The sequence below is a fragment of the Pseudomonas corrugata genome, from assembly GCF_050920615.1.
Classification (GTDB): domain Bacteria; phylum Pseudomonadota; class Gammaproteobacteria; order Pseudomonadales; family Pseudomonadaceae; genus Aquipseudomonas; species Aquipseudomonas corrugata.
On record NZ_CP130434.1, the window covers coordinates 3,668,978 to 3,726,648 of the forward strand.

44 protein-coding genes and 3 pseudogenes (2 of these 47 running past the window's edge) are annotated in these 57,671 nt (G+C 60.8%); 18 read left to right on the plus strand and 29 right to left on the minus strand.

Going from position 1 to position 57,671, the window contains the following annotated elements; all coding sequences use genetic code 11:
• The 3 genes in view from QZH45_RS16485 to QZH45_RS16495 are tightly spaced (at most 9 nt apart) and all read right to left on the minus strand, a layout consistent with a single transcriptional unit that may run on beyond the window.
• On the minus strand, nucleotides 1-895 hold the 5' portion of the coding sequence (locus QZH45_RS16485; protein WP_055136075.1) for a carboxylate-amine ligase. It extends 269 nt beyond the left edge of the window; only the first 895 of its 1,164 coding nucleotides appear in the window; it begins with the start codon at nucleotides 893-895; its stop codon lies beyond the left edge, outside the window.
• Nucleotides 867-1,868, minus strand: coding sequence for a methyltransferase (locus QZH45_RS16490; protein ID WP_024776400.1), 1,002 nt, complete (start codon nucleotides 1,866-1,868; stop codon nucleotides 867-869). The genes QZH45_RS16485 and QZH45_RS16490 overlap by 29 nt, the downstream gene beginning before the upstream one ends.
• 9 nt (nucleotides 1,869-1,877) lie before the next feature.
• Entirely contained in the window at nucleotides 1,878-3,272 is a 1,395-nt protein-coding gene (locus QZH45_RS16495; protein WP_053194050.1) for an iron-containing redox enzyme family protein, read from the minus strand.
• A 366-nt stretch (nucleotides 3,273-3,638) separates the two neighbouring features.
• On the opposite strand from QZH45_RS16495, the gene QZH45_RS16500 reads away from it, so the two are divergent.
• A complete protein-coding gene (locus tag QZH45_RS16500) occupies nucleotides 3,639-4,976 on the plus strand; it encodes a cation:proton antiporter (protein WP_024776398.1) in 1,338 nt (445 codons plus the stop codon).
• Nucleotides 4,977-4,986: 10 nt separating this feature from the next.
• Here QZH45_RS16500 and QZH45_RS16505 read toward each other — a convergent pair whose 3' ends face one another.
• Nucleotides 4,987-5,523, minus strand: a complete 537-nt coding sequence (locus QZH45_RS16505) for a hypothetical protein (RefSeq protein ID WP_055136002.1) — start codon at nucleotides 5,521-5,523, stop codon at nucleotides 4,987-4,989.
• A gap of 144 nt (nucleotides 5,524-5,667) precedes the next feature.
• On the opposite strand from QZH45_RS16505, the gene QZH45_RS16510 reads away from it, so the two are divergent.
• Entirely contained in the window at nucleotides 5,668-5,898 is a 231-nt protein-coding gene (locus tag QZH45_RS16510) for a hypothetical protein (protein ID WP_024776396.1), read from the plus strand.
• Between the two features lie 188 nt (nucleotides 5,899-6,086).
• Here the strand turns inward: QZH45_RS16510 and QZH45_RS16515 are convergent, their stop codons facing one another.
• The 3 genes from QZH45_RS16515 to QZH45_RS16525 all read right to left on the minus strand — a co-directional run bounded on the left by QZH45_RS16515 (nucleotide 6,087) and on the right by QZH45_RS16525 (nucleotide 12,162).
• Nucleotides 6,087-8,015, minus strand: coding sequence for a hybrid sensor histidine kinase/response regulator (locus tag QZH45_RS16515; protein ID WP_053194054.1), 1,929 nt, complete (start codon nucleotides 8,013-8,015; stop codon nucleotides 6,087-6,089).
• A gap of 149 nt (nucleotides 8,016-8,164) precedes the next feature.
• Nucleotides 8,165-10,495: an ATP-dependent DNA helicase gene (locus QZH45_RS16520; protein WP_069018230.1), complete on the minus strand. Its 2,331-nt coding sequence runs from the start codon at nucleotides 10,493-10,495 to the stop codon at nucleotides 8,165-8,167.
• A complete protein-coding gene (locus tag QZH45_RS16525; protein WP_081036571.1) occupies nucleotides 10,492-12,162 on the minus strand; it encodes a VRR-NUC domain-containing protein in 1,671 nt (556 codons plus the stop codon). Before QZH45_RS16525 ends, QZH45_RS16520 begins: the two co-directional genes overlap by 4 nt.
• Before the next feature lie 196 nt (nucleotides 12,163-12,358).
• Here QZH45_RS16525 and QZH45_RS16530 point away from each other — a divergent pair, with 196 nt between their 5' ends.
• Nucleotides 12,359-12,583 (plus strand): YgdI/YgdR family lipoprotein, encoded by a 225-nt coding sequence (locus QZH45_RS16530; RefSeq protein ID WP_024776392.1) that lies wholly within the window; start codon nucleotides 12,359-12,361, stop codon nucleotides 12,581-12,583.
• Nucleotides 12,584-12,961: 378 nt separating this feature from the next.
• Here the strand turns inward: QZH45_RS16530 and QZH45_RS16535 are convergent, their stop codons facing one another.
• From QZH45_RS16535 to QZH45_RS16570, 8 genes are all read right to left on the minus strand, one after another.
• On the minus strand, nucleotides 12,962-14,812 hold the full coding sequence (locus QZH45_RS16535; protein WP_055135727.1) for a polyurethane esterase: 1,851 nt from the start codon (nucleotides 14,810-14,812) through the stop codon (nucleotides 12,962-12,964).
• A 72-nt stretch (nucleotides 14,813-14,884) separates the two neighbouring features.
• A complete protein-coding gene (locus QZH45_RS16540; protein WP_055135726.1) occupies nucleotides 14,885-17,977 on the minus strand; it encodes an autotransporter serine protease in 3,093 nt (1,030 codons plus the stop codon).
• Between the two features lie 86 nt (nucleotides 17,978-18,063).
• Nucleotides 18,064-19,401: a TolC family outer membrane protein gene (locus QZH45_RS16545; protein WP_055135725.1), complete on the minus strand. Its 1,338-nt coding sequence runs from the start codon at nucleotides 19,399-19,401 to the stop codon at nucleotides 18,064-18,066.
• Between the two features lie 13 nt (nucleotides 19,402-19,414).
• A complete protein-coding gene (locus QZH45_RS16550; RefSeq protein ID WP_055135724.1) occupies nucleotides 19,415-20,749 on the minus strand; it encodes an HlyD family type I secretion periplasmic adaptor subunit in 1,335 nt (444 codons plus the stop codon).
• Nucleotides 20,746-22,521 carry a type I secretion system permease/ATPase gene (locus QZH45_RS16555; RefSeq protein WP_069018232.1) on the minus strand — a complete coding sequence of 592 codons (1,776 nt, stop codon included), beginning with the start codon at nucleotides 22,519-22,521 and terminating at the stop codon, nucleotides 20,746-20,748. Before QZH45_RS16555 ends, QZH45_RS16550 begins: the two co-directional genes overlap by 4 nt.
• 152 nt (nucleotides 22,522-22,673) lie before the next feature.
• Nucleotides 22,674-23,096 carry an AprI/Inh family metalloprotease inhibitor gene (locus QZH45_RS16560; protein ID WP_069018234.1) on the minus strand — a complete coding sequence of 141 codons (423 nt, stop codon included), beginning with the start codon at nucleotides 23,094-23,096 and terminating at the stop codon, nucleotides 22,674-22,676.
• A 122-nt stretch (nucleotides 23,097-23,218) separates the two neighbouring features.
• Complete coding sequence (locus QZH45_RS16565) at nucleotides 23,219-24,676, minus strand: serralysin family metalloprotease (RefSeq protein WP_024778499.1); 1,458 nt, start codon at nucleotides 24,674-24,676, stop codon at nucleotides 23,219-23,221.
• Between the two features lie 322 nt (nucleotides 24,677-24,998).
• Entirely contained in the window at nucleotides 24,999-25,913 is a 915-nt protein-coding gene (locus tag QZH45_RS16570) for a LysR family transcriptional regulator (protein WP_024778500.1), read from the minus strand.
• 129 nt (nucleotides 25,914-26,042) lie between these two features.
• On the opposite strand from QZH45_RS16570, the gene QZH45_RS16575 reads away from it, so the two are divergent.
• Both QZH45_RS16575 and QZH45_RS16580 read left to right on the plus strand, forming a co-directional pair.
• Complete coding sequence (locus tag QZH45_RS16575; RefSeq protein ID WP_055135971.1) at nucleotides 26,043-27,497, plus strand: MFS transporter; 1,455 nt, start codon at nucleotides 26,043-26,045, stop codon at nucleotides 27,495-27,497.
• A 192-nt stretch (nucleotides 27,498-27,689) separates the two neighbouring features.
• A complete protein-coding gene (locus tag QZH45_RS16580; RefSeq protein WP_003201764.1) occupies nucleotides 27,690-27,968 on the plus strand; it encodes a DUF1652 domain-containing protein in 279 nt (92 codons plus the stop codon).
• A gap of 198 nt (nucleotides 27,969-28,166) precedes the next feature.
• Here QZH45_RS16580 and QZH45_RS16585 read toward each other — a convergent pair whose 3' ends face one another.
• From QZH45_RS16585 to QZH45_RS16605, 5 genes are all read right to left on the minus strand, one after another.
• Nucleotides 28,167-30,635 carry a UvrD-helicase domain-containing protein gene (locus tag QZH45_RS16585; protein WP_055135972.1) on the minus strand — a complete coding sequence of 823 codons (2,469 nt, stop codon included), beginning with the start codon at nucleotides 30,633-30,635 and terminating at the stop codon, nucleotides 28,167-28,169.
• 324 nt (nucleotides 30,636-30,959) lie between these two features.
• Complete coding sequence (gene pgm / locus QZH45_RS16590) at nucleotides 30,960-32,603, minus strand: phosphoglucomutase (alpha-D-glucose-1,6-bisphosphate-dependent) (RefSeq protein WP_055136058.1); 1,644 nt, start codon at nucleotides 32,601-32,603, stop codon at nucleotides 30,960-30,962.
• Nucleotides 32,604-32,693: 90 nt separating this feature from the next.
• The gene (locus QZH45_RS16595; protein ID WP_053194075.1) at nucleotides 32,694-34,091 is read right to left on the minus strand and encodes an aminotransferase class I/II-fold pyridoxal phosphate-dependent enzyme; all 1,398 of its coding nucleotides are present in this window, start codon (nucleotides 34,089-34,091) and stop codon (nucleotides 32,694-32,696) included.
• Between the two features lie 96 nt (nucleotides 34,092-34,187).
• Nucleotides 34,188-35,672, minus strand: coding sequence for a hypothetical protein (locus QZH45_RS16600; RefSeq protein ID WP_055136057.1), 1,485 nt, complete (start codon nucleotides 35,670-35,672; stop codon nucleotides 34,188-34,190).
• Nucleotides 35,673-36,317: 645 nt separating this feature from the next.
• Nucleotides 36,318-37,343, minus strand: coding sequence for a zinc-dependent alcohol dehydrogenase family protein (locus QZH45_RS16605; protein ID WP_024778506.1), 1,026 nt, complete (start codon nucleotides 37,341-37,343; stop codon nucleotides 36,318-36,320).
• A 256-nt stretch (nucleotides 37,344-37,599) separates the two neighbouring features.
• Here QZH45_RS16605 and QZH45_RS16610 point away from each other — a divergent pair, with 256 nt between their 5' ends.
• Nucleotides 37,600-38,514, plus strand: a complete 915-nt coding sequence (locus QZH45_RS16610; RefSeq protein ID WP_024778507.1) for a LysR family transcriptional regulator — start codon at nucleotides 37,600-37,602, stop codon at nucleotides 38,512-38,514.
• Nucleotides 38,515-38,593: 79 nt separating this feature from the next.
• On the opposite strand, the pseudogene QZH45_RS16615 reads toward QZH45_RS16610, so the two are convergent.
• The 3 genes and pseudogenes from QZH45_RS16615 to QZH45_RS16625 form a co-directional block, all read right to left on the minus strand.
• Nucleotides 38,594-38,731, minus strand: a pseudogene (locus QZH45_RS16615) (type II toxin-antitoxin system HipA family toxin); the annotation flags it as partial.
• Nucleotides 38,732-38,745: 14 nt separating this feature from the next.
• A pseudogene (locus QZH45_RS16620) lies at nucleotides 38,746-38,859 on the minus strand (XRE family transcriptional regulator); the annotation flags it as partial.
• Nucleotides 38,860-38,862: 3 nt separating this feature from the next.
• The gene (locus QZH45_RS16625; protein WP_024778508.1) at nucleotides 38,863-41,142 is read right to left on the minus strand and encodes a heavy metal translocating P-type ATPase; all 2,280 of its coding nucleotides are present in this window, start codon (nucleotides 41,140-41,142) and stop codon (nucleotides 38,863-38,865) included.
• 225 nt (nucleotides 41,143-41,367) lie between these two features.
• On the opposite strand from QZH45_RS16625, the gene QZH45_RS16630 reads away from it, so the two are divergent.
• Nucleotides 41,368-42,015: a BON domain-containing protein gene (locus QZH45_RS16630; protein ID WP_024778509.1), complete on the plus strand. Its 648-nt coding sequence runs from the start codon at nucleotides 41,368-41,370 to the stop codon at nucleotides 42,013-42,015.
• Nucleotides 42,016-42,048: 33 nt separating this feature from the next.
• Here the strand turns inward: QZH45_RS16630 and QZH45_RS16635 are convergent.
• Nucleotides 42,049-42,176 (minus strand): annotated as a pseudogene (locus tag QZH45_RS16635) (CHAD domain-containing protein); the annotation flags it as partial.
• Nucleotides 42,177-42,590: 414 nt separating this feature from the next.
• Between QZH45_RS16635 and QZH45_RS16640 the strand changes: the two are divergent.
• Nucleotides 42,591-43,958, plus strand: coding sequence for an erythromycin esterase family protein (locus tag QZH45_RS16640; RefSeq protein WP_024778510.1), 1,368 nt, complete (start codon nucleotides 42,591-42,593; stop codon nucleotides 43,956-43,958).
• Here the strand turns inward: QZH45_RS16640 and QZH45_RS16645 are convergent.
• Genes QZH45_RS16645 through QZH45_RS16655 form a run of 3 tightly spaced genes read right to left on the minus strand, consistent with a single transcriptional unit; the run spans nucleotide 43,940 to nucleotide 46,279 of the window.
• Nucleotides 43,940-44,635 (minus strand): dienelactone hydrolase family protein, encoded by a 696-nt coding sequence (locus tag QZH45_RS16645; protein WP_024778511.1) that lies wholly within the window; start codon nucleotides 44,633-44,635, stop codon nucleotides 43,940-43,942. The two genes, QZH45_RS16640 and QZH45_RS16645, sit on opposite strands and share 19 nt — an antisense overlap.
• Nucleotides 44,628-45,332, minus strand: coding sequence for a phosphoribosyltransferase (locus tag QZH45_RS16650; protein WP_024778512.1), 705 nt, complete (start codon nucleotides 45,330-45,332; stop codon nucleotides 44,628-44,630). Before QZH45_RS16650 ends, QZH45_RS16645 begins: the two co-directional genes overlap by 8 nt.
• A gap of 35 nt (nucleotides 45,333-45,367) precedes the next feature.
• The gene (locus tag QZH45_RS16655) at nucleotides 45,368-46,279 is read right to left on the minus strand and encodes a universal stress protein (RefSeq protein WP_055135938.1); all 912 of its coding nucleotides are present in this window, start codon (nucleotides 46,277-46,279) and stop codon (nucleotides 45,368-45,370) included.
• Between the two features lie 322 nt (nucleotides 46,280-46,601).
• Here QZH45_RS16655 and QZH45_RS16660 point away from each other — a divergent pair, with 322 nt between their 5' ends.
• Complete coding sequence (locus QZH45_RS16660; RefSeq protein WP_055135937.1) at nucleotides 46,602-47,168, plus strand: phosphoribosyltransferase family protein; 567 nt, start codon at nucleotides 46,602-46,604, stop codon at nucleotides 47,166-47,168.
• A gap of 113 nt (nucleotides 47,169-47,281) precedes the next feature.
• Nucleotides 47,282-48,247, plus strand: a complete 966-nt coding sequence (locus QZH45_RS16665) for a ribose-phosphate diphosphokinase (protein WP_055135936.1) — start codon at nucleotides 47,282-47,284, stop codon at nucleotides 48,245-48,247.
• 305 nt (nucleotides 48,248-48,552) lie between these two features.
• Here QZH45_RS16665 and QZH45_RS16670 read toward each other — a convergent pair whose 3' ends face one another.
• Complete coding sequence (locus QZH45_RS16670) at nucleotides 48,553-49,482, minus strand: LysR family transcriptional regulator (protein WP_053194087.1); 930 nt, start codon at nucleotides 49,480-49,482, stop codon at nucleotides 48,553-48,555.
• A gap of 165 nt (nucleotides 49,483-49,647) precedes the next feature.
• Here QZH45_RS16670 and QZH45_RS16675 point away from each other — a divergent pair, with 165 nt between their 5' ends.
• The 7 genes from QZH45_RS16675 to QZH45_RS16705 are packed head-to-tail and all read left to right on the plus strand — an operon-like array spanning nucleotide 49,648 to nucleotide 55,924.
• A complete protein-coding gene (locus QZH45_RS16675; RefSeq protein ID WP_053194089.1) occupies nucleotides 49,648-51,006 on the plus strand; it encodes a cation:dicarboxylate symporter family transporter in 1,359 nt (452 codons plus the stop codon).
• Complete coding sequence (locus QZH45_RS16680) at nucleotides 51,003-51,563, plus strand: carboxymuconolactone decarboxylase family protein (RefSeq protein ID WP_053194091.1); 561 nt, start codon at nucleotides 51,003-51,005, stop codon at nucleotides 51,561-51,563. Before QZH45_RS16675 ends, QZH45_RS16680 begins: the two co-directional genes overlap by 4 nt.
• Before the next feature lie 10 nt (nucleotides 51,564-51,573).
• Nucleotides 51,574-52,392, plus strand: coding sequence for an SDR family NAD(P)-dependent oxidoreductase (locus tag QZH45_RS16685; RefSeq protein ID WP_053194136.1), 819 nt, complete (start codon nucleotides 51,574-51,576; stop codon nucleotides 52,390-52,392).
• Between the two features lie 19 nt (nucleotides 52,393-52,411).
• On the plus strand, nucleotides 52,412-53,239 hold the full coding sequence (locus QZH45_RS16690) for an amidohydrolase family protein (protein ID WP_053194092.1): 828 nt from the start codon (nucleotides 52,412-52,414) through the stop codon (nucleotides 53,237-53,239).
• 26 nt (nucleotides 53,240-53,265) lie between these two features.
• Complete coding sequence (locus QZH45_RS16695; RefSeq protein ID WP_053194093.1) at nucleotides 53,266-54,201, plus strand: SMP-30/gluconolactonase/LRE family protein; 936 nt, start codon at nucleotides 53,266-53,268, stop codon at nucleotides 54,199-54,201.
• Between the two features lie 29 nt (nucleotides 54,202-54,230).
• Complete coding sequence (locus tag QZH45_RS16700) at nucleotides 54,231-55,040, plus strand: substrate-binding domain-containing protein (protein WP_053194095.1); 810 nt, start codon at nucleotides 54,231-54,233, stop codon at nucleotides 55,038-55,040.
• Nucleotides 55,040-55,924, plus strand: a complete 885-nt coding sequence (locus QZH45_RS16705) for an alpha/beta fold hydrolase (protein ID WP_055135935.1) — start codon at nucleotides 55,040-55,042, stop codon at nucleotides 55,922-55,924. Before QZH45_RS16700 ends, QZH45_RS16705 begins: the two co-directional genes overlap by 1 nt.
• Nucleotides 55,925-56,035: 111 nt before the next feature.
• Here QZH45_RS16705 and QZH45_RS16710 read toward each other — a convergent pair whose 3' ends face one another.
• Nucleotides 56,036-56,914 carry an alpha/beta fold hydrolase gene (locus QZH45_RS16710; protein WP_080996616.1) on the minus strand — a complete coding sequence of 293 codons (879 nt, stop codon included), beginning with the start codon at nucleotides 56,912-56,914 and terminating at the stop codon, nucleotides 56,036-56,038.
• 257 nt (nucleotides 56,915-57,171) lie between these two features.
• Between QZH45_RS16710 and QZH45_RS16715 the strand changes: the two genes are divergently transcribed.
• A protein-coding gene (locus QZH45_RS16715; RefSeq protein WP_055135934.1) for an MFS transporter crosses the window boundary here: on the plus strand, nucleotides 57,172-57,671 show its 5' portion. The gene runs 796 nt beyond the window's last position; the window shows 500 of its 1,296 coding nt (coding positions 1-500); it begins with the start codon at nucleotides 57,172-57,174; its stop codon lies beyond the right edge, outside the window.

The window sequence follows — 57,671 nt, forward strand, 5'->3', positions numbered from 1 at the left end:
TGGGCTGCTCCTGCACCTCGATGATGAACTCCGCGAGGATCCCGTGGCGTTTGGCCCGCCAGCGGTTTTCCTTGAGGATCCACTGGGATGTCTGGCTGTAGCGCGCCCCGGGTTTGGGTTGGGCAATGGCGTGGGCCACCATCAGCCGAAACAGCGAGACGAGACAGAGCACATCATCGATCCGGGGACAGGCATCGCAGATGCGCATTTCCAGGGTGGGGAAATGCGAGGAAGGCCGGATCACCCACCAGCAATCGCTGGCCTGGCGAATAGAACCGGTGCGCATGAGCAAGTCGACATACTCGGCAAACGCCGATTCGTCTTCGAAAAACTCAGGGACACCCATGCGCGGCCACTCATCGCAGGCGACCTGGCGGTAGCTGTTAAACCCGGTATACGCGCCATTCCAGAACGGTGACGAAGCACTCAGCGCTAGAAACATCGGCAGCCAGGGCAGAACCTCGTTCATCACCCGTACCCGGTCCCGGTCGGCCGGAACCTCCACGTGCACATGCAAGCCCGACAGCACGCTGCGTCGGGCCACTCGCTGGTAATCATCGAACAGTTGCTGGAAGTGCAGTTCATCGGTGGGCTGTAATCCCTGGGCAGCCATGGGATGAGAGCCGGCGCTGAGCAACCCCAATCCATGGGGCGCCAAGCGCCGCGTCAGCCCTGCGCGCACTTTGGTCAAGTAATCGGCGGCCTCGGGCAGGCTGCGAAAGATGGGTGACGCCACCTCGACCTGGCTCTGGAACATTTCATGGGCGAAATGCTTGCCCAGCTCGATCCGGCATTCGGCCACCACCGCTTCAGACGTTTGGCCGGGCATGCAGCGGGTTTGCAGATCGGTGATGAAATATTCCTCTTCAATGCCGAACTTCAGACGCCTGTTCATCGATAATCCCTCCGATTCCCGCGCCGATGCGGGTTACCACCAACGCCACCACGGCGATCCTTTCCACGTCCCGATAACCCGGTGTCAGCAATTCTTCACCAAACACGTCCGGGTCCAGTTCCTTGTAGGTCCAGCCAAAATCCGGCGAATCGCGCCAAGCTCCCAACGCCTCCAGGAACGGATCGCGACCTTCGACCATCGCGACACCGGTGTAGAGCACCAGGGAGCCGCCTGGCATGAGCCGGGGCAACGCCTGCTCGACGATGCGCAACGACAGTCCGGCGCCGAGGGTTCCACCACCGTCGCGATAGGCGCGCTCCGCCGGATCGGCCATATACGGAGGGTTGGCGACGATCAGGTCGAACTGGCCGTCCACGTTCTGCAGCAGGTCGCTATGCGCGATCTCTAGGTTACCCACCTCGGCCAACGCGGCGTTGACTGCGCTCAGGCGCAGGGCCAGCGGGTTGATGTCCAGGGCGAGCACCTGGGCCTCGCGACGGGCCCGGGCAATTACGATCGCGCCGACACCGGCGCCACAGCCGATGTCCACGGCTCGATGCACTGCCGTGAAATTCTGTTGCAGATGAGTATGGATCAGTTGTGCGAAGCGGTAGCTGTCCGGGCCAAAAAACACCGCGTCGCTGGACTCGGTAGGGAATGCCGAATGGGCAAACAGCAGCCCATCCAGGCTCGACCAGCGTACCCGGCTGCGAAGCAGACCTTCGCGCTCTTCCAGCACCTCGGCTTCCTGCAATTGACGCTGCTCATCGGCCGAAATCAGCCCCGGCGCAAATGGCCGCGACCAGCCGAACACGTCACGCAACGTCTTGGAATGTTCGTTTCCGGGGCGCTGGTTGACCCGCTTGTGGGTCAACGGCGTTGGCGTGATGAAGCGATAACCGTCGGCTTGCAGGCGACGGCCCAGCTGTAACAGCGCCAGGTCGGGTTCGGACAGGCGTTCTTCCTGATTCATGCAGGGCTCCTAGCGAAGTACGGATTTGAGTTCGATGAACCGGCGGGTCGCCAGCAATCCGGCCGGATGGCTGTGGCAACGGGGCGAAAGCCAGGGCATCAATGTCTGCATCTGCTGGGCGGGCGTTTGGCCACGCAGCGCCTGCTGCAGACTTTGCACATCGGGATCTTCCGCCGGCGTTGGCAGCGCGCTGGCGGCGCCGTGGTTGCGCCGGGGCGCCGCACGAGGGCCTTCGTCCAGCCAGTCGCCAGCGATCCAATCATGCAAGAGCTGTTTTTCGTAAGGGCTGAACACCCCGAACATCGCCGCGCCGGGACCTTCGATCAGGGTCCAGAACCGGCTGTTCTGCGGGTCCTCATGGCGCTTGATCCAGCCTTTGCCCTGCAGCGCATCGAGGAAGCCTTCCAACTGTCCCGGCATCGCCAGCCACTGGTTGACGGTCTTGCCCTCGAATTTGCAGTAATCGGAGTGCATATGCTGGCCGAACGGGCGTTTGCGTTCGAGCATGTCCAATACTTCGCGATACAGGTCGAACGACTCGATGATCGTCCGGCTGCCTCGCCCGAGGTCATTGAGGCGATAACCCAGGGTCACCCGGCGCCAGAAGGCGTCGCGATCGGCTTCCATCGGCATCAGTTGCAACAGCGATTGCACGGCTTTGTGAGCGTGGCCGGTACTGGCGTTATCGATGGTCACGTGGAGGGTGAAGTAATACGGGTCAATGTCCAGTTCGCTCAGCTCATAGGCGCTGATCAACAGGTGCAAGGGCAGTTGCTCGTAACCCAGGTTGTAGCCGATGACCTCGGGCAGGTATTCATCACCGGCATATCCCAGGGCCAACTGCACCGCGCCTTGCAGGTAGTGGTCATCGTCGATGTCCGGAGCATCCGCCAAACCATGTTCGGCGAGCAGCTTGCGGTAGATCACAACATGGTTCTGCGCCGGGACGCCGTCGCCCAACTCTTCCAGGTAGGTGCACAGCAGTCCTTCGAAGCGGTGGTCGTGCCAGTGTTCAAGCACGCCATACAACCAGGCTCCGTCTACCAGCTTGGTCGGTGCGACGGCCTGGAGGAAGTACAACGCGTGGGCCTTGTTGGAAAAAAACTCCCGTGCGCCTCCGTTTTTGCGCCGTTCCAGGTAATCACCGTATTGCCGGGCCACACCGGCGCTGTGTTGCTCGACCCAGGCTTGCAGAGCCATGGGGTCGTCGGGCATCTCCTGCGCCAGCGTGGCTGCTTTATCCAGGCATGACTGGACAAAAGCTTGGGCCACAGCCTGCCGGTCGGCATCGTCCGGGCCCTGGAGCAGCCGCTCGTAGCATTGGCGCACGTTGCCGGCAGCGGTGAACGGATCTGTAAACGGTCGCACGGTGGCGGGCCGGTGAAGGGTGGTCAGCGCAGTCATAAGGGCCTCATGGGTGCTTGGCAGGACGCTGAATCAGCACGTCTCTTCCAGTGCAGAGCCTTGAGCGGAGCGAAAAATTCCCTCGGATTGAAATGCAGCCGGATAAACGGGGCGTGCTGTTGTAAGGGGAACCCTGGCTTTGTTCGAGCTCTCGAATGGAAGAGCCGAAGGTAAGTGCCAACCCTTGTGGCGAGGGGATTTATCCCCGCTGGGCTGCGAAGCAGTCCTAAAACCTGCCACTGCGGTGTACCAGACAGATTGAGTTGACTGTTCTAGGGCCGCTTCGCAGCCCAGCGGGGCGGTGCGACGTTTCGATAAATCCCCTCGCCACAGGGTTCTGGTTTATCCCGCCATCAAGGAGCACCAATGATTTTCACAGCGTGGGTTGCGGTGCTCGGTACCGTATTGCTGACCCTGGCCCTGACTTCTTCATACCTGCGCTGGATGCCGGTGACCACCTCGGCGATATGCCTGGCGCTGGGCGTCGCCATCGGTCCGGCGGGGGTGGAGTTGTTGCAGTTGGACATCCATGACTCCACAACGTGGATGGAACACCTCACTGAAATAGCCGTGGTGTTTTCGCTATTCGTCAGCGGTCTCAAGTTGCGCCTGCCCTTCAAAGACCGTACCTGGCGCGTAGCCTATGGGTTGGCCGGACCGGTGATGATCCTGAGCATCGCCGGTCTGTGCCTGACGCTGCATTATCTGTTCGGCCTCGGCTGGGGCGTGTCACTGCTGATCGGCGCGATGCTGGCGCCGACCGACCCGGTGCTGGCGGCGCTGGTGCAGGTCAACGATGCCCGGGACGACGATCGGGTGCGTTTCGGGTTATCCGGTGAGGCCGGGTTGAACGATGGTACAGCGTTTCCGTTCGTGATCCTTGGTCTGCTGATGCTGCGCGACGGCAACGACGGTTTCCTCGCCGAGTGGGCCTTGCGCGATGTGCTATGGGCCGTACCGGCAGGCTTGTTGATCGGTTACATGATGGGCCGTGGCATCGGTCGCATGACCTTGTCGATGCGTATCAGGAATGCCGACAGCACCCTCTCGCCCAATGATTATCTGGCCCTGGCGTTGATTGCGTTGGCCTACGTCGCCGCCGAATCGGTCCAGGGCTACGGCTTTCTCTCGGTGTTCGCCGCCGGGTTGGGGTTGCGCCAGGCCGAAGTGGCTTCCACCGCCGAGGACTCGCCGCCAGCCGAACACCTGGTGCAACCGGTGGTAGGACACGAAACAGTCGCTCCTCGGCAAGCCGTGCTGGCGGACACCGAGTCCCTGGAAGACAGCCAGGTGGCCGCCGGTGTGATGATGGGCGACATGCTCGCGTTTGGCAGCCTCGTGGAGCGCGCCATGGAGGTGTTCCTGGTGACGCTGCTCGGGATAGTGCTGGTTAATCACTGGGACTGGCGGGCCCTGGCCATCGGCGCGCTGCTGTTCGCCGTCATTCGTCCATTGTGTGTGCTGGCAATGCCTTGGGGCCGTTTGATGGACCGCTCGCAACGATTGCTGATCGGGTGGTTCGGCATACGTGGCATCGGCAGTCTGTTCTACCTGTTCTATGCCTTGAACCATCACTTGCCACCCGAGGTGGCGAATCTGTGTATCAACCTCACGCTCTCGGTGGTGGCCCTGAGTATCCTGGTCCACGGTTTGAGCACCCAGCCGACCCTGGCGTGGTATGAACGCCACAAGCGTTCAGGCTAGACCAGTGACCTCAAGCCCCGGGGTCGCTCACCTGGATGTAGACCGAATACATCCCCAGCAGTACCCAGAACGCGGCGAAGATCCACGGCGTACGCACCGAAAACAACAGGGATTTGCGGTACCCCTTGTGGGTCGATTCCCGCTCGCTGAACAGCGGCGACTCGTCATAGACCAGGCCCATCATCGGTTCGCAGCGCAACAGCTCACTTTGTTTGAAATGCCAATGATCGATGATCTCGTAGGCGGCACGAATACCCGGCCAGGCGTTGAGGGAGCTCAGGAAGCCCAGCAAGGCCAGGAACGGCGGCACGATCAAGGTAAACAGCTTGCCCCATTCCGGGTTCAGGTTTGCCATGCAGGAGGCGAAGGCGATCACCAGGAACGACTGGGCGGCAAGATACGCATCGGTACGATTGGCCAGGATACTGGTTTCGTACTGGATCTCCCGACGATAGAAATCCAGTCGTTCCTTGGGGGAGCCGAACAGTTTGGCCTGGTGTTCCGTCAGCGCTTCTTCCTGGGTCTGGCTGGTCAGGATTCGGGGCATTGCGTGGGCTATCCCTCGGTAATGATTCGAACCTGTTAGAGGACCGCGCCAACAGGCAAGTTCAAGTCGATGGACCGCAGGTTCAACGAAACGTCGTCCCGCCGCCAGGGTCTTTAGATCATCGATGGCGTTGAGGAAAATTGGGTGGATTATCTTGCATGGGTGCAGTGGCCGGCGATGGTGGTGACGGTGCTCGCCGCCTGGCTGATCGGATCACGCCAGCCACGGCGGCGGCTAATGGGCTTCAGTTGCTTCATTGCAAGCAACATTCTGTGGGTTGTCTGGGGGCTGCATTCGGATGCGTATGCGCTGATTGTGTTGCAGTTCTGCTTGTGTGCCATGAATCTGCGGGGGTTCAGCAAAAATGCCCGATAGCCAGGGAACGCAAGCTTCTGTGACAAGGGTATCTGTGGGAGCAAGGCTTGCCCGCGATGAAGCTGATGCGGTCTTCTCAGAAACCGCAGTGTATGTATCGCGGGCAAGCCTTGCTCCCACAGGTTCTCCTGCCACAGGTTCTCCTGCTACAGGTTCTCCTGCTGCTGGGGATCATCAACAGGCCATGGTCATTTCATCGTCTGCCCAATAGCCTGCACCAGGTCAATCTGCTTGAACGGCTTGGTCAGCCGCGGCAACTGCGTGGCGAAACCCTCCAGGCGCTCGGCGTAGCCGGTGGCAAGAATGACGGGCAAGGTGGGTTGCCGGTCTCGTAGCAACTTAGCCAAGTGCGCCCCATCCATCTGTGGCATGGCCATATCGGTGATCACCAGGTCGATGTCCGGATTGCGCTCGTATAATTCCAGCGCCTGCGCGCCCGACGGGGCGCAGAGCACCCGGTGCCCCAGATCTTCGATCAACAGGCGAGTGCTGGTCAGCACCAGGCTGTCATCGTCGACCACCAGCACCAGCAGTTCCTGGGTCGACAACGGTGCCTGCGCCTGTACCGGCACCGTCTCCGGCACCGAGTGATCAGCCACTGGCAGCCATAACTCAGCCGTGGTGCCGACCCCCTTCTGGCTCTTGAGTATCAACCGCCCCCCCAACTGTTCGGCCAGGCCATGCACCATGGACAAGCCCAGGCCTGTGCCCTTGCCGACACCCTTGGTGGTGAAGAACGGGTCCACGGCCGAGGCCAGCGTCGCCTCATCCATCCCCTCGCCTTCGTCGGTGATCGACAGACAGACGTACCGCCCGGTCCTCAGAGACGTGTCCGGAGCCCCAGTATCCCGTCGCTCATTGGCCGCAATCAGGATGCGCCCGCCGTGGGGCATGGCGTCCCGGGCGTTGGTCGCCAGATTGAGGATGGCCAGTTCCAGCTGGTTGACGTCCGCCAGGACCGGCGACAGCGCATCGGCGAAAGCGGTCTGGATATGTATCGACGGGCCCATGGAGCTTTGCAGCAGGCCGCTGATGCCCTGCACCAAGGCCGCCAACTCCACCGACTCGGACGTCAGTTTCTGCCGACGGGCAAAGGCTAGCATCCGCTGGGTCAGCGAAACCCCGCGCAGCGCGCCCTGTGTCGCGTTGTCCAGCAATTGGGCCAGTTTCGGGGTACCAGGCATGCGCTTGCGCACGATCTCCAGGTTGCCGAGAATCACCGTGAGCAGGTTGTTGAAGTCATGGGCAATGCCGCCCGTGAGTTGACCGATGGCCTGCAATTTCTGGGACTGGAACAGGGCCTCGCGGGTCTGCTCAAGGGCCTGCTGCGCCTGGGTGGCGTCGGTGATGTCGCGGGTGATCTTGGCAAACCCCAGCAGCGTGCCGGTGTCGCTGCGGATCGCATCGATGACCACATGGGCCATGAACCGCGTACCGTCCTTGCGTACCCGCCACCCTTTCTTCTCGAAGCGCCCTTCGCTGGCGGCGATGCTCAACGCCCGCTGTGGCTCGCCATTTTCACGGTCTTCGGGGGTATAGAACATCGAAAAATGCCGGCCAATGGCCTCAGCCGGCAGGTAGCCCTTGATCCGTTGCGCCCCCTGGTTCCAATTGGTCACTTGCCCTTCAGGATTGAGCATGTAGATGGCGTAATCGGTGACACTCTGTACCAGCAGGCGAAACTGCTGCTCGCTTTGCTTGAGGGTTTCCTCGGCCATCTTGCGATCGGTCAGGTCGCGGGTGATCTTGGCAAAACCGAGCAAGGCGCCGCTCTGGCTGTCGATGATCGGGTCGATGACCACATGGGACCAGAACAGCGTACCGTCCTTGCGCACCCGCCAGCCCTCGCCTTCGAAACGGCCCTCGCGCAAGGCGGTATCCAGCGCCCGTTGCGGCAGGCCGGCGGCGCGGTCCTGGTCGGTGTAGAAACGGGAGAAATGCTGGCCGAGGATCTCGGACTCTTCGTAGCCTTTGAAGCGCCGGGCACCGGAGTTCCAACTGGTGATGATACCCGTAGGGTCGGTCATGTAGATGGCATAGTCGACCACGGCGTCGATCAGCAGCCGAAAACGCTGTTCCTCGTTAATGCGGGCAGTCTTCTGATTGTTCTCAAGCATTTTTGGCCGGGGTGTCCGTGTAGATTCTTTGCGAAGTATGGTGCAGGTCCTGCCTCGGAAATTATTAACCGGCGGGACCAAAAATGGAAATCGACGCAAATCCCTTTGTGGGAGCGAGCCTGCTCGCGATAGCGGTCGTTCAGTTGGCCCTAAGTGACTGAAACGCCGCAATCGCGAGCAGGCTCGCTCCCACAGGATTTAGCAGGATGTTCTTGAGTGACAGACCACCAATCCGGCAATAAGTGCTGCACCCGGGCTTCGCCGAACCGGTCGTCGATCAGCATCACCACCCCACGGTCCTGTTGGGTGCGGATGACGCGCCCGGCGGCCTGGACGACTTTCTGCAAGCCGGGGTACAGGTAGGTGTAGTCATAGCCGTCGCCGAAAATCGCGGCCATGCGCTGCTTGATCTGTTCGTTGACCGGATTGAACTGCGCCAGCCCCAGGGTGGCGATAAACGCGCCGATCAGCCGCGAGCCCGGCAAGTCGATTCCCTCGCCGAACGCACCGCCCAGCACCGCGAAGCCGATGCCCTGGCTGTGCTCCATGAACCGTTCGAGAAAGGCCTGCCGGGACGCTTCGCCCATGCCCCGGGATTGGGTCCAGATCGCAATGTCCGGGTGCCGTTCGGCGAACAGCCCGACCACCTGTTGCAAGTAATCGAAGCTACTGAAAAAGGCCAGGTAGTTGCCGGGACGTTCGCCGAACTGGCGCGCCATCAACCCGACAATCGGTTCCAGCGATGCCTGGCGGTGGGCGAAACGGGTGGAAATCCGACTGACGACCTGAACGTCCAGTTGTCCGGCATGGAACGGTGATTCCACATCGATCCACACCATATCCGCCGGTGTGCCCAACAGGTCGGCGTAGTAGTGCCGTGGACTCAGGGTGGCGGAGAACAGCACGCTGCTGCGGGCCGCCGTGAGCCTTGGCCGCAAGAAGCCGGCCGGCACCACATTGCGCAAGCACAAGGTGGACAGGCTGCGTTGACGACCGAGCTCACGCTTATGGATGTCAAACAGGAAATGCTCATTGAACGATTCCGCCACCCGACCGAACTGCAAGGCCTCGAAGTAGAACGCCTGCAAGTCGCCGTCCAGGCCCTGGGGATGGTCATTGAGGTAATCGCCGATGGCCGTGGTGCACAGGGACAGTGCCTGGAGCAGTTTCTCCGGTGGTTTTTCATAGGCCTGGTAGGCCGCAACCTGAAGAGCGTGCAAGGCGTTCCACTGGCGATTGACCCGCTGCAAGGATTTCTTCAGGGGTTCGGGGGCGGTTTTGCGCACCGCGGCCAATGTGGACTGGTCGAGGGTCGCGCTGTACATCTGCCGCCCCCGTTCCACCAGGTTATGGGCTTCATCAACCAGGGTCGCGACGGTCAAGCCATCGGCCTGGGCCAGGGCGAACAGCAAGGCGCTGAAGTCGAAATAATAGTTGTAGTCGGCGACGACCACGTCGGCCCAACGGGCCATTTCCTGGCTGAGGTAGTACGGGCACACTTCATGGGCCAGCGCAATCTCGCGCAACGCGGCCTGATCGAGCAAGGTGAGCCTGCTGGCGGCCTCGCGGGCGCCGGGCAGGCGTTCATAGAAGCCACGGGCCAGTGGACAGGATTCGCCATGGCACGCCTTGTCCGGATGCTCACAGGCTTTATCCCTGGCGACCATCTCCAGGACCCGCAACGGCATCGACGGTGCGCTATGGGTGATCACCCGCGCGGCATCCAGCGCCAGCTTGCGTCCCGGCGTCTTGGCCGTGAGAAAGAACACCTTGTCCAGTCGCTGCGGCGCCAGGGCCTTGAGCATCGGGAACAGCGTACCGATGGTCTTGCCGATGCCGGTGGGCGCCTGGGCCATGAGGCAGCGTCCGGTGCTGACCGCCTTGAACACCGACTCGGCCAGGTGCCGTTGTCCCGGCCTGAAGCCAGCATGGGGAAAGGCCAGCGCCTGCGCACCGCCGTTGCGCGCTTGCCGGTGAGCCATCTCCTGTTCGGCCCAGGCCAGGAACAATGCGCACTGCTCTTCGAAGAAAGCCTCGAGCTGCGTCGCCTCGAAGCCTTGCGTCAGGCAGGTTTCCTGTTCACTGACGATGTCGAAATACACCAGGGCCACGTCGATGCGTGGAAGGTGCAGTTTCTGGCACATCAGCCAGCCGTAGATCTTCGCCTGGGCCCAGTGCAACTGGCGATGATTGGCCGGTTGCCTGGACAGGTCGCCGCGATAGGTCTTCACCTCCTCGACGCAGTTGCGGACCGGGTCGTAGCCGTCGGCTCGCCCCTTGACCCGCATGCTCCGGTAGCGGCCTTCGAGGCTGATCTCTGCCTGATACGTAATATTGCGCCGTGATGCCACGGTGCGGTGGCCAACGATACCTTCCAGCGCCGTGGGCGAAGGGGTAAAGCGCAGGTCCAGGTCGCCGGTCTTGGCGGTGAACTCACACAACGCCCGCACGGCGATGCTGTAGGCCGGTTCCGGGGTCATGCGCCCTGCTCCATCCATTGCACATGGCAGACCGCGACGGGCATCCGGTGTTCGTGACAGAACGCCAGCCAACGCAATTGGTTGTCCTGCAGGCGGTCGCCGGGGCCTTTGACTTCGATCATGCGATACGTCTTGTGCTGCGGCCAGAACTGGATCAGGTCCGGCATGCCGGCACGGTTGGCCTTGATGTCCAGCAGCAGGCGATTGAACCAGTGCTTGAGGTGTTCGGCCGGGAGGCAATCGAGTGCCTGATGCAACAGTTCTTCAGACATCGCACCCCAGAACACGAAAGGCGATTGGACACCCCATTTCTCTGTATAGCGACGCACAATGGTGTCCCGATAGCGCCCATCGTCGAGTTCCGCGAAGCAGGTGGCGAACAGTTCGGCGCGGCGGACCGGGAAATCTTCGTTGAGCAGGTCCACCGGGCCGCGCTGGAACGGATGGAAGAACGCCCCCGGCAAAGGCGCGAAAATAGCCGGCCAGCACAACAGGCCGAACAATGAGTTGATCAGGCTGTTCTCGACGTAATGCACCGGGGCGGTCTCGTCGTGCAAATGAGCCTGGACGTGATACTCCACCGACAAGGCCGGATCGACGCGGGGCAGACGAAGGTCCAGCCGCTCCGTTTCCCGGACCACGGCACGAGGCACCGGCGGGCCGCCCAGCTTGCGCTGCAACCGCGGCACGACCCTGAGCAACGCCTGGCTTTCAGCTGCGTTCTCCGGCGCCAGGGCTGCCGCTTCCCCCAGTTCCAGGGCCAAGGCGTACTCACCGAGGCGCTCCAGCACGCGGATCATCCGCAACCGTGCGCCGGGGTAGCGGCAGTCGCGATAGATGCACAGGGCCAGGGCAAAATCGGCGATGCGTTCGGCGTGCTGGCCGATCTGGAACAGCAACTTGCCTCGGCGCCGCTCCAGCCACGGGTTGTCCAAGACCAACGCGTTGACTTGGGCGACGATGTCGTCCAGTGGCTCGCCGGCTTCGAAGCGCTGCTGGCACCCGTGCAGGAACAGACAGGCATCGACATCCTGTCGGCTGCGCAAGCCTCGGGATTCGGCGCTGAACGCCACGGTTTCGTAAGTGAAGATGCCCAGGTCCGCCAGCACGAACTCCGACCAGTCCTGATAGAGGTTGCCAAAGAACATCAACCGCAGCCGGTCGCAGGTTTCCATGATCGTCAGGCTGTACAGCCGCTCCTCCAACTGCGGGCACCATTGATTGAATGGCCGTGTTTCGTCCAGACGATCGTCCAAGGCCAGGAGCCATTCGGACTTTTTCGCCTTGGGCCGTTCGATCAGGTGGCCCAGGCACAGGATGATTTCCGGCTTGAGCAGCACCTCGAACAGTTCGGCAAGGTTCAGGGGTTGATCCTGTACCCAGCCCAGGGACAGCAGCGGTTCGACCGCCGCGCCAATGTCACCGATTTCCAGGTAGTGCAATTTGCTGTGCCGAAAGCGCAACCCCTTGCGCATCACCATGCGTACCAGCAAGCCTTGGGACGAGCGAGGCAACGACGCGAAGTCGTCGATGAAGCGCTGCTCCTCGATGCTGAGTACGTCGGCATAGCGTTGCGTCAGCCAGGCAAGCACCTGCTGGAAATTGTTCAGGTAATAAAAGGGATCGTCGAGAGGGTTGGCTGTCACGGGAAGAAGCGCCACGGGCATTGGAGTACTGGTTATGCGTACAGATACCAGCTACGGACGACTCGAGCAACTGCAAAGGATGAGTGGTTCCCTCAATCAATAAAGTGAAATCCTCTAGTCGGCGATGAACTTTCCTACAGTAAGCGGGACCAATGGCGGTTGATTACAGTGATGGCGCGGCCGGATGAGCCGCGTCCTTTGATCGAGAGGTATGGATATGAATATCAGATTTCTGGGCCTGCCTTTGGCTGCCGCAGCTTTCCTGGCGCTGGCCGGCTGCTCGACGCCGACCGTCGTGACCTTGCAGAACGGCACCCAGTATTTGACCAAGGACACCCCCAACACCCGAACGTCCGATGGCTTTTACGAGTTCGAAGACATTGCCGGCAAGAAAGTCCGGGTGCGCGCCGACGACGTGGCGACGATTCGCAAGGAAGACTGAATATCTTTGGCCTTGGCCGGGATAACGATGGCATCGCTGGCATCACTTGCGGCTGTACTGCCGCCATCGCGAGCAGGCTCGCTCCCACAGGGGATCTGCGGTGGTCATGGAATCAAAGTCAGCCCCGATCCATGTGGGAGCGGGCTTGCTCGCGAAAGCGGTGAACCAGCCGCTTAAAGGATTGACTGTACTGCCGCCATCGCGAGCAAGCTTTGCTCCCACAGGGGATCTGCGGTGGTCATGGAATCAAAGTCAGCGCCGGTCCATGTGGGAGCGAGCCTGCTCGCGATGGTGGCACATTCAACATCGATGCAGCAGGTCCACCGCTATCGCGAGCAAGTTCAGTTCCCACAGAGGTCAGGGTTCAATACCCAGGAATCAGGCAAACACGATGTTGTCTCCAACCTGCCCCAGCCCTACCCCCACCAAGGTCACGGAGTTGTCGCCAACCGTGAGCAGCGTATCGGCGCCCACCTGCGACAAGTGCTGGCTGTAGTCATAACCCGCCCCAGCCCCCTGTATGCCGAGGAAAACCAACTTGTCACCCCCGTCGTAACCGCTGATCCGGTCCTGACCGAATACGCCACTGAAGATGAAGGTGTCGCTGCCGCCACCCGATTGCATCACGTCGTTGCCCGAACCGCCGACGAAGGTGTCGTTGCCCACACCACCCACCAGTTGGTCGTTGCCGTCCAGGCCGAACAGCCAGTCACCGGTCGCCCGAGCCATCAAGGTGTCGTCAGCCGCGCTGCCGTTGACCGATGAGGCATACGCCGTCAGGTTGCCCGCGGTCACCAGACCGTTGGCGGTCACGCTGTGGCTGACCTCATCCTTGAGCATTCCCCAGAGCGATCCGGGCTCCCGGCTGACCAGCGTACCGATGTCACGGGTGATGCTGATCCCGCCATGAGCATCACCCACGTACAGCGTTCCGGCCCCGTCATGGGCAAAACTGAAGTCCTTTATCGATTGCTGCAGTTGCAGGCAGTTGGTGCCCTGCCCGCCCAGGATAACGTTATAGCCACCGCCATCGCGGAACGTATCGTTGCCGGCGCGACCTTCCAGGTAATCGTTACCCTGGCCGCCCTGGATCAGATCCGCCTGGTCGCTGCCAATGATGAAGGTACTGCCGGTATGGGCTTCGGCATTGCGATTGAGGTCCTGCACCCACGTATTGCCCCGAGCCGGGTCCGACAGATTGGCAACGATGATGGTGGAGTCCTTTCCGGTCAGGTCGTAGAACGCCGAGCCCATGATCCGCCCCATGCCATCGCCGTAGCCGGTGGGCAGATGGGAAATCCAGGTGGGAATGTTCAGGATGGAAAACGGCAACACGTTCCAGGCCGTCGACGCGTAATGGTCGTTGAAGCTGACGATGTTGTTCGTGGCTGATTCCTGCTGCGCATCATGCACGCCCACCGACGCCAGATTGAAGGTCGAACCGTCCAGCGCCCGGAATACCGGATCGTTTTCATAGCCGATGTTCAGCACTTTGTCGGTGCCGCTCTGGGTCGGTGAAGCATAAGCGATGTAGTTCGCGCTGTTGTAGAAGCCCGACCACTTGTCCGCGCTCAAGTCGGCCATGCTATTGACCGCCAACCCACCCAGGCTGTGGCCGCTGACCAACACGTCCTTGCCCGTCAGGCCGTGGGCCTGGGCAAACTTCGCGACGTCGGCAAGCAGATTGCCGAAGGCCTCACCGGCGTAGTTTTTCGCATAGTCCTTGGGCCCCAGGGCGGCCATCAGGTCGTTGAACACATCGCCTATTGAGTCGGTGATCAGGTTTTCCCGGGGGCCGCTGGTGCCACGAAACGACACGCCGATTTCCTGCAGATGTCCATCAGCGTCGTACTTGCCAAGGATCTCCACTTGCGCGGTGGTGTAGCCGGTTTTCTCGCCGAAAAATGTTCCGCGACCATCCACCTTGCCGGTATAGCCCAGTTGCGAGGCACTGATGGGCGTCCAGCCGGCCTTTTGCACCGCTTCCAGGGCAAGCTTTTCCGAGTCGGGATTCCAAGGCACGCCGGGAATCACCCCTTGGGAATCAGTGCCGCCCAGCAGTGCCGTGACCAGGGTCGCCGGTAGACCGGCACCGAAGCCATTGTGCTGGTACCCGGCAGCAAAGCCATTGTCGAGGTTATGGTAGGAATACAACATGATGGCCATTGCATCGCTCACCAATGCCTTGGACTCGGTGGTGCCGAGGTTCTTGTAGTCGTAGATACCCATGTGTAGCTGCCTCTCTTTTTGTTGTTGGAATGGGGGATGAAGTGAAGGGGCCAACCGGCCATTTCTCCTGGTTCAGAATTGCCAATCCAGCGTCAGCCCGACACCATGGCTTTTATCCCGGGCACCGAGCACGCCGTTGTAGTCCAGGTTGACGCGCACATCCTTGGCCACTGCGAGCCCGGCCCGTGCACCGATCACCGCGGCATTGCGGTCCATGGCCACGCTCTGCACCGCGAAGGTATCCGCGCTGCCGGCGAACGCCAGGTCCTGTTCGGAACGGGTGTTGCTCAAGTTGTGCTGCCAGCCGAGTGACCCGGAGAGCTGCAATTGCTGCGTCTGCGACAGCGCCAGGGTATGGCTGGCCCGCACACCCAGCGTCGACAGCACCGCATCGCGACGGTCGTTGCCACCGTGCAGGGCTGCGCTGTCGCCTTTCTCATGGAAACTGTCACTGTCCAGATGCACATAAGCCAGGTTGGCGAACGGTTCCAGGTCCACGGGTTGCAGGTCGAGGCGATATGCCGCTTCGGTGAAGAGCTGGGCGGTGCGGGCATCACGCTTGGTTTTCTCCCGACCATTGATCTCGGCCCACTGCAGCTCGCGTTTTACGTCGATGCGATGCCAGCTGTAGGCGCCACCGACGGTCAGGCGCAGCGCGTCGATCTCATGTCCCAGGTAGGCCCCCAGGTGATAGCTGTCGGCCTTGGCCGACGAATGCGTGCCATCCCCCATGCTCAACGAGCTGTCGCTGTATCCGGTGACGAAACCCAGTCGTGTCCGTTCGCTGATCAAGCCATCGCCACCGATCAGCAGCCCGCCGATGGAGCTGTTGGAACTGGCATTGTCATGTCCCCCTTCGCTTTTGCCCCAGGCACCGAGCACCTTGACCCAGAGGTTGCTCCCGGTATCGGTGGGCGTATTGGCGTCGTACAGCGCGTCCTGGCGCAGGCGATCACCTACGGCATCTCGCAGGTAACGGCTTTGGTTGATCAACAACGTGCCGATGGCTGGATGGATCTCGCCGGACAGTTGCTGGAACGCCTGTTGGGCCTCGGCGGCGCTGGGTGACAGCAACAAGGCTTCGTAGAGGCCGTTGCCAGCCCCCAATTGCTCTGCCGCGGTCGCCACCGAGCGCTGGTTGGGGGTCAGGCCAAGGCTGCTGAACGACGTTGCGTTGCGCGCCACCGCCAATCGAACGCCGCTGGCGGAATACGCCAGGTTTCCTCCCAGGAACGCATAATTGGGTAGCACCTCGCCAAAACGCCCCTCGATACCGTCGGCCGCCTGCAGGATGTCGAGCTGACGCCCCAGCAGACTATTCACTTCGCTGGCGGAAAGTAGCGTCGGGCTGTTTTCCAGGGACAACGACACCGTCGCGCCGTCGATGGAGACCTTGCCGCCGGCAATGATCAGGTCGCTGGAGGTAGGCGACACCTCCACCGCGTAGGTCGAACCCGATTGGAAGGTCACATCCCCGGCCACCTGCAACGTGCCGATGGAATTGCCCGGCGCCACGCTGCCTCCCTGCTTGGCCGTCAGGCTGGCGATGCGGCCATTCCCGCCCAGCACACCGCCGTCATTGACAGTCACGGCCGATGCCAGAGAGCCGTTGATTGCAAGACGCCCCTCGTTGACCAGGGTCGGCCCGCTATAGGTACTGTCTCCCGTGAGTACCAAGGTGCCGATGCCTTCCTTGGTCAGGCCACCGTAACCAGTTATGTCGTTGCGCCACACATCCAGCCCGCACTGGATTCCGCTGCACACCCGTTCAGTGGGTTTGCCAGCATCGACGATCGCACCGACGCCCGGCAGGTCCGCCACGAATTGCCCTGTGCCGTAGGCGCCGTCGATACGGAATTCCACGGGAATGTCTTGCTCGGTCACCAGCATCGACGGGCCGTCTATGGCCTTGCCCAGGTTGATCATGCCCCAGCCATACAGCGAATCGACGCCAGGGGCGCCCATGTCGGTGGCCGTGGTACGCAGCACACTGGCGACCTGAGCACCGGTCATGTAGGGGAAGCGCTCCATCAACACCGCCACACTGCCGGCGACATGGGGTGCCGCCATGGAGGTGCCGCTCTTGTTGGCGTAGCCGACCGTCAGGTCATCGGCGCCGGTGCCGCCGATCACGGCGCTATAGACCCGGGTGCCTGGCGCCGATACACAGAAACTGGCGGTATAGCCACAGCGCGACGAGAAGGTGCTGATGGTGTAGGGATCGGGGCTGCTGGTATCGGGGTTGATCTGAAGGGCGGCAACCGTGAGCCAGTTCGGCGCGATGTCCGGCACGAAATACGCCAGGCCCGCGATGGCATCGGGATTGTTGAGGTTGTAGTCGTTGCCGGCGGCGAAAATGGTCACGATTCCACTGCGGGCCGCAGCGATGGCGCCTTCGTAGGCGCCGCCCGGCCGGGTGCCCAGCAGCGGCTGGATCTGGTCGAACTGCAATTGCGCATCCTGCACGGTGAAGTGCGGGAAGGCAGGGTCGCGGCCGCCTTGGTCGAAGCGGTCGGTGATGCCGATGCCCCAACTGTTATTGATGATCCGTGCGCCGCTGGCGATCAGCGCATCCCAACCGGCCTTGTACACCGCGCCATCGTTGCCCAGGATGATGCCGTCTTCGGGTCCTGGATCGCCGTTGTCGGCACTGACAATCTGAGCGTCGAACGCCACGCCGTGCATCGGGCTGCCATCACGGCTGCCGGCGGCGATCCCGCCGACATGGGTGCCATGGGAGCCCAGCTTGCCATCGGAGCCTACCGTGGGCGAGCCGTCATAGCGGAAGGGGTCACCGGCCCTCACCGGGATGTACGGGTCGGTGTATTCACGGATACCGCTGGTGACCAGGGTCACGACTTTGTCGGTGCCGGAAAACTCCGGATGCGCGGCATAGACCGGCTGGTCGAAAATCCCCAGCTTGACGCCCTTGCCCGTGTAGCCGGCGGCATAGGCCTGCTGCGCATTGATCGCGCCCAACCCCCATTCGGCGTTGAATTCGGCACTGCGCCAACTGTCCGGGTCCCCGGACCTGCCGCCCTCGACATAAGGCGCTGCCTGGGCCGTGCCCAGGGTCGCCACAGCGCAGAACACGGCCTGATTCAAGGTTTTGAGCAGGAACAGACTGCGTGTTTTTCCGGGGTGCTTATTGTTATCGATTTTCATGAACCATCCTTAGTTGATGCAAAAGTCCTGTAGCTTTCCCGTCCCTTGGGGCTTGCACTGGTCTCCTGTGGCGAGGAGTCAATGGATCAGCGGGTTACAAACGCCTCATCCACCTTCGCCAGGTCCTGTTCCCCCAAGGTGCCGGCGTAGTAATGCAATTTCACCCAGGCCATGAGGTAGTCGTAGCGGGCCTGTGCAAGGTCGCGGCGAGTGGTGTAGAGCTGTTGCTCGACGTTGAGTGCGTCAAGGTTGACCCGCTCGCCACCAAGAATGCTTTGCCGGGTCGACACCACCAGCGCTTCGGCGGAGACCAGGGCTTTCTGATAGGCCCGCAGCTTGTTCACCCCCGACACGCAGGCGCTGAACTGCCGGCGCAGTTCGATCAGGGTTTCGCGGGTCTTGGCGTCCAGCTCGTACTCGGCCTGTTCCATGGTGCGGCTGGCCTGACGGGTCGAGGCCGAGACGCCACCGCCGGCATACAAGGGCACGCTCACTTCCAGGCCAATGGTGTTGGTGTCGTAGCGCTGGTTGTAGGTGTTGCCGCTTTCCGACTCGTTCTGGCGCATCGTCGCGTAAGCGCTGATCTTGGGCAGATGCCCGGCGCGGTTGCGCTCTACCTCGTAACGCGCCACGTCCACGGCTTGGCGCTGGGAAGCCAGGTTGGGGTTGTTGCTCACAGCCAATTCATGCCAGGTATCGAAACCGGCGGGCTGCAAGGCGAAGGTCTGGAAAGTTTCGTTCAACGGAGCCAGGTCGCCGATCGCCAGGGTGGGCACGCCGATCAGCGAACCCAGCTCGCGCAGAGAGGCATCCTGTTCGTTGTGCGCTTCGATCTCTTCGGCAGTGGCCAACTCGTAGCGCGACTCAGCCTCAAGAATATCGGTACGGGTGCCTTCGCCCTGGCGGAACAGGTGCTCGTTCTGGCGGAACTGCTGTTCGAAAGCCTTCTTCTTGGCCTGGGCAATGTCGATCTGGTCCTGAGCGAACAGCGCCTGGGTGTAATGGCTCAGCACCCGCACCAGCAACTCCTGGCTCTTGCCGCGGAAGTTCTCATCGGCGAACAGCGCCTGCGCCACGCCTTTGCGATAAGCCGCGTAAGCCTCGTAGTCCAGCAGTGGCTGTTGCAGGGTCAGGCTGGAGCCGTAACTGCTGTAGTTGCGATCGTCGTGCTGGCTGGCGCCGCGGTCATTGAGGTAGGTGACCTTGGACTGGTTGCGGCCCTTGTTGTAGCTGTAGCCCAGGTGCGGCAGCAGCCCGGCACGGCCGATGGCGCGATTCTCCAGGCCCGCGTCGCGCTCCTTGATCGCCCCGAGATAAACCGGGTCGTTGCGCAGGGCCTGTTCGTAGAACTCGAACGGCCCCATGGCCCAGACATTGTTGCAAATAGAGACGGCCAGCAGTGCCAACCCGTAGAAACGCTTCATACACCGGACATCCTTATTCCTCGGTCAACGCAGAGCCGGCCCGGTCGAGCAGCGGTTTGAACAAGTAGTTGAGCAGCGAGCGCTCGCCGGTACGCACGAACATCTCCGCCGGCATCCCGGGCTTGATCACCAGGCCATTGAGTTTTTCCAGCGCCGCATCGCCAACGTTGCTGCGCAACACGTAGTACGGCGTACCGGTTTTTTCGTCGATCATCTGGTCGGCGGACACCAGGCTGACCTCCCCCGACACCCTCGGCGTGCGGCTCTGGTTGAAGGCAGTGAACAGGATGTTCACCGGCAGATGGATACCGACCTTGTCGATCAGGCTCACCGGCAGGTGCCCTTCCACCTCCAGCCGTGTGCCTTGGGGCACGATCTCCAGCAGGGTGTCGCCCTGGCGCACCACTGCGCCTTCGGTGTGCACTCCCAGGTTGACGGCGATGCCATCGGCGGTGGCGAGGATCTCGCTGTGTTGCAGCTCGAACCTGGCCGACGTGAGCTGTTGTTGCAGGGTTTCACTCTTGAGCTGGGCGTCGGCCAATTGGCTGCGGACTTCCTTTTGATACTCCTCGCTGTGTTGCTGCAGCTTCAGTCGAGACTCGATGATCCCCTGCTCCACCCGGCCGCTTTCGCCGCCGTTCTGAGCCAGCTCCTGCTGTACCTGGGACAATTGCCGTTGATAGTCCAGCAGGCGGTTACGCGGGATATAACCGTTATCTGCCAAGGGCTGCAGGTTGCCCAGTTGCAGGCGCAGGGACTCGGCCTGGGCAGTCAGGTCGCCACGGGCCCGTCGCATCCCCGCCAATTGCGCGATGGCGCCTTCGATGCTGGCGCGCAACGCGGCTTGTTCCCGGGCGAAGGCTTCGCGGCGGCTGCTGAACAGTTGTCGCTGGCCTTCGAGCACCAGCGCAAGGCGTGGATCCGGGTCCTGGCTCAATGCGCTCGGAAAACTCACTTGCGCCAGGTTGTCCCGCTCGCTTTGCCAGCGCGCCAGGCTGGCCCAGGCCATCTGGTACTGGGCTTGCAGCGATTGCACGTCCGCTGAGGCCTGGGTCTGGTCCAGACGAAACAACGGCTGCCCTTGCTTGACCGCTTCGCCCTCTCGCACCAGGATCCGACTGACCATGCCGCTGCTCATCGATTGCACAGCCTTGCGCTTGCCGGAAACCACCACTGTGCCTTGTACGGGAATGCCCTGATCCAACGGGGCCAGGCTGGCCCAGGTAAAAAAACTGCCCGCGCCAAGGAGCGCCAGGGCCCAGCCCATGCGCATGAAGAAACGGGCGTCACGTTCGGGGCGCTCGTGGTGTCGAGTGTGTTCGAGGGTCATGTCGCGATCCTTGCTCATGCGTTTCCGGGCTTGCCGGCGGCCTGGTACTGACGACTCATGCTCAATCCGTTGGGCGTTGCCTGGGTTTTGTCTCGCGGAGTGTCCGATTGGCCGGATAGCGCCCGCAGCACTTCCTGGCTTGGTCCGAACGCTTGTAGCCGACCTTCGTTAAGCACCAGCAGCTTGTCGGCCTGGGCCAGCGCCGAGGAGCGATGTGTCACCAGCACGACGCTGGTGCCCTGGGCCTTCAGCTGCGCGATGGCACTGGCCAGCGCCGCCTCGCCGACGGTGTCCAGGTTGGAGTTGGGCTCGTCGAGCACCACCAGGCTCGGCCGGTCGTACAGGGCCCGGGCCAGGGCGACCCGTTGTTTCTGCCCACCTGACAAACCGCTACCGTCCTCCCCCAGGACCGTGTCGTAACCTTGGGACATGCGCAGGATCAGCTCATGCACGCCGGCCTGCTGCGCGGCAGCGACGACTTTCTGTGGGTCGGCCTCGCGAAAGCGGGAGATGTTCTCGGCGATGCTGCCGCTGAACAGTTCGATGTCCTGGGGCAGATAGCCGATGTACGGACCGAGTTGGTCACGATTCCAGCGATGGATATCGGCCCCGTCCAGCCGCACTGCACCTCCCAGGATCGGCCACACGCCCACCAGCACACGGGCCAGGGTGGATTTGCCGGAACCCGAAGCCCCCAAGACCCCAAGTACCTCGCCGGCAGCGAAACTGAAACTCACTTGATGCAATGTCGCCTGGCGCTGCCCCGGCGGTCCGGCGCTGACTTGCTCAAAGCTCACCTGGCCCTTGGGCGGTGGCAGTGGCATCGCGTCGTCCTGGGGCGGATAGGCCTGCAACAACGCGTCGAGACGACGATAGGCCAGCTTCGCGCCGCTCCATTGCTTCCACACGGCAATCAATTGATCGATAGGGCTCAATACCCGGCCCATCAGGATCGAGCCGGCAATCATCATCCCGGCGGTCATGTCGCCCTTGATCACCAGCAGCGCCCCCAATCCCAGCACGAGCGATTGAAGGCTCAGGCGCAAGGCTTTGCTGAACGCACTGATGACCGCACCGGTGTCGCTGGCCTGGTTTTGCAAGCCGAGAAAACGCGAATGCACGGTAAACCAGCGGTTGCGCAGTGCATCGAGCATGCCCATGGCCTGGATCGATTCGGCGTTGTGCAAATGACTGGTGGCCAGTTGACTGGACTGTTGCGAGTAGCTGCTGGCCTGCCCCAACGATTTGCGGGTCATGATCTCGTTCAGGCATGCCAGACCGATGAGCAGCAGCGTGCCCACGCTGGCGAACACGCCCAGCCAGACGTTAAACAGATAAATCACCAGCAGATAGACCGGGAACCAGGGGGCATCGAAGAAGGCAAATAGCGCCGGCCCGGTGACGAACTGGCGCAGATGGGTCAAGTCACCCAGGGACTGCCCGGCGTTGCCTTCGCCCTGGAGCAGGTTGCGCTCGAACGCGGCTTTGTAGACCTGGAGATTGAATCGTCTCTCCAACTGGCTGCCGATGCGGATGACAATGAAGCTGCGCACCATTTCAAGCAACCCGATGAACACAAAGAAGCCCACCACCATCAACGACAACATTACCAGGGTGGTTTCGTTTTGCGATGATAATCCCCGGTCATATACCTGGAGCATGTAAATGGAGGGCGCCAGCATCAGGACATTAATCAGCGCGGTAAAACAACCGACACTGAGCAGAATGTTTTTATAATCGCCCAGCGCCTTGAACAGCGGCACCGCGGCGGCGGTCTTTGCCCTCTTCATCATTCTTCCCTGCAATTGGCTTCGCCACAAAGTTGGCAAACACTTGAACTTTCCAATCATTTAATAGTTGAGCATGCCCACACCAAAGTGCGCGCCTGATGAACAAGCGCGTCTGGATTCAAGGTAAAACAGGCTCAAGCCGTACGAATAAGCTAACGCGCGCCCTCTTGGATATTGCGCTCAAGGATGACGCTCAATCCCGATTTCAAATTGACTTGATAATGCTGGCCCTGACGCAGCCCCAGATGAACTCTGGCATCTTGCTTGCCAAGCAGCGAAAGACCATCGGGCTCAGGAAACCAACGGACCGGTTCATCCCCGAGCCACTGGCCCAGGCAGTCGGTTTGCCCGCCTACGGTCTGGTCCGCCTTGAGCTCGATGACACAGATATTGGACGGCTTGTCCTGCAGCGCCTGGGTTTGTGCGTTGTCCTGCGGGCCTGCCAGAACGGCGCGCCACTGACCGGCCAACTGTGAGGGTTCTGCTAACAACAGGCTGCGCGCCATGGTGACTTCTCCGGAAAACAACATCAGCGCAGCGAGTAACCAGGCGGTTGCCGGAAGACTGCGGGGCATGATCTTTACTCGCTGAAAGAATTGGAATGCGTCTGTGGCGAGGGAGCTTGCTCCCGCTGGGCTGCGAAACAGTCCCATTATCGATGGGAACACCCCCCTCACCTCAGTGAGTCACACGGGCATCAAGCCACGATGTCCGAAACCGCTGCCTGGCCGACGGTGCTGACCAGGAAATCGGCCACGCCATGCCCGGAGAAGTCCACCGACAACAGGCTGTTGCCACCCGATGTCGACAGCACCGCATCGCCCGCCGCACCGGTGAACGCATTCACGAAGTGCAGGCCCGCGCCGTTGGTGATGCCGGTCAGGTCGATCTTGTCCAGGCCGCTGACGAAATCGAGGATCTGGTCCGTGGCACCCGGCCGCGAATCGGAGCTCGCGGCGAAGACGAACGTGTCGGCACCCGAACCGCCCGACAGCTTGTCCGCACCGCCGCCCCCCCAGAGGATGTCATTGCCGGCGCCCCCCTTGAGCTCGTTGGCCACTTCGTTGCCGATCAGCAAATCGCTGCCCGACCCGCCGATGGCATTTTCGATGGTGGCGCCCTGAGCGATGGACACGTTGCCCACCATGCCGCCAACGTCGGAGAACGAGGCGTCATTGAGATTTATTTTCTGGTTCTGGGTGAAACCGGAAAAGTCCAGGGTATCGCGACCGCCCGCATCCCATACCGAGAACACCACCTTGTCCGACGAGGACGATGCGCTGAGGAAATCGCGACCGGCGTTGGAATTGAAGCCGTAGGTGGTGTCACCGGTACGGGTGCTCATGTTGGCACCGTAGAGTTTCTGGATCGCCGCGATGTCGTCCATCAACGGGCCTGAGGAATAGGCTTCGACTCCGCCTTTGCTGAAGTTCTGGTCGGTGTTGCTTTCACTCCAGTAGCTCATGACGCTGTAGCCACGGGTGTCCTGGCCGTACGTGGCGTCATCGTAGGTCGGGCTGCCTTCGCCGGCGTTGTAGTCGCCTGGGTGCGCCAGGCCCAGGGTGTGGCCGATTTCGTGGGTCAGGGTCTGCCGGCCATAGTTGTTCAGGCCCGGATTCTTGTTCTGGGTGTAGCTGCTATTGATCAGGTACCAGGACGTCCCGTCATACCCGGCGCCGGTCCCCGGCAGGTAGGCGAACGCCGCTGCGCCGTCCTGGCCACTGCTGTAGTTGCCGAAGGTCATGTGTCCGTCGCCACCGCTGCTTCTCTCGGTAAAGGTGACATTGGCCACATCCGCCCAGGACTGCATGGCCAGCACTGCCTGGCCCTTCTGCTGAGTACTGAACTGGCTGAAACCGCTGATTCCATGCTTGTTCATGGTGCTCGAGGAAGCGGAGGTCAGAAAGGTATAAGTCAGCTCGATCTTGCCGCTGCCGTCTCTGTCCTGATACGCCGCGCCGTCGCGCAGCAATTGAGTCGCCGCCTCGTCCACCGAGTACGAGGGTTTGCCATTGATGGTGAGGTTGCCGCCACGGTCATATTGATGGCTGAAACTATTGATCTGGTTGAATGCATTACTGGACGCGGCCAATGATTGCGGTGCCCAGAGGAGTTGTTCAGCAGAATCAACAGTGCCGGTTTTGACTTTCGACATAAACACACTTCCTTGTTTGCAATGGAACAGTTTTTGTCAGACAGACAATCTCTGGCGAGATCGTCCTATCACTCGCCCAATTGAGGACGCAAGAAAACTGACACAATTCGAAATCATACGTCTAGCGATTTTTTCGACGCATATGGACAACAACTCTGACGACACGCGGGGCACTAGGCGCCCGTCCCGTTAATACAGGCAGCACAGCCTCAGGATCAAAAATTGTCGGACAAAACCCTATTTAAATATTAAATATCGCCCTATGTCGAGCAGTACACTTTCAGCAACTAAGTGCCAGTGAAGTGCTATTAATTAATATGAATTAGTGGCCTATTTGCTCCCCAGTGTTGCGCGCGCAAACCTCACGCAAACAACCTCGCAGCCAGCGGTGTACCGGATCGGCATCCATTCGTGGATGCCAGAGCATGGCAATCGTGAATATCGGCACCGGGAACGGCAGCGCAAAGCTGTGCAGGCCGGCGCGCAGGCGGGTGGTATAGCGTTCGGGCACACTGGCGATCAGGTCACTGGACCGCGCGAGCCCCAACGCCGTGGAAAAGCCGGGGACGGTGGTGATGATCTCTCGCGTCAGGTTCAAGGGCTCCAATGCCCGATCGATGGGGCCGTGGTCGAGGTCGCGCAAGGCGACAGCGATATGCCCGCCCTCGGCATAAGCAGCGGCGGTAACCTCGGCCTGGCTCAGCGGATGCCCCAGGCGTACCACGCCGATAAGTCGGTCGACAAACAATGCCTGGGTGCGTAGCTCCGGTCGGGTGTCCTTGTCCACGACGGCGGTTTCCAGGTCCACGGTCCCCTCGCGCAGTGCCGTACTGCTCTTGTCAGCCTTGTCCACGAAGCGCATTCGGACACCGGGGGCCTCCTCGCCGATGCGGGTAATCAGGTCGATCCCGAAGTTTTCCACGAACCCTTCCCGGGTGCGCAGCGTAAAGGTCCGATTCAACCGCCGCAGGTCCGGGGCCTCGACCGGGCGCAGTACTGTCTGGGCATCCTGCACCAGTTGACTGACCTGCTCGCGCAGTTCCAAGGCACGGGGCGTGGCCACCAGCCCTCGCCCGGCCCGCACTAACAGCGGGTCACCGGTGGTATCGCGCAATCGCGCCAACGCCCGGCTCATCGCCGAAGGACTGAGCCGCAGCCGTTGGGCCGCTCGGGCAACGCTGCCTTCCGCCAACAGCACGTCAAGGGTGATCAACAGGTTGAGGTCGGGAATGGACATGGTCAGGCCTCGGGCTCATAGATGGCGTCATATGCAGCTATAAAGTGCAAATGCTGCGTCTTCCGCCATGTTATGCCTGGGCGTACTGTTCTGACAGTCCAGTTTTTGTGAACCGCTCCGGAGAACAGCATGAAACCAGTCCATACACCGCCGGACATTCCCGGCGCTCCCCAAACCTCCTCGTCGCGCTGGGCGTTGACCAGCCTTGCCCTGGCAACCTTGCTCGCCTCGCTGGGCACCAGCGTCGCCACAGTCGGCCTGCCCGCCTTGGCCGAAGCGTTCGGCGCCTCTTTCCAGGCAGTCCAATGGGTGGTGCTGGCTTATCTGCTGGCGATCTCCACGCTGATTGTCAGCGTCGGGCGCCTGGGTGATCTGCTGGGACGCCGACCACTGCTGTTGACCGGCATTCTGTTGTTTACCCTGGCGTCTGTTCTCTGCGGGCTCGCGCCTTCCCTTGGGCTGTTGATCATGGGCCGGACGCTGCAAGGCCTGGGAGCGGCCGTCATGATGGCGTTGACCCTGGCTTTGGTCGGTGAAACGGTCGAGAAGGAGCGAATCGGGCGCGCCATGGGCTTGCTGGCCACGCTGTCAGCGGTAGGCACCGCCCTTGGACCCTCGCTCGGCGGCACGCTTGTCAGCGTATTCGGCTGGCACGCTATCTTCCTGATCAACGTGCCCCTCGGACTGCTGACATGGCTGTTGGCCTGGCGTTCCTTGCCCACCCATCGCCCGCAGACGAGTGCCGCAAGACCCGGCTTCGATATCCCGGGCACAGTGCTGCTGGCGACGGCGCTGGGCGCTTATGCACTGGCCATGACCCTGGGACGCGGCCATTTTGGTGGACTCAATCTCGCCTTGCTGCTGGTGGCGATCCTTGGCGGCGGGTTGTTTGTCCTGGCCCAGCGCCGGGTAACGTCGCCGTTGATCCCCCTGGCATTGTTCCGTGACCGGCTGCTGGTGTCAGGCCTGGCAACGAGTGCATTGGTCGCCACAGTCATGATGGCGACGCTGCTGGTAGGACCTTTCTACTTGTCCATCAGCCTTGGACTGCCGACCTCGCTGGTGGGATTGGTGCTGGCCGTCGGGCCCTGCGTCGCTGCGTTGGCCGGCGTGCCTGCCGGGCGCCTTACGGATCGGTTCGGCGTGCGGCCCATGCGGCTTGCCGGGTTGGCGACCATGGTGCTGGGCTGCTCGATGCTGGCGCTGGTGTCACCCGCGTTGGGCATGGGCGGCTACGTCATGGCCATCGTGGTGACTACGCTGGGCTATGCGCTGTTCCAGACTGCTAACAACACGGCCGTGATGGCGGATGTTGCTGCACAGAAGCGCGGCGTCATTGCCGGGTTGCTCAACCTGTCGCGTAACCTGGGTTTCTTTACCGGTGCATCGGTGCTCGGCGCGGTATTCGCATCAGCATTACCGACGGTCGGTGTCTCCGCGGCCAGTCCCGGGGAGGTCGCAAACGGCCTGCATCTCACCTTCGCCGTCGCTTTATCGATGGTGGGCCTGGCTCTACTGATCGCTCTGCAATACCGCGCGCCAGAGGCGTTGAGAAACCAGCAGACTTCGTCAGGAAAAGGATGATGGCATTCTGAGTCCTGGCCTTTAAGTCATGATGCAGATCAAAAAAAGTGAACCAATCGCAAAACGGACTGAAAAAAGCCACATGACTTTCATTATCAGGTGCTATTTTTAGTTTTCACTGGTAGGGCCATGATGGCTCTTCCTTCCTGACAAGAGCAAACGGAAGCGCTTGATGAAGAAGGTGGGCAGCAGATGAATAAAGGATCGTTCAGCAAGGTTACGTTTCCCAACGCTTGCCAGCTGATGCGCTGGCATTTCCATCCAATGGGCTTCGAGGCCAGTATGGATGCGCCGGGCAGCATGGTCGCCCGGCTGTTCGACCGTGCCAGCGGCGAAACCATGATCGCGATTGCGGGTATCCCCTGCGCGACCGTGATGAATGCCCCTGACGTGGAGCGAATAATCGAAGCGGTGGAAGCCGAGCTGGAGGCCTTCGTACCACCGGTTGGTTTGAGGCGATTCGCCTCCTGAGTAAAAAAGCCCGCATTCTGTGGGCTTTTTTGTGGGCGCTATCCCGGGCATTTGTGCCAGCTGTCCCGCCGCTATCGCGAGCAGGCTCGCTCCCACAATGTCTCGGGGCGGCTTCAGCAAGTGTGTTCACCCAACCCCCTGTGGGAGCGAGCCTGCTCGCGATGGCGATCCTCCAGGCAACTACCAGACCAGTCCCACTCAACCGCAGGCGCGGCGATGGTCAACAAAGAAAGGCTTGCCTTTGTCGATACGGTCCGAGGCCCTGGGCCCGTTGGCGGCCTGACTGTCCGGCTCCTCCACGTACCAGTAGCAATGCTGCACGGCACGGGTGATGCCCACGTAGGCCAGGCGCAGGATTTCGTCCTTCTGCGCCGTGTCGTACGGCTCGGTGTCACTGTCCTGGCCCAGCCCGGCCATCCGATAGACCTGATTCTTGTAGGGGGAATGGGTCAGGTGCTGGCAATCTCCCAATAAGAATACTGCATCAGCCTGGAGCCCCTTGGCACTGTGATAGGTCATCTGCCTGAGGCGCCGCATCTCATATGGCAAGCTAGAATCCACATTAACTATTGACTGAATATGCTTCTCTATCAATGTCTTATCGATACTTCTTCGATACAACATCAATATCGAATCCCCCTTGCGATAATGCTCCTCCAGCCGTTGGGCCAAGCCCTCATCGTCCCGATCCAGCACATTGACCGGGCTCAGCAATGGGGATTTGCCGCTGGCCTTGGCCTTCTTGCCAGGGATGGCAGCCGCCGCACGGACAATATGCTCGGCAGCATCGATGATGTGCTGATGGCTGCGATAATTGTCAGTGAGCATCACTCGGGTAGTGGCCGACGACGGGAATTGTTGGCTGAACGCCATGAAATAGCTCGGTGAACTGCCGCGCCAACCATAGATCGACTGCCAGTCGTCGCCGACACACAGCAATGAAGAGTGTTGAGCACCTCGCCCCACATGCATGGCAGGGCCCCGGCGACGCACTTCCCGAAGGCTTGCACGAAGCCAGGAGACGATCTGCGGAGAAACGTCCTGGAACTCATCAATCATCAGGTGTGACATAGGCCTGAGAAGCGCATCGCCCAGTAACTTGAAGTTCTCCGGCGAATGCTCGCTGAACAGCGCAAACATGCGGTTGTAGGTCATGATGGGAGGCGACTGGTCGAGCAGATGGTCTTCAAACGCCCGCCAATAGCGGCTCAACGCCTCGAAAAAGAACCGATCAGGGTCATCCTGGGCGAAACACATTCGCCCTACGGCATCCGGTACATCCAAACCCAGGTTCTCAATGAAACCGGCAGCGGCGACGAAACAGTCCAGCAATGGCGCCGAACCCAGCTCCCCCTTGACCTTGTAATCGAAGCCAGGCCCTGCGCTCGCGTCCCCGGCCAACGAGGCGAGAAGACGCTTGGATGACTCATAGCTTTCTATCCATATCAACGGCTTACGGCAGAAAGCTTGAAACAGGGTTCGCTTTACTGCCCATTCCGCACGCAGGCTCAGCCGCGCGCCTGGACGACTGAGTCGGGCATCCTCCCGCGAATCGAACCCCAGTATCACCCAAGCATCCAAGGCTGGGACGTAACCATGACAATGGAACGTTGAACCGTTGATGTTGAATGTCTGACGCTTGGGCTCGACACCCTTGATGGGCCACGCGCCGGCGCGAAACCACAGATCCTCGATGGCATCGCACAGTTCTTCATCACGTTGGGCAGCCAGTTCGGTCACGGCTACCCGCTTCTGCACGTCCGGGTGGTCACGCTCCAGTTGCCTGAGCTGAAAAGCGTGCCGGGACAGTGGTTTGATCAGCTCGCGAAAACGCTCGTCGCGTTGATAGAGATGGTGATAACACGCATTGAGTTGCTGGCGCTGAGCATCGTTGATGCGCAAGTCGAAGGGGTTGCCGTCGATGTCGTCATCGCCCGCCCCCGTGCGATGGCCCAGGGTTTCGAAGGCCTGGAGCCGCTCGAATCCCGGCAGGCTGCGCACCATGGGCAAGATGCGCGAATGGAAGGTCCGCACCAGATCGCGGGCTTCCCTGGGGTTGACCGCTCGCCCCCACAAGGCGAAGACCTCGATCAACTTCTGAATAAAGTCTTTGCGCGATTCCCGGGTAAACGTCACCACGGTCATCGAATCCAACTCGAAGCCCAGATACTGAGACAGCAACACGATGCGCAGCACCAGGGTCGTGGATTTACCCGCACCGGCCCCGGCAACCACCGAGGTGGAAGGCGTGTCGCTGAAGATCATCTTCCACTGCGCAACACTGGGCTGTGCATGAGCCGGCAGCAATCGGGCGACATCCGCCTTCACGCGCTTCTTGAGCTCGGGGGTCAATGGCAGGCGCCAGTCGTCGAACAACAGGTCATCCACTTTGGGCGCCGGGTGTTCCGTACTGCGGAAGTCGCGGATCAACAAGACCTGGCGCGCCTCCTCCAACCCCTCGGTCTTGCCCTCTTTGAATCCGTAATCGAAACCGGCAGCATGACCGCTGCGAAAACCATCAGCCTGTCCATGTAACCAGGAAGCCCTATGCTGCCCGCGCAGACGTGTCAGTCCATGGCCAAAGAATCTGGCTGCCAGACGCTTGAGCAGCGGCATTTGCGCCAGGGGAAGCAGTTCGGGAGGAAGATCGGGAGAGTGTTGCGGCACGCTTTGGGACTCCGGCGTTCAAAACCATGACGACTATGGTGTCTGGATTTACCGATGAGTGCTACCCAAAAGCTTGTAGGTCATGGGGTTAGGCGATGAAGTGAAAGTGGTATCGCATCGACATGACGGCCGCCTTGACCACCGCTATCGCGAGCAGGTTCGCTCCTACAGGATATCTGTGGCATACGACCTCTATATGTACGCAGCAGAATCTGTGGGAGCCAAGCTTGCTCGCGATGACGTCGGCACATTCAACATCTATGTAACTGACCCACCGCTATCGCGAGCAGGCTCGCTCCCACAGGGTTCTGTGGCATACGACCTTTAGCCGCTGATAGCGCCATCCACCAGCGTCTGCGCCTCACTCACCAACTGTTTGAGGTGCTCGTCGCCAAGGAAGCTTTCGGCGTAGATCTTGTAGATATCCTCGGTGCCGGACGGACGCGCTGCGAACCAGCCGTTTTCGGTCATCACCTTCAGGCCGCCGATGGCCTGATCGTTCCCCGGCGCGTGGCTGAGAATGCTCTGGATTGCCTCACCGGCCAGCTGGGTAGACGCGACCTGATCCGGTGAAAGTTTGCTCAACAGGGCCTTCTGCTGCGCAGTAGCCTTCGCATCGACGCGTACGGAGAACGGCTCCCCCAGTTCGTCTGTCAGGGCGCGGTAGGCCTGGCTTGGGTCGCGGCCGGTGCGAGCGGTCATTTCAGCCGCCAGTAGCGCCGGAATCAGGCCGTCCTTGTCGGTACTCCACACGCCACCGTCCTTACGCAGGAACGAAGCACCGGCGCTTTCCTCACCACCGAAGCCCAGAGAGCCGTCGAACAGGCCATCGGCAAACCACTTGAAGCCTACCGGCACTTCATAGAGACGACGCCCCAGGCGCCTGGCCACGCGATCGATCAGCCCGCTGCTGACCACCGTCTTGCCCACACCGGCATCGGCGCGCCATTGCGGACGGTTCTGGAACAGGTAGTCAATGGACACAGCCAGGTAGTTGTTCGGTGCCAGCAAGCCTCCGGATGGTGTCACGATGCCGTGGCGGTCGTGATCCGGGTCGCAGGCGAAGGCGACGTCGAAACGCTCCCTCAGGCCGATCAGCCCTTGCATCGCATAGCTGGAAGAAGGGTCCATGCGGATCTGCCCGTCCCAGTCGACCGTCATGAAGCGGAACGTCGAATCCACCTGAGTATTCACCACGTCCAGATCCAGGCGGTAATGCTCGGCGATGGCTGGCCAATAGCGCACCCCTGCCCCGCCCAGCGGATCGACGCCCAGGCGCAGCCCGGCGGCGCGGATGGCATCGAAATCGATGACATTGATCAGGTCCGCCACGTAGGTGTTGAGGTAGTCGTGACGATGAGTGGTTTCGGCCTTCAGGGCCCGCTCGTAGCTGATGCGCTTGACGCCGGCCAACTGGTTGGCCAGCAGTTCGTTGGCCTTGGCTTCGATCCACTTGGTGATATGGGTATCGGCCGGGCCACCGTTGGTAGGGTTGTACTTGTAGCCACCACTGTGCGGCGGGTTATGGGACGGCGTGATGACGATACCGTCCGCCAGCCCCGTAGTGCGCCCCCGGTTGTAGCAGATGATCGCGTGGGAAACCGCCGGCGTCGGTGTGTATTCGTCGCCTTCGGCGATCATCACGGTCACGCCATTGGCGGCCAGCACCTCCAGCGCACTGGCCCCCGCAGGGGTAGAAAGCGCATGGGTGTCGATACCAACGAACAACGGGCCATCGATTCCGTGGGCTTCACGGTACAGGCAGATGGCCTGACTGATAGCCAGTACGTGCCATTCGTTGAACCCCAGATCGAAGGAGCTGCCACGGTGACCGGAGGTGCCGAAAGCCACTCGCTGGGTCGCAACCGAGGCATCGGGCCGGCCGGTGTAATAGGCCGTCACCAGTCGCGGGATATCGATCAACAACTCTGCCGGCGCCGGCTTGCCCGCAAATGGACTGACTGTCATGCAAAACCTCTGGGTGGAGTGGCTTGGGAAATGGGATGCAGTTTACTGACAGTTCGACCATGGCGCGATGGGTTCGATCCATTGCCCTTCTCACGATTGCTCGAGCCGCAAGGCATCGGCCAACGCGTGGAACGTAGTGTCCAGGTCGGTTGCCCCACTCAAGGCATGCGTCATACGCAAATGCTGGGTATAAAGCCCTTGGATACTGAACAGTTCGCCAGGAGCAATGACGATGCGCTGGGCCAGCAAACGCTGGAAAACCTGCCGCAGGTCCACCCGGCGTGACGATCGAATCCAGATCGTTGCGCCTCCCTGGGCTTCCACCCATTGCAGGCTGTCCCCCAGCCTTTCCCGCAGCAGTTGCATCGTCGAGGTCGCGCTTTCACGCAACAGTCGCCGTAATACCAGCAAATGCTGGTCCATCCGGCCGTTGCTGTACAGCCGCGCAATGGCCTTCTGCCGAATGGGCGACAGGCGAAATGCGCGCAGCAGGAAATGCCGCTGCAGTTGCAGGGTCAACTGACGCGACAGCACATAGCCATACGGTGCTTCCGGGCCGATGGTTTTCTCGAAAGTGGAATAGACAATCAAGCGATCCGGATCGAGCAGGTCGCGAAAAGGCACCACCCCGGTGTCGAATATCAGGTCCGTGTAGCTGTCGTTCTCCAGCACCCAGGTACCATGGACCTCCAGCAGATTCGCGACGGACCGGCGGTTGTCCTCGGGGATACACGTTCCCCTTGGCATGCTCAACACCGAAGACACCACCACCAGGCGTACGGTTTCGTTCTGCAGAAGTTGTTCCAGTTGCTCTAGACATATCGCGCCGTCCGCCAGCAACGGCAGCTCGATGACCTTGACGTCGGCTGCTTGCAACAAGCGCAGAATCATCCAGTCGCACGGCGACTCGATCAATATTGTGGAGCCCCTGAGCGCCAGCACGGCGATCAGGATCTCCAGTACACCACGCAGATCCGCACCGAGGTACACGTCATCGGCCTTCCAGCAGCGCGCTGGCGAGGAGGTGTAACGGGCCGCCAAGGCAGCACGCAGCTCCAGCTCACCCCAGGGCTGAGAAGGCATCTGGGAAACGCGCGGATACTGGCGCAACAGCTCGCGTTCGAGCAGCAGCAGCGGGCTGTCCAACGGCTGCATCGAGGCTGGCTCGTCCGCGCTGAGCACCAGCATGCCCGGTCGCCGGGTATTGACGTAGAGCGTCTCGAGCAGATCGTCACTGCCCCCCAGGGCGACCATACTGGGTACTGGCAGCGCGTAATAACCGGACTTGGCAATCGAATAGACCCGGCCCTCCTTTTCCAGCAACGAATAGGCGTACTGGATGGTAGAAATCGACACGTTCAACCGGTCAGCCAACTGCCGTAGCGACGGCAGTCGCACCCGGGCATCGCTTCCCAGCTCGCTGATCAGGGCCGTCAGGTAGCGATAGACCGCCTGATAAGCGAAATCCGTTTCCCGCGAGCCCTTCATGGCTTCAGCCCCGTCGGAGGGGCCACGACCGGCCGCGGCGTGACATCAACAGCTGCAACTGGATACAGGGGGGGTGAAGCCGTCAAACCGCACCCCTCAATATCTGGCCGAGCTTTCGCGCAGGCCGTCGTCAGCCAGACCGGGCGCCTCGGTATCGGCGCTGTCGACGGCTTGTGAGCCGGTTCCCGGCGCACTTTCGTATTCCGGGAGCGCTACGCTCGCCCCATAGAGCCTGCCGAGCATGTCGATCGAAAGACCACTGACATCGACCATCCATTGCGCCACCTGATCGGCAACTGTCGCACCCTGCATGGCCTTGTGCAGGTCCGGCATCGCTACCAGCATGCCGGGGTGGCAACAGCGCAGGAAGTGCTCCAGCCCCGCGCCTTTCTCGACAAAGGGCGCGAACAGCATGCACACCAGTTGCGCCTCGTTGAGCCCGAGAGTCGCTTGGGCTTCGGCAGCAGCCTGGACACGGCGCTCAGCAATGGCCGAGGACGGGCCGAACAGCTCCCGGGCCTGTTCGCAGACATGTTCCGGCAGTTGCTTGCGATGCATGATCATGATTGCCCGCTGCACGTAGTCCCCGTAGCCCGCTTCGTAGCTGCGTCCCTGCAGGCAAGCCGCCTGCAGGCCATGCAAATGGGCCGACAGCAGCGGACTGAGGTATTCGTTTTCCGGCGCCGAAGCGATGAGGTCGTCGGTTCGTATCCTCAGGAACTCACTGAACAGCAACCAGTTCATTTCTTCGCAGCGATCGACGATCAGGTCGTCGATGCCGATGTGCCCTACCCGCCGGCATGCCTCGAAATGGCCCTCGGGTTTCCATGAGCAGGGGCGTTGCGGCCCATGGAAATGCCGATAGAGATCGCCCCCCAGGGCATCGAGTTGCGCAAACAGATTGTCGAAAGTGCAGCTTGTGTCGATGCCCAGGCCGATCTTGCGGCAGGCACGTCGCAGGCCCGACATGAACTGTTTCTGCTGGCGCGGCGTGTCGCTGCTGACCAGGGAATCGACCCCGGATTCCCAGCGGGCCATGTGGCGATAGAACTCTGCCATGGCCAGGTAGCCGTCATCGCCGACCTCCAAATGACTGTCGACCGAACGGAGATGCCCCATGACCAGCATGTCCATGCGATTGGATTCGTGCCCGGCCACCGACAATGGCTGCCTGTGGTTGAACGGCACCACTTCGCGGTTATCCGCCATCAGCAGCTCCACCCGGGGATCGTCGTAGACGAACAGCGCGCTGTAGCATCGATGGATGTTTTCCAGGGTCGCCTGGGTGGTCTCGCTCAACCGCGGCGTCGCGACGCGCAGGTCGAAGGTCACCGGATTCCTGCCCGCGATGCTCAGTTGCGCAGCCCTCAGCGCCGTCAGCACGTAGAAGCTGTCCCGACTCCCGTTCAGGACCGTCAGTACGCGGTAATCACCAATCCGCTCAATGCCACCAGCGGCGACGATCAAACGCTGGATCAAAAGCTGCAACGCCGTACGTTCCGCACGGGAATAGAAACCCAACAGCCGCTGCAGTATCTGTTGATACACGTGAATCATTGCCTGCTCATGAATTGCGCTCATAACCATTTACCTGGAAGTTCAATATCAGTGCCGCACCCACCCACGTGTCGCGCGACGCATTCGGATGGAGGACTTATTTCATTACTGCGAAGAGTATTAGCAATACGTTCGAGCTTTGCTCGTCGTAATTATTTGACACATACACAAAGGGGCGACCGATGAATCTCCCGCAAAAGCCTGAAAGGCGCCAAATCATTGGGCCTTGCGCACCCTGCGATGCGTCCTAGGAGAATTCCGACAGCGTCCCACAGATAATGAGTACGAAAAACAAAGAACTTGCCGAGCTTTAATTGACCGCTTGCCTCGTACTGCTTATCCAATAATCGATGGAAGATCCTGCCTCCATTAATACCTGACGCATCTTGAACAGACATTGAGGGATCAAGTTTTGCCGTAAACATGTATTGAGCCATGACTTCTTCCTTGAGCTGAAAACCAGCATTCAATTATCAGGACTTCAATAATGATTAGAAGATACAGATTGAGGGCAAAAACCAGTTCAGTTGCCGACAGGATAAACGGCGTGGTTGTGAACGGGCCGTCGGGCGCGCACGCAAGTTGAAGCAGGGAGGGAGGAAGGAAGGCCTGATTCAGGCCAAAGACAACGCAAGAGCCAAGGAACATGACTCTTGCGCAAGACAGGCGTCAGGCAGGATCAACGACCTGAAGGGCTACGCGCTCACGGCAAGGACATTCGTCCATGTAACGGTGAGCCTCGACAAACTCGTTGAACGGAAAAACCCGGGTCTTGAGTGGCAACAGGACGCGGTCGGCAGTCAATTGATTGATATCGCGCAGCGCCCGCTGCACCGCCACCTGATCCTGGATGATGCCCAGTTCCGGCTTGCCGGTGAAATTGCCAATGCAATGCACGAAGAACTGAATGTTCTTCTGGAACGCCGCGCAGGCAGGGAACGGTGTCTGATTACCCCCTTGCAGGCCATACAAAACCAGGCTGCCTCGTGGGGCAAGGACATCGCCGAGCAATGACATCTGCGGCCCGCCCAAACCGTCGAACACCACGTCGACGCCACGACTGTCGGTGAGCTTGTTGATTTGCATCAGCAAGTCCTGCTCTTCCGTGACGATGACTTTCTCGGCACCCAGGGACAACAGGTACTCGCGTTCGTCAGCGGTCTTGGTGGCAGCAATCACCCGTACACCCAGCGCCTTGCCGAGCTGTACGAAGGAAGGGCCGGCGCAATGGCTGGCATCGGTGACCAGGGCGAACTGCCCGGGTTTGACCCGCGCCAGGTCAACGTAGGCAAAATAGGCGACCAGCAGCGGCGTGTAATGCACCGCGGCTTCGATCGGGCTCAATACATCCGGGTATCGGGTCAGCGCGGTGCGCGGCAGCACGATGATCTCACCGTACACCGGATAATCGTTCGCGCTTTGCGCGGGGAAGCTGGCGACCTTGTCGCCCACAGCCAGATCGTCGACACCTTCGCCGACGGCCGTCACCACGCCGGCCATTTCGTGGCCCAGGCCGGAAGGCAGGCGGGCCTGGGACGGCGCCAGGTTCTGGCGCCACAGGGTGTCATGCCAACTGATGCCGATCGCTTCGACACGGACCTGCACTTCTCCTGGCGCAGGAAGAGCCGCCGGCTGCTCTTCGCATTTGAGCACCTCGGCACCACCAAACTTGTGAAAACGGATCGTGCGGGACATCGCAAACCTCGTCAAAGTAACCTCTAATGCCATGAACTCTATCCGGGCTTTGTAGCCAAGACCATCAGTGGCTATTAATAGTCGACATGCCTGTCATTGATTCCGCAGCAAGAAAATCAATCAGCCCCCTAGGGCAAATCCTACAAAAATTCATTTAGCCAGTGCAGAGTACCAGTCTTTCCCCGTAAGATTCATGCCGGTCATTGTTCGCATATGGCCGCTCACGTCAAGCTCGCCGAATCTGCCAGGACCCCAGATGAATCGCAATGACCTGCGTCGTGTCGACCTGAACCTGTTGATCGTATTCGAAACACTGATGCATGAACGCAGCGTGACCCGCGCCGCCGAGAAGCTGTTCCTCGGCCAGCCGGCCATCAGCGCCGCGCTGTCGCGCCTGCGCAGCCTGTTCGATGACCCGCTGTTCGTGCGTACCGGTCGCAGCATGGAACCCTCGGCCCGGGCGGTGGAAATCTTCGCCCTGCTCTCCCCGGCCCTGGATTCGATTTCCACGGCGGTCAGCCGCGCGGCGGAATTCGACCCGGCCACCAGCACCTCGGTGTTTCGCATCGGGCTGTCGGACGACGCCGAATTCGCCCTGCTGCCGATGCTGCTCAAGCGCCTGCGCGCCGAAGCCCCCGGCATCGTGCTGGTGGTGCGCCGGGTCAACTACATCCTGATGCCGAGTCTGTTGGCGTCCGGTGAGATATCCATCGGCGTCAGCTACACCGACGACCTGCCGGCCAACGCCAAGCGCAAGGTCCTGCGCCGCAGCTCGCCCAAGGTGCTGCGGGCCGACACCGCACCGGGGCAACTGACCCTGGACGAATTCTGCGCGCGCCCCCACGCCCTGGTGTCCTTCGCGGGCGACCTGAGCGGTTTCATCGATGAAGAGTTGGAAAAACTCGGCCGCAAGCGCCATGTGGTATTGGCGGTGCCGCAGTTCAACGGGCTGAGCACTCTGCTGGCAGGCACGGACATCATCGCCACCGTCCCCGACTACACCGCCGATGCACTGACCGCCGCCGGCGGCGTGCGTGCCGAAGATCCTCCGATCCCGGTGCGCAGCTTTGAATTGCACATGGCTTGGCGTGGTTCCCAGGACAATGACCCGGGGGAACGCTGGTTGCGGTCGCGGATTCAGATGTTCTTTGGCGATCCCGATAGCCTATAGGCGTCCTCCGCAGCACAAGACCCTACCGCTCGAAGCACATGGCAGCATCGATAGTTGAAGCACCCTCTGCTCCCGACCTTCAACGACGACCGCTGCCCCCGTGACCGCGGTGCAACCGAGCTACATTCTGATCGATACTGCTCTGGATCGTGCGCAAGGTGTCTTGGGTAATAGCCTGTGGGTGCAGGTCCTCGGCGATGGTTGCAATAAGGCTCGCTCCCACAGACACCTACTGTTGGAGCCAATACCTGCGCGCCCGGCCAAATCGGCTTGTGTCATGTCCAGCGCCAAGCGCTCGGTGCGCAAGCGAGCGCAGAGGCGCTTGACGACTTCGCCCGGCTTGATTCGCTAGCGCCAATCCAGATAACGAAACAGCTCTTCCTCCTGTTCAAAATGCAGTTGCACCAAGGTGTCCAGGCGGATCAGTTGATGTTGGATCTCATCGGCAGTTGCGGTGGCGGGGGCGCAACTGAAATCGTCGCTCATGCGCGCCAGCAGATGAATAAGCCGAAAAATCTCCCGGTGGACGTGGCTCATGGCCGATAGCGGGTCCTCACCGGCCATGTTTCGTATCAGCAGTGGATACAACGTATGTTCATCTTCGCGCTCATGCTGTACCAGAGAGGTCTGCAGATGGTTGACCAATTCCGCCAGGTCAGCCCGTGCCTGCTCAGGTGGTCGCTGGGCAAAGTCGTTGGCCAGTCGGTGCAGATTGCTCGTTAGAGCAGAGAGTTGCTGGTGTTCAGCTTGCAGGTGATCAATGTGCTCAGCGGCCAGCTTTCTTTTACCCAGCGCTCGCAGCGGCCCCAAGGCGCGCAAGGCGTTGACGATGATCACCACATCGATGCCCTCCTGCACCACAGCGCCAATCAGCGGTGGTAGATAACCGAGGGCCGCCAGCGTCATGGCCAGCATTGACATTCCCATCCCCACCAGCACGCCTTGACGAGCAATAAAACGGGTTCGCCGGGCGATGTCCAATGCCTCGACCAAGCGATCGAGGCGATCAACCAGCAGCACAACGCCCGCCGCTTGCGCAGAAGCGGTGACACCGCTGGCCCCCATCGCCACGCCGACGTTGGCCGCCGCCAGCGCGGGGGCGTCGTTGATGCCATCACCGACCATCAATGTGCTGGCGCGCAGGCAACCCTGCTGTACAGCCTGCACTTTATCCTCGGGGCTCAACCCGGCACGCAGTTCATCTATCCCGGCGGACAGGGCAATCATTTCGGCAGTTTCCAGGCGATCCCCGGTGAGCATGACGATCCGTTCAATCCCTCTATTGCGCAGTCGACGCAGGGTTTGCGGGGTTTCGCGCCGAACGGTGTCCAAAAAGACCAGCAGGCCAGCGAGCTTGCCATCCACGGCGATGAAGCTTGCGCTGCATGCCTGGTAGTCCATGTGGCGCAGCATGGTGGTGGCCCAGTCGCTCACGGGCGCATCGTGATTGGCAAACGACAATGTGCCAAAACGCACCTGTACACCGTCGACCTGCCCAGATAGCCCTGCACCAGGACTCTCCTCTACCCCTTGCGGAACGTAGAGCGGTAGTTTGCGCTGATGCGCCGCGTCGACGATGGCCTGGGAGATGGGGTGCGTCGAAGCCTGTGCGAGTGAAGCGGCCAGCCCAAGCAGACGTTGCGGATCGATGGGGCCATTCGTCTCGATCGATTGCAAGCGGCCATGCCCGCTGGTCAAGGTGCCGGTCTTGTCGAGGAATACCTGTTTAATATCGGCCAGTGCTTCCAGGGTCACGCCATCCTTGATCAGAATCCCACGCCGCGCTGCCCGCGAGATACCGGACATGATGGCAATCGGCACCGCCAGTATCAAAGGGCACGGCGTGGCCACCACCAGCACCGCCAGTGCCCGCAGGGCATCGCCACTCATGTACCAAGCCGCGGCTGCCATCAGCAACGTCAAGGGGATGAAGAACAGCGCATAACGGTCAGCCAGGCGTACGAAAGGCGCCCGCGAACGGCGTGCCGCCTCGGCTAGGCGCACGATCCCGGCGTAGGTGCTTTGCGCTGCCGTACTTGTGGCGATGAGCAGGATGGAGGCGCCGACATTGGAAACCCCGCTGGACAGTTGCTCGCCTTCCCGGCGCGTCAGGGGTAACGACTCGCCGCTGAGCGCCGATTCGTCGAGAACGGCCACAGGGCTCAGCAAGCGACCATCGACCGGAATCACTTCCCCCAGCCGTACCAGTAATGTTTGCTCGGGCTGGACCTGCTCAACGGGGATCTTGCGTAGGCCGTCCTCCTGCACCCAAGCGAAACGTGGCGCCCGATCGATGAGTGCACTCAGCTCCCGCTCGGCACGTTGGCGGGTGAAGAACTCCAGGATCCGGCCGCTCGCCAGCATCAAGGCAATCAGCGCGGCCACCAGGGCCTGCCCAAAGATCAGTGCGGCGGTGATCGACAGCAGGGCTATCAGGTCGACACCACCCTCGCCCCGGGACAGGCGTTTGAGGATTTCAACCAGCAGGACCCCGGCCATCACCAGGCTACCCGTCGCCCAGCCTATCGACGCCCACTCTGGTTGCTGCGCAACATGCGCAACGGCCCCCACCACCAGTGTCAGTGCGGTGAGCAGCAAGAGAACGGGATCCAGCCATTTATCGAGCATAAAAAGTCCCTCAAAAACGCTTGGCCTGCCTCGCTGCGCACATCTTGGCAGCGCGCTCAGGGCTTGAACCGCCTCTTTGTCGTTGCCTGTCGGGGCAAGCCCCTTACCTGTCGATCAGCGGCAAACGAGCACTGCGATCTATCTGACTTAACTCAATGTGCTGACGCTGCCCAGGGGTAAAAAGGAGAGTAGGCAAATCCTGCCCCTTCTTCAGAGGACATCGTCATGAGTGATCTGAGCCTGCGTAACACCATCCTGGAAGAGCTTGAATTCCAACCCGACATCGATGCCGCGGAAATTGGCGTTACAGTTCACAATGGGGTTGTCACCCTGACTGGGCACGTCAGCGACTACGCCCAGAAAGTCAGTGCCGAACGTGCAGTCAAGGCGGTGAAAGGCGTGCGCGCGGTGGCCGAAGAAATCCAGGTAAGACTGAACAAGGATGCCGGCACAACGGATGACGCCATCGCCAGTCGCGCTCTGCACATCATTGATTGGAGTTCCGATCTTCCAATAGGCGCTGTCAAGGTGATCGTGGAAAACGGCTGGGTCAGCCTGGAAGGCCAGGTGGACTGGCAGTACCAGAAGGAAACGGCAGAACGGGCCGTGCGCAAACTTTCGGGGGTGATCGGCGTGGACAACCGACTCATGCTTCGTCCCCGGGTTGCCGTGGCCGATATCCAGCGGCGCATTGAAGAAGCGCTTGAGCGCAATGCCGAAATCGACGCCAAGGCGATTCAAATCAAGGTTGAAGGCAGCGTGGTCAAGCTTGAGGGCAGAGTGCATCTGTGGCGTGAACGCCAGATCGCGGAACGAGCCGCCTGGTCTGTGCCGGGGGTCAACAAGGTGGAGGATCATTTGCTGATCGCCTGAATCAGTGGTCTGCTCAAGCCCCGTTTTCTCCGGGGCGCTTGCTATGTTCAATGTAACGACCTCGGGCATGGTCCGAAACGGGCGAACAGGCTTCTGAGGCGCCGCGCTGCACTACGCAGGTCATGCAACGCTTCAGGATCGGTTCGTGCCTCCGTCCGCAGGCCTGATAGCGCCTCACGTGCAAGGCAATGGCGATAGCAGCGTTCCGTCCGGGTGGGGCATGGCGCAATTCCGACGCAGTGGGGTGGATAACATCAGCATCGCCGATCCCGCTCCCTTGTCCTTGATGCAGATCAGACGAGCCTGAAGGATCGCGTCGATGGGCAGTCGCACGGTTCATCATGGGTTGCTTCCATAGAGGTTTGTCCTTGCTTGGAAGATTCGAGCTTTTGTTGACTCACCTCAATCCATCCCCAGCAGCACGGTGTAGGAGTAATCAAACAGGCCAAGACAGCAGGTTTGAAGCGTTAACGCACCGTGTCGAGAACCTGCGCAACGACTCCGGGCGGTGCGGCGTCTGATAGGACATAGACGCCTTACTGCCACCCGCGGCTCACTTTAGAGGGATGACGTTCATGAACTCGCCTTCGCAAAAATTGATGGAAAAGCTCTATGGCCGGCAATATCACGTTGATAGAGCCCACATAGTCCCTTTGCTGCGTCAATACGCAGAACCACTGCCGGACCTGGACTCACCCAGCTTTGCCGAACTGTTCGATCGCTACGCCGACGCGCGCGTGGTGCTGATCGGCGAGGCGAGCCATGGAACCCACGAATTCTATCGAGCCAGGGCAGCGATTACCCAACGGCTGATCGAGCGTCACGGGTTCAACATCGTAGCGGTTGAGGCCGATTGGCCGGACGCCGGCCATGTCGACCAGTACGTCCGGGGGCTGGCGCATTCGGCGTGGAAGCGCCATATCTTCAGCAGGTTCCCCACCTGGATGTGGCGTAACAGCGAAGTGAAAACCTTCACCCATTGGCTTCACGAGCACAATCACCGACTGGCTGCCGAGCAGCGCGTCGAGTTTCGCGGATTGGACGTCTATAGCTTGCGCAACTCCATTCATGAGGTGCTGAGCTATTTGGAGCGGGTCGACCCGCAGCTGGCCCATGAAGCCCGGCGACGCTATGGTTGCTTGACCCCGTGGCAGGATGACCCTGCGCTGTATGGCCATTTTGTCGAGCGCGACGGTGTGATGCCCTGCGAGCAACCGGTGGTCGAGCAACTCAACGTCATGCTGGCCGAGCAATTGGCCGGGCTCATTCGCGACGACGAGGCGTTCTTCAACGCAACGCAGAACGCCAGGGTGGTGGTGGCGGCGGAACAGTATTACCGCGCGGTTTATCGAGGATCGACACTCTCCTGGAACCTGCGGGACCGACACATGTTCGAGACATTGCGTGCATTGCTCGAACATCGAGGGCCGCACGCCAAGGCAGTGGTTTGGGCACACAATTCCCATATCGGCCACGCAGGCGCCACGGAAATGGGTTGGAAGGGGCAGTTCAACATCGGTCAGCTGTGCCGTAGCACCTTTGGGCGCGACGCCGTCCTGATCGGCATGGCCACCGACAGAGGCCAAGTGGCTGCCGCCGATGACTGGGACGGTGAGATGCGGATCAAGGACATTCGCCCTTCCCGACCGGACAGTTGGGAACATCAGTTCCTCAAAGCTGGGGTTGCGGCGTCCCTGACCGACTGGCGGGATCCGCAGCGAACAGAGCTGCGACGGGTCTTGTCTCCTCCTTTGCTGGAGCGGGCCATCGGGGTGATTTACCGCCCCGAGAGCGAGCGTTCCAGCCACTACTTCGAGTCGGTACTGGCCGAACAATTCGATGCCATGATCTGGTTCGAGCAAACCACGCCGGTCACGGCACTGCCCCTGGCGCACAACCAGCCACTGGAACCGGAAGACGAAACCTATCCGTTTGGCGTATGAGGAGGTAGGCAGCCTGCGGAGGGGTCGGAGGCCAGCAGGAATTTTTCAAACCAGTCGCCGGCTAGCCTGGCGACTTCCTCCAGAGTACCCGGCTCTTCGAAAAGATGCGTGGCACCCGCCACGACTTCCAATGCCTGCTCGCACCGAAGGGCTTGACGACTTTGACAATTCAAGTCGAACACCCGCCGGTCCTGTGCACCGACAATCTGCAAGGTCGGCGCCTCCACCTTGAGCAACGCCGGCCCCGCCAGGTCGGTCCGCCCTCCCCGGCTGACCACTGCCGCGACCACATTCACCCGCTCGGCCGCCGCCACCAGCGCCGCAGCTGCACCGGTGCTGGCGCCAAACAGTCCGACCCGCAGCGCATGCAGTTCAGGGTTGCGGCCGACCCAGTCGATCACATGGATCAGACGCCGGGCCAACAGGGGGATATTGAAGCGCAACTCGCCGGTCAGATTGTCCATGCGTTGTTCCGACTCCGTGAGCAGATCGAACAACAGCGAACCCAGGCCACGACGGGCCAGGACATCGGCCACGTATTGATTACGCGGGCTGGTACGACCACTGCCACTGCCATGTACGAAGATCACCAGGGCGCGGGTGTCCGCCGGCAAACGCAGATCGGCTGATAACTCCACGCCTGGCAGGTCGATGGTTCGAGATCTAGGTTCAAGCATCAGGAGGCTCCATCGTGCAACCGCTCGCCGCTTCCCGCTGCCAGGCTCGGTGCATGAGATCGATGACTTCGTCGTCCGAGGTCTGGGCAAAACTCAAATACCAATAACCGATCGACGTCATCCACTCGGGAATGAGCGGGCAAATCACTTCATTCACTTCGCTGCGCAACGCCTCGACCGTTTCCAGGGGAGCAACCGGCACCGCGACAACGATGCGCGCCGGGGACTGCACGCGTACCGCATGGACCGCGGCCATCATGGATGAACCGGTTGCCAGGCCGTCGTCGACCAGGATCACGACCTGGTCCTTGAGCTGCAACGGCGGGCGATTACCCCGATACACCTGTTCGCGCCGCAATAATTCCTGCGTTTCCCGGGCAACGACGGCATCGAAACTTGCGCGGTCGATCGGGTGCACCCGCAGCGCCTCGTCGTTGAGGATTTGTATGCCACCACTGGCAATGGCGCCCATGGCAAACTCCGGGTGCGATGGGACGCCAAGCTTGCGCACCAGCATCAGGTCCAGGCGAACGTTCAGGGCCGTCGCGACTTCATAAGCCACCGGGACGCCACCACGGGGCAAGGCAAGGATGATGACGTCAGGTCTGTTGGCATATTTGAACAAGGGCTCGACCAGCCGCCGACCGGCCTCGGTGCGGTTCGGCAAAGTGATTTGCAATGAGGGGCTCTGAATCATGGGAACCTCCTGAGGCAATGATGCCTGTCGCTTCGTTATGGACGTTGCTGGTCGCCCTGGATGGCCAGGACGCTGCAAGTTACCTGGTACAGGGTATGTTCGGTCGTGCTGCCCAAAAGCTTGTCCAGGCCATAGGACTGGACCCTGCCCATCACAATCACATCCATATGCTGCTCATCGGCGAACGTGCTCAGCACCGCGACAGGATGCCCTTCAATGAAGTGACGTCGGTCAGCAGCCACGCCATGTCGGTCAGCCAGGTCGAAAAAGGACTTTTCATGTTCTTTGCGCAACTGCTCGTCGAGATCCGAGAGCGCCAGACCGCCGCCGCCCATATCGCCCATGTACACCATCGAAATGTCGCAGGCGTAAAGCAAGTGCAACTCGGCATCGCATTGGATGGCGAGTCCGCATGCCTGCTGGATGATCCGCTCATTGAGCTCGTTGTCTTGCGCCAGGGTACTGGACACGTCGACCGCCGCCACGACCTTGCGAGGCAAGGAATGGTTGCCTTCACCCAGCAGGTACACCGGTACCGGGCAATGGCGCAGCAAGCGCCAGTCCAGGGGGGTGAAAAAGGCCCGTTTGAACGCTGACTCGTGCTGCACCTGCTTGATCAGCAGGTCGGGCTGCATCTCGGTGACGTGATCGAGAATGTCTTGCTGCATGTCATCGGCCCAGGTCACCTCCGTGGTCACCTCGATACCTCTGTCGCGCAGGTGATTCGTCTGGTTCTTGAGCCAATTGCGATGGTCTTGCAGGTAGCCTTCGCGCGCCAGCTCCCGATCACCTTCTTCGAGCAGTGACAACAGTTTCCAGGAAGGGATCAAGGCGGCGATGTGCAGGCTCGCACCGCTGGCCTTGGCCAAGGCCGCAGCGTGTCCCAGGGCATGGGAGTGGCGCAGGGCCGGGTTGATGATCAGTAATAACCGTTGATACTGGCTCATGATCGGACTCCATGGAACTTGCATAGGAACTGGCACGTTTGTCACTGCCTGTCACCGCGGGCCATTGTCGTATCTGCCTCTGTAACGGACACCTTCGTTGTAGATTCACCATCCTCTGTCAGGGCAACCGCGGCGTTGATATATCTCAATAATTATCGTCGACCAGGCCTTCAACGGCGCATGCGTGTCGGGACTGGGTGACGGTTCGCCCTCGTCAATCACCGGCCTTTGTTTGGACCGAGATTGATCAATGTCAATCTCGTCAGTGGCACCCGGATTACCTTGGGTACATAACCCGTGGTTCACGGACAGGAGAAAGGCGATGACGATCCTATTGGCCAGTCAGCGGGTGCGCCTGTATGACAGCAACGAGCTGGATGACGTGCTGCAGGTAATGGCGCGCAAGGCCGCGAGCCTACTGCCCCCGACGCACGCAGCACTGATTGGTATCCAGCGCCGGGGCGAACCACTGGCTCAACGGTTGCGCGAGTACATCGCGCAACGGACCGGCCAACCGCAACTGCCTCTTTACCCTCTCCAGGTCAAGCGCTACGCCGACGACCTGCAAGTGCTGCATACCCACACCCAATTGACCGAAAACCCGGCCCTGGGCGGTCTCGACCTGGCCAATACCACGTTGCTGGTGGTCGACGATGTGCTCTTCGAAGGTCATTCGCTCTTGCGCACCTGCGCGTATCTGGCGCAACTGGGGGCTCGTCGCGTCCATACCGCCGTACTGGTGGACCGGCATATCTGTCAGCAACCGATTCGGGCCGACATTGTTGGCATACATTTGCAGGTCGCCGCCGATGACATCGTCGAATGCCATGTGCCGCCCTTCGAAGAGACGTGTTGCATTGAGGTGGTGCGCCATGGCGCCGCCCGTTGAGGATGCGCTCGATCAAGGCCAGCGGGCCATGCAGGCTCGCAATGGCAAACATGCATAGGGATACGTGCCACTGAAATGAGGCGCCATTGCCGGCAGCCTCGGAGGAGTCTTGCATGCTTACCCTGCTCCCCCTTCTTTTTGCCCTGCAAGGCAGCGAGCACTATGCCGCTCGCGTGGCTCAACGACTTGGCTGCCCGTTGGCACGCCATGAGGAACGTGACTATGAAGACGGCGAGCACAAGTGTCGGCCATTGGACTCGGTAAACGGTCGCGAGGTCGTAGTCTTCCACGCCTTGTACGGCGATGACCGGGAGAGCGCCAACGATAAGCTGTGTCGCCTGCTGTTTTTTTGCGGCGCCCTCAAGGATGCCGGCGCGCGCCAGGTGCAGGTGGTTTCACCTTATCTCTGCTACGGGCGCAAGGACCGCCGCAGCCAGCCTCAAGACCCGATCATCACCCGCTACGTGGCGTCGTTTTTTGAAGCCAGTGGCGTGGATCGCCTGCTGACCCTGGACGTGCATAATCCCGCCGCGTTCGATAACGCATTTCGCCTGCCTGCATGGAATCTGCAGTGCGCGGAACTGTTCGCCGAGCATTTCGCCACACGAGTCGGCGACGCCGCCGTGGTGGTGGTGTCGCCGGACTCAGGAGGGACCAAGCGCGCCGAACACTTTCGTCAGGCCCTGGAGCGGCAGCTGGGGCGTACGGTCGGCAGCGCATTGATGGAAAAGCACCGTACCCATACCACGCTCACGGGCAGCCTGCTGATCGGCGATGTTGCCGGCAAGACCGCCATTATCTTCGATGATCTGATCAGCACCGGGGACACGCTCAAACGTGCCGGCCTGGCTTGCCAGAAGGCCGGCGCCACACGTTTGTTCGCCGCCGCCACCCATGGTTTGTTTACCGCTGGCAGTCACCTGTTCGACCCGCCGATCTTCGAGCACGTCGCGATTACCGACACCGTTGCGCCGTTTCGCCTACGGCCCGACTGCCTCACACAACACTTGCAAGTGCTCGACAGCAGCGGCCTGGTCGCGGCGTTCCTGGCGCAAAATGGTGCATTTGAACGTCTGTGAACACGTGGATCATTGATGCCCCGCCTGGGGCAGTCTGGCCAGTCGATGTTCATCAGTGCGTTCCTCAAAAACGGTTATGTCGTATTCACCGCTTGTGGGTCGAAGGCTCAGGTGTGGAGGATCGTCCTGTTTGCTCCAGATAGGTGATGAGCTTGTCCAGGGTATCCACGTGTTGGTAATCGCTTTCGGGAATTGCCATAGGTCGAATTCGACTCCGAGATTGCCGCACTGGGGGCATATCTGGAGCATGCTTTGGATGGTTCAAAAGGATGCCCTGTCCGGGCCTTGAAATTCCCCCCCCGAAATCACTCTCGTCCAAGCCAAAGAGTGGCCTCTTTCCAAGCTCCGACCGTCACAAGCTCCTCCAGGGTTTCCAGCAGAATCTTTTCCCAGCTCAATGCCAGGCGACTGTTCCTGCGCTCCCTGAGCGTGGTCAACGAAACCGTGGAGCGAATACCCGGTCGTTCAATTGCATGGCCCACCAGGACTCCCTTGGCGATATCCTCCTGGACAGCGGCATGCGCCAGGATCGAATAGCCCATGCCTTCCGCTACCAGTCGCTTGGTCAGGCTGACGCTGTCGACATCGAATCCGACATTCAACTGAAAGCCATTTTGCGCTGCAACCTGTTCGATCAGCCGCCGATTGCTGTGGGGCAAGCCTGGAAGGATCAACGGAAAATCCGCCAACCCCATGATGCGCACCGACTTCGGTGCCTCCCCAGGCGGCCCGACCAGCACCATGCGTTCACTGAAAATCGGCCTGACGTCAAATGCTTCGAGCAGCGGCTGGTTATACACCACCGCAACCTGAATCCGCCCGTCCAGCAACCACTCCTGCAGAGAAGTGCTCAAGCCTTCCAGTACATGCAATGAAGCCTTCGGCCAGCGTTCGTGAAAACGCCGGATCAACTGCGGCCCAACGATGGTACCGATCGCAGGCGGCAACCCGACCGCCAGATGGCCGCGCTCTTCAAACGCACTGTTGCGCACATGGTCGGCGGTTTCTTCCATATAGCGCAGCATCACGTCCGCGCGCTCGAGCAAGCGCGCACCGGCAGCGGTGAGTTCCACCCCCCTTCCATGCCGAATGAACAGTGCCACCTGCAACTGCTCTTCTAACTTGGCGATCTGCCGACTCAGCGCTGGCTGGGCGATGAAGAGCTCTTTCGCCGCGCGACTGAAACCACCGCACTGAGCCACTTTTACAAAGGAGCGAAGTTCTCGAATGTCCATCGTACTTACCATGCCGTCAGAGCATAGCTTTGTATCAAAATAAGGTTTTTGTGCCTAGCGCTGGTTTTTTCTATGCTCAACACAGATAGCTGAAGGCCCAGCTTGACCGTCTAGGGACGTGCTACCACAAGAATAATGATGCCCACTATTGGGTCAGGAAATGCCATGAATCAGTTGAAGAAGCTCCACGTACAGGTGCTGATCGCACTTGTTGCAGCCGTCATACTCGGTTTCGCCGCGCCGCAATGGGCGGTTGCCATGAAACCCCTCGGACAAGCGTTCATAGCTCTGCTGAAAATGATGCTGGCGCCGATCGTATTCGTCACCCTCGTGCATGGCCTTACCCACGTCCAGGACATGCGCAAACTCGGCCGGCTTGGCGTCAAATCGCTCATCTACTTTGAAGTGGTCAGCACAGTCGCCATGTTGATCGGTTTCATTCTGGTCAACGTGGTGGAGCCCGGCGTGGGCCTGCATGCCACCAGCCTTGAAGAATCCAGCGAAGCGATCAAGGCCACCTCAGCTGCCGGCAGTGTCTCCATGATCAACTATATGCTGGGGCTGATTCCGCATACGTTGGTCGATGCATTCGCCAAAGGCGACATCATCCAGGTACTGATTATCTCGGTGCTGGCCGGTATCGCAATCAACCGAGTGTGCGGCCCGGACTCGGTCGCCGTGAAAGCCATTGGTGAAGCCCAGAGCATCTTGTTCAAGATGCTCAGTTTCATCATGAAACTGGCTCCGCTGGGCGCATTCGGCGCCATGGCCGCCGCCATCGGCAGCTATGGTGGCGACACCCTCCTCTACCTCTTGAAGCTGATCGCGGTGTACTACGCGGCGTCCCTGATCTTCGTGTTCGGCATTCTGGGTTCGATCAGTTGGTCCATCGGTTTGCCGTTCGGCAGCGTGCTGCGCTTGATTCGCGATGAAATTCTGCTGGTATTCGGCACCGCGTCCGGTGAGGTGGTGTTTCCACGGCTGATCGAAAAACTGCAGCGCAGCGGTTGCGATGAAGTGGTGGTCGGTTTTGTCCTTCCCGCCGGCTACAGCTTCAACCTCGACGGCACAGCGATCTACATGGCGATCGCCATTGGCTTCATCGCCCAGGCCACCGATACGCCGTTCTCCCTACTGCAGCAATTGGGCCTTCTGGCCATCCTGAGTATCACCTCCAAAGGCGGCACCACAGTGGCGGGCGGCGCGTTCATCAAATTGGCCGCCACCTTGCAATCGGTCCAAACCCTGCCGCTGAGCGGCCTCGGGCTTCTGTTTGGCATCGACCGCATCATGGCCACTGCCACCGCCCTGACCAATATCGTCGGCAACACGGTCGCGGTGTTCGCCATCGCCCGCTGGGAAGGCGCTTTTAACCCTGAAGACTTCGAGCGCGAAACCGGCGGGAAGCCGAGCCGCAGCCTGCTGCGCCCGCCGCAGGAGCCTGAATCGGCCGGGCGGCCCATCGAGCCGACGCAGAAACCCCATATTCACAGTCACCGCGCCCCTGACAGGAAAGTTCAATGAATCGTCTGGCCCCTATCGACCCGAACAACCTCAGCGATACGCAGCGCCCGGTCTACGAGCGCATTGCCAACGGCCCGCGCAAAGGCGTGCGCGGCCCCTTGGCCATCTGGCTGCATCGGCCTGAACTGGCCGAGTGCGCTCAGGCGTTGGGCCGCTACTGCCGCTATGACACCTGCCTGAACCCGCGCCTGTCAGAGCTGGCCATCTTGATGATGGGTCGCTACTGGCTCGCCGAATACGAATGGGCAGCCCACAAGCCGTTTGCCCTTGAAGCCGGCTTGGCACCCCACATCATCGATGCCATTCGCGATGACGTGGCGCCTGCGTTCGAAAACACCGACGAAGCGCTGGTGTACCGCTTCATCCGCGAACTGCATGCCGAGCGTGCAATCAGCGACGGTTTGTATGCCGAATTCGTCGAGTTGTTGGGCACCGATGCCGCCGTCGACCTGGTCGGCATCGCGGGCTACTACAGCCTGATTTCCATGACCATCAAGGTATTCGAAGTGCCTCCGCCCGCCGGCGCCGCTGCCGAACTGCCGACTAAATTGAAGTAAGGATATGTACATGATCGATACTCTTCCAAAAAGTGATCGCCTTCAGGGCAAGGTCGCTATCGTTACCGGTGCCGGTTGTGTCGGCAGCGGCTGGGGCAACGGCCGCGCGGTCGCGGTGATATTCGCCATGGCCGGTGCCAAGGTTTTCGCGGTCGATCGTGATCTGGGGGCCATGGAGGAAACGCTGGAGCGCATCCGCAATGCCGGCGGTGAGGTCACGCCTTATGCCTGCGACGTCACCAACACCCAAGCCGTCGCCGCAATGGTCGCAGCTTGCAAAAAGACCTATGGCACGGTCGATATTCTGGTGAACAACGTTGGCGGCTCGGCGGCGGGTGGCGCCGTTGCCCTGGCTGAAGAAAAGTTCGATGCCCAGATTGCCCTGAACCTCAGTAGCGTCTATCTGACCTGCAAGCACGTGCTGCCGCTGATGGAGGCCCAGGGCAGCGGTTCGATCATCAATACCGCATCGACGTCCGGTATTCGTTGGACGGGCTCGGCCCAGGTGGCCTACGCCGCCAGCAAAGCCGGTGTGATTCAGCTGTCTCGGGTTACAGCCGTGGAATACGCGTCCAAGGGCATCCGCGTGAACACCGTCGTGCCAGGGCAATTGCATACGCCGATGGTCGAGGTGCGCCTGGCCGGGCAACGCACGGGGGGTGACGTGAGCAAATTGCTCGACACGCGTCTGGCACGCATTCCACTCGGGTTCATGGGTGATGGCCGCGACACCGCTTATGCCGCGCTGTACCTGGCCAGCGATGAATCACGCTTCGTCACCGGCACCGAAATCATCGTCGATGGCGGCATGACCGCACGTTGCGACTGAGCCACCCGAAGGAGCCAGCATGTCGACTTCATCCAACCCTATGGGTGTGTGGGATTGCCACACGCATATTTACGGCCCCTGGGCTCAATTTCCTCTGCCGGCCAATGCCACCTACACGCCAGAGCCCGCGCCGTTCTCTGAGTTACTGACCCTGCATCGTCAGCTAGGCATCAACCATGGCGTGCTGGTGCAGGCTGCGCCCTACGGCACGGATCACGCCGCCATCCTACAGGCAATTGCCGGCAGTGGCGGCCGCTACCGTGGTGTCGGGATCATCGACGATACCACCACCGATGCCCAATTACAGGCGCTCCACGACGGCGGCCTGCGGGGTATTCGCTTCAACTTGATGGGCCACCTGCCAGGCACACGCGACCCACAAAAACTGCGCGCCCTGGCCGAGCGCGTCGCGCCTTTCGGCTGGCATGTGCTGGTGCATGGGGACTTGGCTGTGCTGATGCCGTTGCTGCAGGCCTGGCGGGATCTCAAGACGCCACTGGTCATCGATCATATGGCTCGTCCCGACCTCACCGGGCCTGTCGATCCGACGCTTATGCGCGAACTGCGTACCGAACTGGGCCACTCGAACCGCTGGATCAAATTGTCCGGCATCGATCGCGCCATGCAAGGCAGGCCCGGCCCGTGGCCACAGGCGCTAGACCAGGTGCGTACGCTGCTCGAATGCGCACCGCACCGCGCTATCTGGGGCTCGGACTGGCCGCATCCGAATATCAAGGGGCCGGTTCCGGATGACGCGCATCTGCTCGATTTCATTCGACAAGTCTGCGACAGCCCTGCCCTGCGGCAAGCGGTGCTGATCGATAACCCGGCGCGCCTCTACACCTGACGCCCACCCATTTCGGAGATCAAACGATGGACGAGACTCCCTGGTCGTCCAGCCCACGCGTGCCCGATCCCAGGGTACGTGAGCTGGACCCGCGTTTTGCCCACTACCGTCTGGCCCATGCCAAGGTCGAGCGTCTCGGTAGCGGCCTGCGCTGGGCAGAAGGCCCGGCATGGTTCGCCGATGGTCGATTCCTGTTGCTCACCGACCTGCCCAACGATCGCATCATGCGCTGGGACGAGGCCACAGGGGGCCTGGGCGTGTTTCGCCAGCCCTCGAACCAGGCCAATGGCATGACCCGCGACCGTCAAGGTCGTTTGCTGATCTGTGAGCATGGCGGGCGGCGCGTCACCCGCACCGAGTACGACGGCAGCACCACGGTGCTGGCTGAAAGCTTTGCGGGCAAGCCGCTGAACTCGCCCAATGACATCGTGGTGAAGTCCGACGACAGCATCTGGTTCACCGACCCGCCTTTCGGCCTGATCAGTGACTACATGGGGCGCCAGGGCACACCCGAACTGCCGGCCAACCTCTATCGCCTCGATGCCGACGGCACCCTGCGCTGTGTCGCTGAAGATCTCGAAGGGCCGAACGGCCTTGCCTTTTCCCCGGATGAAAGAACTCTCTATCTGGTTGAGTCCAGGGCTCGCCCCCGGCGAATCGTGGCCTACAGCGTCGATGAGCACGGCCAGGTCGGGCAACGCCGTGAGCTGATCGATGCCGGCAGCGGGTTGCCCGATGGTCTACGTGTCGATGTAGACGGAAACCTTTGGTGCGGCTGGGGGGCGCTTGAGCCTGGTCTGGATGGCGTGCGCATCTTCGCGCCAGATGGCACGGCAATCGGCCATATCGACTTGCCGGAACGCTGCGCCAACCTGTGTTTCGGCGGTCCGCGCGGCAATCGCCTGCTGATGGCTTCAACCACGTCGTTGTATTCGTTGTTCGTCAATACCCGTGGCGCTTGAAACGGGCGCTCATTAGAGAAGGTAGCATCATGAAAAAAACAAAATCCGCGCCGATATTGGTGACCACCGGTTTGGTCAGCTTGCTCGGTTTCTCTCAGTTGGGCGAGGCGGCCGAGCTGAAGGTCATTGCCAGCGGCGCACTCAGGGGCGCAATGGAACACCTTCGGCCGGCCTATGAAAAAGCCAGCGGCAACACCCTGAAGTTCAGTTGGGGACCCTCCATGGGTACGTCGCCTGAATCCATTCCAGAGCGCATCAAACATAAAGAGCCCATGGACCTGGCTATCATGGCGGACGAAACCCTGGAAGTGCTCTCGACCACAGGCGCCTTCGACATGACCACCCGCCGCGAGATCGCTGATTCGCGCATCGGTGTCGGCGTACCTCACGGCAAACCTGCGCCAGATGTCTCAAGCGTCGCCGCGCTGAAATCCGCTCTGCTGAAGGCCGACAAGATCGCTTACTCCCAGGGCGCTAGCGGCGTATTTATCCGCACCGAGCTCTTCCAGCGTTTGGGCATCAGCGACCAGATTAGGGGCAAGACCATTGAGATCGCCGGCAAGGAACTGGTTGGCACGGCCCTGGCCAGGGGAGATGCGGACATCGGAATGCAGCAAATCAGCGAGTTGAAAGTAACTCCAGGCGTCGACTACTTGGGCCCACTGCCCGAAGAAGTTCAGAAAGTCAGCCGGTTCTGCGCCACCGTTGCACGCCAAACCCCAAACGCGGCCCCTGCCCGCGAATTCATTGCCTACCTCAGCAGCCCGGCAGCACGCCGTCTGCTTGAGCAGAGCGGTCTTGAGCCGGTGCACAACCTGGCTGCCCAGGAGTCCAAATAATGAAAACTGTCTCGCGTCTTCTAATCGGTGCCACGTTGAGCCTGGCCTCTGCTGTAGCCATGGCCGCCGGTGCTCCACCCAAGCAAGAGCTGGTCCGTTATGACAATGTGCAAATCGAAGTCAACACCCAAGGCACCGGGCCGGTGATCGTAATGTTGCCCTCGCTGGGTCGCTCGGGTCGCGACTACGACAAGGTCGCCGATTACCTTCAGGCCGACGGGTTCCGCGTGGTCAGACCGGAGCCGCGTGGCATAGGACAGAGCAAAGGACCGATGGAGAACCTGACCGTGCACGACTTTGCCCGTGACGTCGCGGCAGTAGTCCAGCATGAGAACAAAGGCCCAGTCGTGGTAGTCGGTCACGCATGGGGCAACTTCGCGGCGCGTATGCTCGCTGCGGACCACCCTGACCTGGTACGTGGCGTGGTCATGGCCGCGGCGTCCGCGGGTAAGGTACCGCCGGGCTCGACTGAAAAACCCATCAACGCTGAGATGCGCCAGGCCATCGACGGCGCGGGCGATCTGTCGCTGTCCGAAGAGCAACGCCTGATCTACCTGCGCAAGGCATTCTTTGCGCCCGGCAACGACCCCAAGGTCTGGCTGGGCGGCTGGCACCAGGCGACCCACGATGCCGAAGGCCATGCCCGCAACATCACGCCGGTGGACGACTACTTCGCCGCGGGCACCGCACCGATTCTCGACCTGCAGGGTGAGGCGGACACGGTTGCCCCACGACGTTTCTCCGGCGTGCTCAAAAGCATGCTTGGTGATCGGGTCCAGGTGGTGGTATTGAAAAATGCCGGCCACGCCATGGCCCCGGAACAACCCGAGGCGATGGCGGATGCGATCGCTACGTTTGCCAAGGCGCAGTACGCAAAAAAATAGCTGTTGCGAGACATGAAAAATGCTCCGAACCAAATGGTTCGGAGCATTTTTCGTTGGGATGGGGCCAGACAGCGAAGGGAACTCTCCTCAAGGGATCGAACAGCCCGCTAATTACCTGGTCGCATACACGCGCTTAGCAAAGTCGGCGATGGCATCGGCCATTTCACGAGGCTGCTCGGGCGCCATGGCGTGCCCAGCGTTGGCGATGGTCTTGTGTTCGACCCGCTCACCGAGCATCGATTCAAGTATGTTCGGAATCACCACCGCATCATGCTGCCCCTGCAGGTCAAGGATGGGCACGGTGTTACCGGCTGACCAATAGAGCTCAACAGGCGTAGTGTCCCGCGCATGGTCCTGGGCCTGGTGGGTCTTGTCGTACCAGCCAGTCAGCCAGGCACGCGGATCATTTCCGGGTGCGAAAAACGCCTCTTTGAGATAGTCGATACGCTTGGCTTCAGGCAGAGAATAATTACCCGCGCCTTTGATCGCCTCGACCATCCGCCCATAGGGTTTTTCGGATGAGCCTGCGGGCAACTTGCCAATCGAAGCAGCCGCCAGCACGATGCCGTTGACCAGGTCCGGGCGATCCACCGCAAGCATGCGCGCCGGCTGGCTGCCCCAGGCATGCCCGACCACAACCGAAGGTCCGGTCTTGGCCTTGTCCATCACCAGCGCCACGTCGGCGGCGAAATCGTGCAGTGTCGGCGTATCCATCGGGGCCTTGCTGCCCTTGACTCCACGCGGCTCAGGGCGGATCACGCGGTAGCCGTCGGCGGCCAAGTAGCGTGCCACCTCGTCATAGTCATTCGCGCCACGGCCTTTGGACGGCAGGATCACAATGACATGGCCCTTACCCTGATCCAACGCCTCGATATGTACATTGCCTTTCTCGGCAACAAGGGTGTGTACCGAATCATCTGCATTTCCAGGCAGGCTATAGGCAACGAGACCAGCGACGATTAAAGATTGCATGACGCGAGTGTAGTGCATTGGATGAGCCTTTTATTATTGTTTGGCACGCCAAACCTATGGATGTGAGGCCTCAGGGTTATGCACTTGGAAGAAAATAACCAATACTGATATCTCATGGTTTTCGATGCTCATCGGGCATGACTGTGCGCTGCATCCAACGCCCTCTAAGTCCCATGCCCTGCGGTTATGGGTACCTATGGTTTAAAGGTCTTGGCGCGCACTGGAACCCCGCCCATATGCTTCCAGGCTCCTGATTACAAGAACAATGGAGCCCCATGAATACACTCACCACCGCTCAATCAACAACGCAGGCCGCCCTGGAATCCAGCGCCTGTCGCAAAGCTGCGACAAGGCTGATTCCACTGCTCGCCATCGCGTATTTTTTCAACTATCTGGACAGAACCAACGTCGGCTTTGCGTCGTTGACCATGAATGACGACCTGGGTCTTACCGCCTCACAATTCGGTTTTGCGGCAGGCATCTTCTACGTCGGTTATTGCCTGTTCGAGGTACCCAGCAACCTGGCGCTCTACCGTTTCGGTGCTCGGCGATGGCTCGCCAGGATCATGATTACGTGGGGGCTGTTCTCGGCCTCCACCGCGTTGGCGCAAGGGCCAACCAGTTACTCGGTGATTCGGCTGCTGGCCGGCATTGCCGAAGCCGGTTTTTTCCCCGGCGTGATCTTCTTCCTGTCGCTGTGGTTTCCCATTCAATATCGAACTAGGGTCATGGCCTGGTTTCTGTTTGCCATTCCGGTGTCTTCGGTACTGGGTGG

Bases quoted from the DNA above. Each gene is read 5' to 3' on its own strand.
- QZH45_RS16490 (WP_024776400.1), bottom strand. From the start codon at position 1,868: ATGAATCAGGAAGAACGCCTGTCCGAACCCGACCTGGCGCTGTTACAG.
- QZH45_RS16495 (WP_053194050.1), bottom strand. From the start codon at position 3,272: ATGACTGCGCTGACCACCCTTCACCGGCCCGCCACCGTGCGACCGTTT.
- QZH45_RS16500 (WP_024776398.1), top strand. From the start codon at position 3,639: ATGATTTTCACAGCGTGGGTTGCGGTGCTCGGTACCGTATTGCTGACC.
- QZH45_RS16505 (WP_055136002.1), bottom strand. From the start codon at position 5,523: ATGCCCCGAATCCTGACCAGCCAGACCCAGGAAGAAGCGCTGACGGAA.
- QZH45_RS16515 (WP_053194054.1), bottom strand. From the start codon at position 8,015: ATGCTTGAGAACAATCAGAAGACTGCCCGCATTAACGAGGAACAGCGT.
- QZH45_RS16520 (WP_069018230.1), bottom strand. From the start codon at position 10,495: ATGACCCCGGAACCGGCCTACAGCATCGCCGTGCGGGCGTTGTGTGAG.
- QZH45_RS16525 (WP_081036571.1), bottom strand. From the start codon at position 12,162: ATGCCCGTGGCGCTTCTTCCCGTGACAGCCAACCCTCTCGACGATCCC.
- QZH45_RS16530 (WP_024776392.1), top strand. From the start codon at position 12,359: ATGAATATCAGATTTCTGGGCCTGCCTTTGGCTGCCGCAGCTTTCCTG.
- QZH45_RS16535 (WP_055135727.1), bottom strand. From the start codon at position 14,812: ATGGGTATCTACGACTACAAGAACCTCGGCACCACCGAGTCCAAGGCA.
- QZH45_RS16540 (WP_055135726.1), bottom strand. From the start codon at position 17,977: ATGAAAATCGATAACAATAAGCACCCCGGAAAAACACGCAGTCTGTTC.
- QZH45_RS16545 (WP_055135725.1), bottom strand. From the start codon at position 19,401: ATGAAGCGTTTCTACGGGTTGGCACTGCTGGCCGTCTCTATTTGCAAC.
- QZH45_RS16550 (WP_055135724.1), bottom strand. From the start codon at position 20,749: ATGAGCAAGGATCGCGACATGACCCTCGAACACACTCGACACCACGAG.
- QZH45_RS16555 (WP_069018232.1), bottom strand. From the start codon at position 22,521: ATGAAGAGGGCAAAGACCGCCGCCGCGGTGCCGCTGTTCAAGGCGCTG.
- QZH45_RS16560 (WP_069018234.1), bottom strand. From the start codon at position 23,096: ATGCCCCGCAGTCTTCCGGCAACCGCCTGGTTACTCGCTGCGCTGATG.
- QZH45_RS16565 (WP_024778499.1), bottom strand. From the start codon at position 24,676: ATGTCGAAAGTCAAAACCGGCACTGTTGATTCTGCTGAACAACTCCTC.
- QZH45_RS16570 (WP_024778500.1), bottom strand. From the start codon at position 25,913: ATGTCCATTCCCGACCTCAACCTGTTGATCACCCTTGACGTGCTGTTG.
- QZH45_RS16575 (WP_055135971.1), top strand. From the start codon at position 26,043: ATGAAACCAGTCCATACACCGCCGGACATTCCCGGCGCTCCCCAAACC.
- QZH45_RS16580 (WP_003201764.1), top strand. From the start codon at position 27,690: ATGAATAAAGGATCGTTCAGCAAGGTTACGTTTCCCAACGCTTGCCAG.
- pgm (WP_055136058.1), bottom strand. From the start codon at position 32,603: ATGACAGTCAGTCCATTTGCGGGCAAGCCGGCGCCGGCAGAGTTGTTG.
- QZH45_RS16595 (WP_053194075.1), bottom strand. From the start codon at position 34,091: ATGAAGGGCTCGCGGGAAACGGATTTCGCTTATCAGGCGGTCTATCGC.
- QZH45_RS16600 (WP_055136057.1), bottom strand. From the start codon at position 35,672: ATGAGCGCAATTCATGAGCAGGCAATGATTCACGTGTATCAACAGATA.
- QZH45_RS16605 (WP_024778506.1), bottom strand. From the start codon at position 37,343: ATGTCCCGCACGATCCGTTTTCACAAGTTTGGTGGTGCCGAGGTGCTC.
- QZH45_RS16610 (WP_024778507.1), top strand. From the start codon at position 37,600: ATGAATCGCAATGACCTGCGTCGTGTCGACCTGAACCTGTTGATCGTA.
- QZH45_RS16625 (WP_024778508.1), bottom strand. From the start codon at position 41,142: ATGCTCGATAAATGGCTGGATCCCGTTCTCTTGCTGCTCACCGCACTG.
- QZH45_RS16630 (WP_024778509.1), top strand. From the start codon at position 41,368: ATGAGTGATCTGAGCCTGCGTAACACCATCCTGGAAGAGCTTGAATTC.
- QZH45_RS16640 (WP_024778510.1), top strand. From the start codon at position 42,591: ATGAACTCGCCTTCGCAAAAATTGATGGAAAAGCTCTATGGCCGGCAA.
- QZH45_RS16645 (WP_024778511.1), bottom strand. From the start codon at position 44,635: ATGCTTGAACCTAGATCTCGAACCATCGACCTGCCAGGCGTGGAGTTA.
- QZH45_RS16650 (WP_024778512.1), bottom strand. From the start codon at position 45,332: ATGATTCAGAGCCCCTCATTGCAAATCACTTTGCCGAACCGCACCGAG.
- QZH45_RS16655 (WP_055135938.1), bottom strand. From the start codon at position 46,279: ATGAGCCAGTATCAACGGTTATTACTGATCATCAACCCGGCCCTGCGC.
- QZH45_RS16660 (WP_055135937.1), top strand. From the start codon at position 46,602: ATGACGATCCTATTGGCCAGTCAGCGGGTGCGCCTGTATGACAGCAAC.
- QZH45_RS16665 (WP_055135936.1), top strand. From the start codon at position 47,282: ATGCTTACCCTGCTCCCCCTTCTTTTTGCCCTGCAAGGCAGCGAGCAC.
- QZH45_RS16670 (WP_053194087.1), bottom strand. From the start codon at position 49,482: ATGGACATTCGAGAACTTCGCTCCTTTGTAAAAGTGGCTCAGTGCGGT.
- QZH45_RS16675 (WP_053194089.1), top strand. From the start codon at position 49,648: ATGAATCAGTTGAAGAAGCTCCACGTACAGGTGCTGATCGCACTTGTT.
- QZH45_RS16680 (WP_053194091.1), top strand. From the start codon at position 51,003: ATGAATCGTCTGGCCCCTATCGACCCGAACAACCTCAGCGATACGCAG.
- QZH45_RS16685 (WP_053194136.1), top strand. From the start codon at position 51,574: ATGATCGATACTCTTCCAAAAAGTGATCGCCTTCAGGGCAAGGTCGCT.
- QZH45_RS16690 (WP_053194092.1), top strand. From the start codon at position 52,412: ATGTCGACTTCATCCAACCCTATGGGTGTGTGGGATTGCCACACGCAT.
- QZH45_RS16695 (WP_053194093.1), top strand. From the start codon at position 53,266: ATGGACGAGACTCCCTGGTCGTCCAGCCCACGCGTGCCCGATCCCAGG.
- QZH45_RS16700 (WP_053194095.1), top strand. From the start codon at position 54,231: ATGAAAAAAACAAAATCCGCGCCGATATTGGTGACCACCGGTTTGGTC.
- QZH45_RS16705 (WP_055135935.1), top strand. From the start codon at position 55,040: ATGAAAACTGTCTCGCGTCTTCTAATCGGTGCCACGTTGAGCCTGGCC.
- QZH45_RS16710 (WP_080996616.1), bottom strand. From the start codon at position 56,914: ATGCACTACACTCGCGTCATGCAATCTTTAATCGTCGCTGGTCTCGTT.